This is a genomic window from Duganella qianjiadongensis (assembly GCF_009857915.1).
Classification (GTDB): Bacteria; Pseudomonadota; Gammaproteobacteria; order Burkholderiales; family Burkholderiaceae_D; genus Rugamonas; species Rugamonas qianjiadongensis.
On sequence record NZ_WWCM01000002.1, the window covers coordinates 115344 to 173014 of the forward strand.

At 62.8% G+C, this 57671-nt stretch carries 50 protein-coding genes (2 of these 50 cut by a window edge); 35 read left to right on the forward strand and 15 right to left on the reverse strand.

The genetic code is table 11. The features are described 5' to 3' along the window. Nucleotides 1-306: the 3' end of a patatin-like phospholipase family protein gene (locus tag GTP27_RS03505; protein ID WP_161037807.1), read on the forward strand. Its footprint begins 771 nt before the window's first position; the window shows 306 of its 1077 coding nt (coding positions 772-1077); the start codon falls outside the window, past its left edge; its stop codon occupies nt 304-306. Nucleotides 307-350: 44 nt separating this feature from the next. On the opposite strand, the gene hemW is transcribed toward GTP27_RS03505, so the two are convergent. From hemW to GTP27_RS03530, 5 genes are all read right to left on the reverse strand, one after another. Further along, complete coding sequence (hemW, locus tag GTP27_RS03510; RefSeq protein ID WP_161037808.1) at nt 351-1634, reverse strand: radical SAM family heme chaperone HemW; 1284 nt, start codon at nt 1632-1634, stop codon at nt 351-353. After that, complete coding sequence (gene rdgB, locus GTP27_RS03515; protein WP_161037809.1) at nt 1631-2215, reverse strand: RdgB/HAM1 family non-canonical purine NTP pyrophosphatase; 585 nt, start codon at nt 2213-2215, stop codon at nt 1631-1633. The genes hemW and rdgB overlap by 4 nt, the downstream gene beginning before the upstream one ends. A 114-nt stretch (nt 2216-2329) precedes the next feature. Next, complete coding sequence (gene rph / locus GTP27_RS03520) at nt 2330-3064, reverse strand: ribonuclease PH (protein WP_161037810.1); 735 nt, start codon at nt 3062-3064, stop codon at nt 2330-2332. Nucleotides 3065-3074: 10 nt separating this feature from the next. Next, nucleotides 3075-4013 carry a PP2C family protein-serine/threonine phosphatase gene (locus tag GTP27_RS03525; protein ID WP_161037811.1) on the reverse strand — a complete coding sequence of 313 codons (939 nt, stop codon included), beginning with the start codon at nt 4011-4013 and terminating at the stop codon, nt 3075-3077. A 17-nt stretch (nt 4014-4030) separates the two neighbouring features. Further along, a complete protein-coding gene (locus tag GTP27_RS03530) occupies nt 4031-5080 on the reverse strand; it encodes a serine/threonine-protein kinase (protein ID WP_161037812.1) in 1050 nt (349 codons plus the stop codon). 88 nt (nt 5081-5168) lie between these two features. Here GTP27_RS03530 and GTP27_RS03535 point away from each other — a divergent pair, with 88 nt between their 5' ends. The 10 genes from GTP27_RS03535 to GTP27_RS03580 all read left to right on the forward strand — a co-directional run bounded on the left by GTP27_RS03535 (nt 5169) and on the right by GTP27_RS03580 (nt 15343). Beyond that, on the forward strand, nt 5169-6059 hold the full coding sequence (locus GTP27_RS03535; protein ID WP_161038182.1) for a YicC/YloC family endoribonuclease: 891 nt from the start codon (nt 5169-5171) through the stop codon (nt 6057-6059). A 383-nt stretch (nt 6060-6442) separates the two neighbouring features. Next, nucleotides 6443-6970: an FxDxF family PEP-CTERM protein gene (locus GTP27_RS03540; protein WP_161037813.1), complete on the forward strand. Its 528-nt coding sequence runs from the start codon at nt 6443-6445 to the stop codon at nt 6968-6970. 68 nt (nt 6971-7038) lie between these two features. Next, the gene (locus GTP27_RS03545) at nt 7039-7548 is read left to right on the forward strand and encodes a hypothetical protein (protein WP_161037814.1); all 510 of its coding nucleotides are present in this window, start codon (nt 7039-7041) and stop codon (nt 7546-7548) included. 113 nt (nt 7549-7661) lie between these two features. After that, nucleotides 7662-9092 (forward strand): putative bifunctional diguanylate cyclase/phosphodiesterase, encoded by a 1431-nt coding sequence (locus GTP27_RS03550; protein WP_229633368.1) that lies wholly within the window; start codon nt 7662-7664, stop codon nt 9090-9092. Nucleotides 9093-9134: 42 nt separating this feature from the next. Continuing rightward, nucleotides 9135-10595, forward strand: a complete 1461-nt coding sequence (locus tag GTP27_RS03555; protein WP_161037815.1) for an ATPase domain-containing protein — start codon at nt 9135-9137, stop codon at nt 10593-10595. A 117-nt stretch (nt 10596-10712) separates the two neighbouring features. Beyond that, on the forward strand, nt 10713-11534 hold the full coding sequence (locus GTP27_RS03560; protein WP_161037816.1) for a Crp/Fnr family transcriptional regulator: 822 nt from the start codon (nt 10713-10715) through the stop codon (nt 11532-11534). Between the two features lie 162 nt (nt 11535-11696). Continuing rightward, on the forward strand, nt 11697-11972 hold the full coding sequence (locus GTP27_RS03565; RefSeq protein WP_161037817.1) for a hypothetical protein: 276 nt from the start codon (nt 11697-11699) through the stop codon (nt 11970-11972). Nucleotides 11973-12081: 109 nt separating this feature from the next. Next, nucleotides 12082-12720: a guanylate kinase gene (gene gmk / locus GTP27_RS03570; RefSeq protein WP_161037818.1), complete on the forward strand. Its 639-nt coding sequence runs from the start codon at nt 12082-12084 to the stop codon at nt 12718-12720. A gap of 24 nt (nt 12721-12744) precedes the next feature. Beyond that, nucleotides 12745-12948 carry a DNA-directed RNA polymerase subunit omega gene (gene rpoZ, locus GTP27_RS03575; protein WP_005665923.1) on the forward strand — a complete coding sequence of 68 codons (204 nt, stop codon included), beginning with the start codon at nt 12745-12747 and terminating at the stop codon, nt 12946-12948. A gap of 301 nt (nt 12949-13249) precedes the next feature. Next, the gene (locus GTP27_RS03580) at nt 13250-15343 is read left to right on the forward strand and encodes a RelA/SpoT family protein (protein WP_229633410.1); all 2094 of its coding nucleotides are present in this window, start codon (nt 13250-13252) and stop codon (nt 15341-15343) included. Between the two features lie 63 nt (nt 15344-15406). On the opposite strand, the gene greB is transcribed toward GTP27_RS03580, so the two are convergent. Then, nucleotides 15407-15973 carry a transcription elongation factor GreB gene (gene greB / locus GTP27_RS03585; RefSeq protein ID WP_161037819.1) on the reverse strand — a complete coding sequence of 189 codons (567 nt, stop codon included), beginning with the start codon at nt 15971-15973 and terminating at the stop codon, nt 15407-15409. 174 nt (nt 15974-16147) lie between these two features. Here greB and GTP27_RS03590 point away from each other — a divergent pair, with 174 nt between their 5' ends. The 10 genes from GTP27_RS03590 (at nt 16148) to GTP27_RS03635 (ending at nt 27222) form a co-directional block, all read left to right on the forward strand. Next, on the forward strand, nt 16148-16795 hold the full coding sequence (locus GTP27_RS03590) for a response regulator (protein WP_161037820.1): 648 nt from the start codon (nt 16148-16150) through the stop codon (nt 16793-16795). Between the two features lie 151 nt (nt 16796-16946). After that, entirely contained in the window at nt 16947-18524 is a 1578-nt protein-coding gene (locus GTP27_RS03595) for a GGDEF domain-containing protein (RefSeq protein ID WP_161037821.1), read from the forward strand. Between the two features lie 300 nt (nt 18525-18824). Then, on the forward strand, nt 18825-20369 hold the full coding sequence (locus GTP27_RS03600; protein WP_161037822.1) for a flagellin N-terminal helical domain-containing protein: 1545 nt from the start codon (nt 18825-18827) through the stop codon (nt 20367-20369). Nucleotides 20370-20459: 90 nt separating this feature from the next. After that, nucleotides 20460-20840: a flagellar protein FlaG gene (locus GTP27_RS03605; protein ID WP_161037823.1), complete on the forward strand. Its 381-nt coding sequence runs from the start codon at nt 20460-20462 to the stop codon at nt 20838-20840. 223 nt (nt 20841-21063) lie between these two features. Continuing rightward, complete coding sequence (gene fliD, locus GTP27_RS24245; protein WP_161037824.1) at nt 21064-23745, forward strand: flagellar filament capping protein FliD; 2682 nt, start codon at nt 21064-21066, stop codon at nt 23743-23745. Between the two features lie 28 nt (nt 23746-23773). Further along, nucleotides 23774-24214, forward strand: a complete 441-nt coding sequence (fliS, locus tag GTP27_RS03615) for a flagellar export chaperone FliS (RefSeq protein WP_161037825.1) — start codon at nt 23774-23776, stop codon at nt 24212-24214. Nucleotides 24215-24217: 3 nt separating this feature from the next. Further along, the gene (locus GTP27_RS03620) at nt 24218-24547 is read left to right on the forward strand and encodes a flagellar protein FliT (RefSeq protein WP_161037826.1); all 330 of its coding nucleotides are present in this window, start codon (nt 24218-24220) and stop codon (nt 24545-24547) included. A gap of 14 nt (nt 24548-24561) precedes the next feature. Then, complete coding sequence (gene fliK, locus GTP27_RS03625; RefSeq protein WP_161037827.1) at nt 24562-26124, forward strand: flagellar hook-length control protein FliK; 1563 nt, start codon at nt 24562-24564, stop codon at nt 26122-26124. Further along, nucleotides 26114-26464, forward strand: a complete 351-nt coding sequence (locus GTP27_RS03630) for an EscU/YscU/HrcU family type III secretion system export apparatus switch protein (RefSeq protein WP_161037828.1) — start codon at nt 26114-26116, stop codon at nt 26462-26464. The genes fliK and GTP27_RS03630 overlap by 11 nt, the downstream gene beginning before the upstream one ends. Next, nucleotides 26464-27222 carry a flagellar brake protein gene (locus tag GTP27_RS03635; RefSeq protein ID WP_161037829.1) on the forward strand — a complete coding sequence of 253 codons (759 nt, stop codon included), beginning with the start codon at nt 26464-26466 and terminating at the stop codon, nt 27220-27222. Before GTP27_RS03630 ends, GTP27_RS03635 begins: the two co-directional genes overlap by 1 nt. An 81-nt stretch (nt 27223-27303) precedes the next feature. On the opposite strand, the gene fliE is transcribed toward GTP27_RS03635, so the two are convergent. Next, nucleotides 27304-27651 carry a flagellar hook-basal body complex protein FliE gene (gene fliE, locus GTP27_RS03640; protein ID WP_161037830.1) on the reverse strand — a complete coding sequence of 116 codons (348 nt, stop codon included), beginning with the start codon at nt 27649-27651 and terminating at the stop codon, nt 27304-27306. A 226-nt stretch (nt 27652-27877) separates the two neighbouring features. Here fliE and fliF point away from each other — a divergent pair, with 226 nt between their 5' ends. From fliF to GTP27_RS03710, 14 genes are all read left to right on the forward strand, one after another. Further along, nucleotides 27878-29644 carry a flagellar basal-body MS-ring/collar protein FliF gene (gene fliF, locus GTP27_RS03645; protein ID WP_161037831.1) on the forward strand — a complete coding sequence of 589 codons (1767 nt, stop codon included), beginning with the start codon at nt 27878-27880 and terminating at the stop codon, nt 29642-29644. Continuing rightward, on the forward strand, nt 29637-30635 hold the full coding sequence (gene fliG, locus GTP27_RS03650) for a flagellar motor switch protein FliG (protein WP_155433274.1): 999 nt from the start codon (nt 29637-29639) through the stop codon (nt 30633-30635). Before fliF ends, fliG begins: the two co-directional genes overlap by 8 nt. After that, nucleotides 30635-31405: a flagellar assembly protein FliH gene (locus GTP27_RS03655; protein ID WP_229633369.1), complete on the forward strand. Its 771-nt coding sequence runs from the start codon at nt 30635-30637 to the stop codon at nt 31403-31405. The genes fliG and GTP27_RS03655 overlap by 1 nt, the downstream gene beginning before the upstream one ends. A 1-nt stretch (nt 31406) precedes the next feature. Beyond that, on the forward strand, nt 31407-32831 hold the full coding sequence (gene fliI, locus GTP27_RS03660) for a flagellar protein export ATPase FliI (RefSeq protein WP_161037832.1): 1425 nt from the start codon (nt 31407-31409) through the stop codon (nt 32829-32831). A gap of 36 nt (nt 32832-32867) precedes the next feature. Continuing rightward, nucleotides 32868-33308, forward strand: a complete 441-nt coding sequence (gene fliJ / locus GTP27_RS03665) for a flagellar export protein FliJ (RefSeq protein WP_161037833.1) — start codon at nt 32868-32870, stop codon at nt 33306-33308. 45 nt (nt 33309-33353) lie between these two features. Continuing rightward, entirely contained in the window at nt 33354-34982 is a 1629-nt protein-coding gene (locus GTP27_RS03670) for a flagellar hook-length control protein FliK (protein WP_161037834.1), read from the forward strand. A 198-nt stretch (nt 34983-35180) separates the two neighbouring features. Continuing rightward, nucleotides 35181-35720, forward strand: coding sequence for a flagellar basal body-associated protein FliL (gene fliL / locus GTP27_RS03675; protein WP_161038186.1), 540 nt, complete (start codon nt 35181-35183; stop codon nt 35718-35720). 21 nt (nt 35721-35741) lie between these two features. Further along, on the forward strand, nt 35742-36722 hold the full coding sequence (gene fliM, locus GTP27_RS03680) for a flagellar motor switch protein FliM (protein ID WP_161033969.1): 981 nt from the start codon (nt 35742-35744) through the stop codon (nt 36720-36722). A gap of 38 nt (nt 36723-36760) precedes the next feature. Beyond that, on the forward strand, nt 36761-37189 hold the full coding sequence (fliN, locus tag GTP27_RS03685; protein WP_155433269.1) for a flagellar motor switch protein FliN: 429 nt from the start codon (nt 36761-36763) through the stop codon (nt 37187-37189). Then, nucleotides 37186-37866 (forward strand): flagellar biosynthetic protein FliO, encoded by a 681-nt coding sequence (fliO, locus tag GTP27_RS03690; protein WP_161037835.1) that lies wholly within the window; start codon nt 37186-37188, stop codon nt 37864-37866. The genes fliN and fliO overlap by 4 nt, the downstream gene beginning before the upstream one ends. After that, entirely contained in the window at nt 37856-38623 is a 768-nt protein-coding gene (gene fliP / locus GTP27_RS03695) for a flagellar type III secretion system pore protein FliP (protein WP_161037836.1), read from the forward strand. Before fliO ends, fliP begins: the two co-directional genes overlap by 11 nt. 9 nt (nt 38624-38632) lie before the next feature. Continuing rightward, nucleotides 38633-38902 carry a flagellar biosynthesis protein FliQ gene (fliQ, locus tag GTP27_RS03700; protein WP_161037837.1) on the forward strand — a complete coding sequence of 90 codons (270 nt, stop codon included), beginning with the start codon at nt 38633-38635 and terminating at the stop codon, nt 38900-38902. A gap of 41 nt (nt 38903-38943) precedes the next feature. After that, a complete protein-coding gene (gene fliR, locus GTP27_RS03705; protein WP_161037838.1) occupies nt 38944-39798 on the forward strand; it encodes a flagellar biosynthetic protein FliR in 855 nt (284 codons plus the stop codon). A gap of 96 nt (nt 39799-39894) precedes the next feature. Beyond that, nucleotides 39895-48705 carry an SPM autocatalytic domain-containing protein gene (locus GTP27_RS03710; protein WP_161037839.1) on the forward strand — a complete coding sequence of 2937 codons (8811 nt, stop codon included), beginning with the start codon at nt 39895-39897 and terminating at the stop codon, nt 48703-48705. 110 nt (nt 48706-48815) lie between these two features. On the opposite strand, the gene flgL is transcribed toward GTP27_RS03710, so the two are convergent. The 8 genes from flgL to GTP27_RS03750 form a co-directional block, all read right to left on the reverse strand. Then, a complete protein-coding gene (gene flgL, locus GTP27_RS03715; protein ID WP_161037840.1) occupies nt 48816-50078 on the reverse strand; it encodes a flagellar hook-associated protein FlgL in 1263 nt (420 codons plus the stop codon). Nucleotides 50079-50083: 5 nt separating this feature from the next. Then, nucleotides 50084-52042: a flagellar hook-associated protein FlgK gene (gene flgK / locus GTP27_RS03720; RefSeq protein WP_161037841.1), complete on the reverse strand. Its 1959-nt coding sequence runs from the start codon at nt 52040-52042 to the stop codon at nt 50084-50086. A gap of 60 nt (nt 52043-52102) precedes the next feature. Next, the gene (gene flgJ, locus GTP27_RS03725) at nt 52103-53074 is read right to left on the reverse strand and encodes a flagellar assembly peptidoglycan hydrolase FlgJ (protein ID WP_161037842.1); all 972 of its coding nucleotides are present in this window, start codon (nt 53072-53074) and stop codon (nt 52103-52105) included. Nucleotides 53075-53086: 12 nt separating this feature from the next. Beyond that, the gene (locus GTP27_RS03730; protein ID WP_161037843.1) at nt 53087-54241 is read right to left on the reverse strand and encodes a flagellar basal body P-ring protein FlgI; all 1155 of its coding nucleotides are present in this window, start codon (nt 54239-54241) and stop codon (nt 53087-53089) included. A gap of 8 nt (nt 54242-54249) precedes the next feature. Next, nucleotides 54250-54918: a flagellar basal body L-ring protein FlgH gene (locus GTP27_RS03735; RefSeq protein ID WP_161037844.1), complete on the reverse strand. Its 669-nt coding sequence runs from the start codon at nt 54916-54918 to the stop codon at nt 54250-54252. Nucleotides 54919-54928: 10 nt separating this feature from the next. Next, complete coding sequence (flgG, locus tag GTP27_RS03740; RefSeq protein ID WP_161037845.1) at nt 54929-55711, reverse strand: flagellar basal-body rod protein FlgG; 783 nt, start codon at nt 55709-55711, stop codon at nt 54929-54931. 72 nt (nt 55712-55783) lie between these two features. Then, nucleotides 55784-56524: a flagellar basal-body rod protein FlgF gene (gene flgF / locus GTP27_RS03745; protein ID WP_161037846.1), complete on the reverse strand. Its 741-nt coding sequence runs from the start codon at nt 56522-56524 to the stop codon at nt 55784-55786. 38 nt (nt 56525-56562) lie between these two features. After that, nucleotides 56563-57671 carry the 3' portion of a flagellar hook protein FlgE gene (locus GTP27_RS03750; RefSeq protein ID WP_161037847.1) on the reverse strand. 448 nt of this gene lie beyond the right edge of the window, so the window shows 1109 of its 1557 coding nt (coding positions 449-1557); the start codon falls outside the window, past its right edge — the gene reads right to left on this strand; it ends in the stop codon at nt 56563-56565.

Sequence of the window (57671 nt, forward strand, 5' to 3'; positions counted from 1 at the left end):
CTGGTGCTGTACCCGCACTTTAGCGACTATATCGTGCCGGGCTGGCTCGATAAAAGCCTGCCATGGCGGCGCGCCCGCGACGCGGCACTGGACAACGTGATTCTGGTTTCGCCTTCGGCAGAATTTGTCGCCCATCTGCCCAACAGCAAGCTGCCCGACCGTGCCGACTTCAAAGCCTATGGCCAGAACCACGGCCTGCGCATGCGCGACTGGCGCCGCGCCATCGGCGAGAGCGAGCGCATGGCGGAAGACTTCGCCCGCTGGTGCGAGCGCCCCGATCTGAAGCTGGCTGCCAGCTTCGAATAAGCTTGCGCCGGCCGGGCCGCTGGCCCGGCCCCTAAGCCCGCCGCTCAGGTGGTGAGGAACATCTCCTGCAGATCATTGAGGAAGCGCTGCCCCAGTTCGGTCGGACGGATGATCTGGTGATCGCGGTACAGCAGCCCTTTGGCTTCGGCCGCATTGAGCTGGCGTTCGATGGCATTGAGCGCCATGCCGGTGCGTTCCATGAACAGGCGCGGATCGAAGCCACCGCACAGGCGCAGGGTGTTGAGCATGAATTCGAAGCCCATTTCGTCGCGGCCGATCTCGCGCTCTTCCTGCACCGCTGCGCCCAGCGCCACCTGCTCCATATAGGCCTTGGGCTGCTTGTAGCGGGCCTGACGCAGTATGCGGTGCGGGAAGGACAGCTTGGAATGGGCGCCCGCACCTATGCCCAGATAGTCGCCGAACTCCCAGTAATTGAGATTGTGGCGCGCGCGCCGCCCCGCTCTGGCATAGGCCGACACTTCGTAGTGCTGGTAGCCATTCGCCGCCGTCAGTTCGGCGATCATATCCTGCATGTCGGCACTGGCATCGTCATCCGGCAGGGACGGCGGATACTTGGCAAACAGGGTATTCGGCTCCATCGTCAGATGGTAGAGCGACAGATGCGGCGGCTGGTAGGACAGCGCCGTCTCGATATCGCGCTGGGCTTCTTCCAGCGTCTGCGAGGGCAGCGCATACATCAGATCGAGATTGAAGTTGTCGAAATTGGCCACAGCGATATCCACCGCGCGGCGCGCTTCGCCGTCGTCATGAATACGGCCCAGCGCCTTCAGGTGACGGTCACTAAAACTCTGGATGCCGATCGACAGCCGGTTCACCCCGCTGGCACGATAGGACTTGAACTTCTCCGCCTCGAAGGTGCCGGGATTGGCTTCCATGGTGATCTCGACATCGCTATCGAGCGGCAGCAGGGTACGCACGTCCGACAGCAGACGGTCCAGCCCCGCCGCCGACAGCAGGCTAGGCGTGCCGCCGCCGATGAAGATGGTGTAGATCTTGCGCCCCCAGATCAGCGGCAGCGCCATTTCCAGATCGGTGCGCAGGGCGTCCAGATATTCCTGCTCGGGAAAGCCTGCCTGATGGCCGCCATCTTTGGCTTCATGCGAATTGAAGTCGCAATACGGGCACTTCTTCACGCACCAAGGGAAATGGATGTACAGCGACAGCGGCGGCAGCGCCGTCAAATTCAGCGTGCCGCCGGCCAGATATTTCGCCGCCACACCCGCCACATCGCTATGGCTGGCCGGTGCGCCGGGCTGGCTGGCCGATTTGCCTGCGGCGTTGGCCCCCACTACTTTAATCGGAATCATTTGAGCTTCTCGACCAGTGCGCGCAGGGCCTGACCACGGTGCGACAGACGGTTCTTATCTTCCGCCGCCAGCTCGGCCACGCATTTGCCCAGTGCCGGAATGAAGAAATGCGGATCATAGCCAAAACCGCCTTCCCCGCGCGCCTCGGCGATGATTTCGCCATTCCAGCGGCCATCGGCGATCACCGGCTGCGGGTCATCGGCATGGCGCACGAACACCAGCACGCAGTAGTAGTAAGCGGATTTGTCGGCATGCGGGGCCAGATCGGCGATCAGCTTGGCGCTGTTGCGCGCATCCGATTTCGGCTCGCCCGCATAGCGCGCCGAATATACGCCGGGAGCGCCACCGAGTGCGTTGACGCACACGCCGGAATCGTCGGCCAGTGCAGGCAGACCGGTCAGACGCGCAGCGTGACGCGCCTTCTGCAGAGCGTTTTCCACGAAGGTGTGGAAAGGCTCGTCCGCTTCCGGCACGTCGTACTCGCCCTGCGCGCGGACCTCGTAGCCCACGGTGGACAGCAGTTGATTAAATTCTTTGAGTTTGCCCGCGTTATTCGAGGCGAGGATCAGGCGTTGGGTCATGATGTCGGCTGCAAGTGCGCTGTCGCGCTATAAAAAAGCATGGAAGCCGACATTGTAAACCGTTTGGCTGCCGCCGCTGCAGGGACAGCTGCAGCAGCCCGGTGCAGCGCAGGCTCAGGCTGTCAGGCCCAGTGCCTGCTTTTGCAATTTAATCAAGTCGGCAATCCCTGCCTGCGCCAGATCAAGCAGACGGTTCATGCCGGCGCGGTCAAACGCCGCGCCCTCGGCCGTACCCTGCACTTCGATGAAGTGGCCGGCATCGTTCATCACCACATTCATGTCGGTATCGCAGCCGGAATCTTCGACATAGTCCAGATCAAGCACCGGCATGCCCTGATACACGCCCACCGAAATCGCCGCCACAAAACTCTTGAGCGGAATCGCCGGCACGGCGCCGCTGGCGACCAGCTTGGAAAAAGCGTCGTAGGCCGCCACCATGGCGCCCGTGATGGAAGCGGTGCGGGTGCCGCCATCGGCCTGGATGACGTCGCAATCGAGGTGCAGGGTGCGCTCGCCGAAAGCTTCCAGATCGAACGCTGCGCGCAGCGAGCGGCCGATCAGGCGCTGGATTTCCTGGGTGCGGCCGGACTGCTTGCCGCGCGCCGCTTCGCGGTCCATGCGGCTGTGGGTGGAACGGGGCAGCATGCCGTATTCGGCCGTCATCCAGCCCTGTCCTTTACCCTTGAGGAAGCCCGGCACTTTCTCTTCGATGCTGGCGGTGCAGATCACCTTGGTGTCGCCGCATTCGATCAGCACGGAACCTTCCGCATGCTTGGTGTAGTTGCGCGTCAGGCGCAGGGTACGCAGCGCATCGACAGCGCGGCCACTAGGACGGGAGACAAAAGTCATACTGGTTTCCTTATTTGAGTAATTGCGAAGATTTTGCGATCGCCCCGCGTATTTCGGCAATGGCTTTTTCGATTTCAGCCTCGTCGAACAGGTCGGCATTCTGTCCGCCACTGCTACGCGCGATGGTGCTGCTGTGGTCCTGCTGCGTCAGTGCTGCGGTCGAGATCATGCTCGATAGCTCGTCGGCCATTTTGCCCTGCTGCCCGGCCACCGTACTACCCTGCCACGCGATGGCCAGCGCGGTCACGTTATCGCTGCGGCGTCCGGCAGCGGCCAGCGCTGCCTGCAGCATGGCCGGCACCGCCCGCACCACCGGCTGACGCTGCACGCTCAGGGCGATTTCATGGTCCGGCAGCATAGACCACAAACCGTCCGAACACAACAACAGCACATCGCCATCCTGCAGCACGCCCTGCCCCAGCGCCACGCGCGGCAGGCTGTCCGCGCCCAGGCAGTTATACAGCTTGTTGCGGTCGGGATGGGTATGGCGCTGTTCGGGCGCTATCCGCCCTTGGGCGATCAGGTTTTCCACATGCGAGTGGTCGCGCGTGCGCGCCAGCACCTGTCCGCCGCGCAGCCAGTACAGGCGAGAATCGCCGCAGTGAGCCCACACGGCCGTGTTGTGCTGCACCAGCGCCGCCACGATGGTGGTGCGCGGGGTGGTGCTCAGCCCCTTCACCTGGCGGTGCCGGTGCAGGGTTTCGTGCGCCGCCAGTATGGCCTGCTGCAGAAACTGTTCGGGCTTTTTCACGTAGGGCGCGGCCTGCTGCTGGAATAGCAGGGAGATGGTCTGCAGCGCCACCGTGGCGGCCACTTCGCCGTGGGCATGGCCGCCCATGCCATCGGCCAGCACCAGCAGCAGCGCATCGCGCGTGTAGCTATACCCCATGCGGTCCTGATTGCTCTGGCGTGCGCCGATATGGCTTTGCTGATAGACGGAGAATTGCATGCTGGCGCGCTCCGTGGCTACTGGCGGGTGTGCGGCGCTTCGCCTTGCGCGGAGGCTGGCGCAGCGGGAGCATGGCCATGACGCCCGCCGGCCCAGCCGCGCACACTGGCCGCCAGCCTTGCCAAGAAACCGGCCGGTGCCGCTGGCGCGGCGCTAGCCTGCGCCGGCGTGGCGGGGGTGGCAACGGCGGTCGCCATCAGCACCTTCTGCAGCGCAAACAGGCTTTGTGGCCGGTCCAGCGGCTCGGGCGCCAGACACCATGCAACCAGTTTCAGTAATTCGGCCGGATACTGGCCCTGCAGCTGCACGAAATGGGCTGCCATCTTGTCCTCGTTGCGGCGCTGGTCGGCCGGCTGGGGCGGCGCGCCCACCATGCAGGCAAACATGGTCGCGCCCAGACTGTAGATATCCGACCATGGCCCCAGCCCGCCCCCCCGGTCATACAGCTCGGGCGCCGCATAGCCGGGCGTGTACATGGGCGTTAGCGTCGGCAGATCCTGCTTCAGCGTCTGGCGCGCCGCGCCGAAATCGAGCAGCATGGGCGTGCCGTCCGTGCGCAGATAGATATTCGCCGGCTTCAGATCAAGATGCAGCAGCTTGTTGGCGTGCACCTCGCGCAAGCCCTTGATTACTTGCAGAAAAATAGTCCGGATAAAGGCAACGCCCACCTTGCTGCCGCGCTGGCGCTGACGGGCGATGTAGTCCTGCAGGGTGTCGCCCGATTCATAGGTCATAACCATATAAACGGTTTCGTTGGCGCGGAAGAAGTTACGCACGCTCACCACATTCGGGTGGGAGATCCGCGCCAGCGCACGGCCCTCCTCGAAAAAGCATTTGAGGCCGATGCGGAAAGCCGGCAGATGGGCCGGCGCCACCGTCGGCGCCAGTGCGCCGGGCAGGCGCTGCACCAGCGCGGCCGGCAAATACTCCTTGATGGCCACCGCCGCGCCCTCGCTATCGTAAGCAAGGTAAACAATACTGAACCCACCTGACGCAATTTTCTTTACAATGCGATATCCAGCAATTTCCAGACCATCGGGAAGGGGGGCGTTGTTTTGTGCTGCCATGGGACTCCTCGCCTGTACCCGCCGATTGTGTGGATAAATCACTGTTTTGTAAAGATTTAACCGGGGACATCCTTTGAGCATTTCCAGTATGACGGGCTACGCGGTCGCCACCAGCGAAAGTGCTGCGGGTACACTGACCATCGAAATCAAGAGCGTCAATTCGCGCTTTCTCGATCTACAGTTTCGAATAAACGACGATTTGCGCGCGCTGGAACCGGATTTGCGCGCAGCCATCATGGCCGCCATCACGCGCGGCAAGGTAGAACTGCGTCTGAGTTTCGGGCGCAAGGCGGCCAGTGCCGGCACGCAGGCGCTCAACCTGCCCCTATTAACCGAATTGCAACGTCTGCAATCCGAAGTCAGCAGCCACTTCCCTGCCGCGCACACCATGTCGGTGGCCGAACTGCTGCGCTGGCCCGGCGTGATCGAGGAAGCCGAAGTGGGTCAGGAATCGCTGCAGGCCGATGTGGCCGCCCTGATGACGCGCACACTGAGCGCCTTTGTCACCAGCCGCCAGCGCGAAGGCGCGGCGCTGGAAGCCATGCTGACGGCCCGCATCGATGCCATGGAAGCTATCGTCAAGCGCATCACCCCGCTGATTCCGCAGGTGGTGGCAGCGTTCCAGCAGAAAGCCGTGGAACGCATGCAGGATGCGCTGGGGCTGGCCTGCCAGGGGTCGAATTCGGCCCTGTCGCGGCAGGATGCGCTGGAACGCATCCGGCAGGAAGTGATCCTGTACGGCATCCGTATCGACGTGGCAGAAGAACTGGGCCGTCTGTCGGCACATCTGAACGAAACCCGCCACATTCTGAAAAAAGGCGGCCAGGTCGGCAAACGGCTGGACTTCATGATGCAGGAGCTGAACCGCGAAGCCAACACGCTGGGCGCCAAAGCTTCCGTCAAGGAGCTGGCCGATGCATCGATGGAACTCAAACTCTTGATCGAACAGATGCGCGAGCAGGTCCAGAACCTCGAATAAGCGCTGGCAGCGCAATGCAGCGGCCGCTGCATTGCGCTGCCCCCCCCCCTTCGCGGTCCCTCCCCCCTCCCCGCCCGCCGCCAGCCATCCCTGCACTGCGCCAGATATTTGCAGGCTTGGTGTCTTAACCCACAGATAAGCCCAGCGCCACCTGCAAGAATCACTGTATGGACGCCGCAGCAGACTGTCGCAAGCACCGGCCACACCCTCCGTCCCATCGCTAGGAATACCTGTGCAGAAGTGCACGGGTCGCACCAAAGTGCCCGCGTGTGCCCACGCCGGCACTGTTGTTCCGGCAGGCTGGGGAGCAATGCCCTGCGCGCGCCGCGCTGTACTCGCCGCCCGATCTCCGGGTGGCGAGAATGTCTTTATGGGGAAACCAAATGACTACCAAGTGGATTTACGCAGCACTCACCGTGCTCGCCATCATGCCAGCCGCACACGCCAACAACCTGAACGTAAATGCTGGCATACTGCCCATTACACCGCTCGCACCGTATGCCCACGTATTCAATCACGATGCCAGCAGCTTTACCGACACGGTCGATTTCTACTTGAGCACCAGTACCCTGGATAGTTCTGTCAATGCGCTCAATGTATCGCTACAGAACCTGAGCGTATTGAATATTCATGACCTCAGTTACACCGTCTGGGGCGGCAGTGCCGGCAATGACGTTACCGCCTATGGCACTTATGCGGGCACGAACACCAGTTACAGCCTCACTGGTCTGATGCCCGGCAACTACCATCTGAACATCTCGGGCGTGGCCGATGGCAGCGGCGGCGGCGCCTACGGTCTGGCCATGGCTGCCAGTGTGCCCGAGCCGGAATCGGTGGGCATGCTGCTAGTGGGACTGGGCCTGCTGGGCATCGTGCAACGTCGCCGCAGCGCCCGTAAAGACGCCAAGTAAGTGCCGCACGCCGCCCTCAAGGGCGGCCAACGCAAGACTGGCTGAGCGTCGGATGACTGGAACCCGCTATGAGCACCGCACAGCACTACCCGCAGGCACTGCTGACATGGCTCGATGCTAGCCCGGCAGCACAGCTTGGCGAGCGCAGTATCCGTATGTGGCAGACCATCAGCGCAGTGTTGCAGCCCATCATAGGCAGCGCAGCCATGTTCACGCTGCTTGATCGCTGCCAGCAACTACATCAGACCGCCTATCCCTGGCTGGCCGACAGCACCTCGCAACAGCAGCAATTCGCAGTGCTGCAGCAACGCCTGGCCGAGCACAGCGACGAACAAGCCCTGAATGCCAACAAGATCCTGCTGCTAAGCTTTTACGAAGCACTCACCAATATGATAGGACGGCCCTTGCTGGAAACCTGCTCGATGCCGCCGCTAGCCAGCTGCAGGAGAGCTGGCCCAGAGCCAAGCCACGCAGCCTCCATAGCCGCGACCAGCAGCGCGCCCGCCATACGCCGGCAAGAGCAACCGGCCCGCCGGGCCCGCTCGCGCTGCCCGCCGAATACTGGGCGCAGCTGCTAGACACCCTGCACCAGCGGCCCCGGCGGCGCTCTTTGCGCGGAGCACGCGCGCAGGGGCCGGCGCGCCTGCTCGCCAGCGTCTGGCCGCGCCAGCATCTGCATCGCAATGAACGCTTGTCTCCGCTCCTCCAGCAGGCGCTGTTACGCCAGAGCTGGCAACTGCGCCAGGCCAACCACCATCTGGTCGCCGCCATCCTCGCCGCCCAGCTCACCACCGATGTGGTACGCAAGGCGCGCGACCAGATGGCCTATATGCTGCACCATGATCCCTTGACCCACCTGCCCAACCGGATACTGCTGATGGAACGGCTGGTCCAGGCGATCGCCATGGCGCGCCGGCAGAACAGCTGCATGGCGGTGCTGTTCATCGATCTGGACCGTTTTAAAGTCATCAACGATTCTCTCGGACACGGCATGGGCGATCTGCTGCTGCAAGCGGTCGCGCAACGCCTGCAAGCACAGCTGCGCACCAGCGATACGGCCAGCCGCCAGGGCGGCGATGAATTCATCATCCTGCTTAGCGAAATCAGCAATGAACGGGGCGTGGCCGAACTGGCCGAAAAACTCTGCCATTCGATAGCGCAGCCCTACCACCTGAACGGTGCCATTGCGCATATCGGCTGTACCATCGGCATCAGCCTGTTTCCCGCCGATGGCGACGATCCGGAACTGCTGATCCGCAATGCCGATGTCGCGATGTACCACGGCAAACAGCGGGGCCGTAACCGCTGGTATTTCTACCGTACCGAGATGAATCTGCGCGCCGTCGAGCGCCAGCGCACCGAAGCCGATCTGCACCGGGCCTTGCGTCTGGGCGAGTTCGAACTCTACTATCAGCCCCGCGTTGATCTGGCCAGCCTGCGCATTGCCGGCGCAGAAGCGCTGCTGCGCTGGCATTGCCCGACGCGGGGCATGATGGCGCCCGAGCGCTTCATTCCCGTCGCCGAAGAGTGCGGCCTGATCGTACCGATAGGCCAGTGGGTGCTTCGTCAGGTCTGCTTCCAGCTGGCGCGCTGGCAACAGGAGGGTCTGCAGCTGCCTACCCTGTCCATCAACATCTCCACACTGGAATTCCGCACCGAGAGTTTTACGCCGGCACTGCGCATGGCCCTGGCCGACAGTGGCGTCGATGCCGGACGGATCGAACTGGAAATCACCGAAGGCGTGCTGATGAATGATGCGCGGGCCAGCGGCACCCTGCTCAACGAACTGAAAACCATAGGCGTAAAAATCGCCATCGACGACTTCGGCACTGGTTATTCCAGCCTCAGCTACTTGCACCGCTTCCCCATCGATGTACTGAAAATCGATCAGTCGTTTATCCGCGACATCGACCAGGCCAGCGATAGCGGCGCCATCGTCAATGCGGTGATCGCCATGGGCCACAGCCTGGGCCAGCGCGTGGTGGCCGAAGGCATAGAGCAGCCGTATCAGCTGGCATTTCTGCGCCAGCAGCAGTGCCATGAAGGGCAGGGTTTTCTATTTAGCAAACCCCTGAACGCCATCGAATTCGCCCGCTACTACCGTGCCGAGGGTCAGCCCTGACTGCGGCCATCCCACGCTATCGCCCGACAAGGACAGTCTATCATGCGCAATTCTTTCAGAATCAAACGGCTGGTCACCGCCATCCCCGGCCTCGATACCGTGCTCGGTGGCGGTTTTCCCGAATATTCCTTTAATCTGCTGGCCGGTTCGCCCGGCAGCGGCAAAACCACCCTGGCCCACCAGATCATGTTTGCGCTGGCCAGCCCGCAACGTAGCGCCATCTACTTTACCGCGCTGGGCGAACCGCCCCTGAAAACCTTGCGCTACCAGCAGCAATTCAGTTTTTTCGATCCCCATCAGGTCAATCGTTCGATCAAATTCATCAATCTGGCACCGGAATTGCTGAGCGGCGACCACGTGCAACTACTCAATTACATCAGCGAACAAGTTCAGCGCTTCGGCCCGGCGCTGGTATTCATCGACTCCTTCCGCTCCATCCTGCGCGCCAGCAGCGACCTGCAACATAACAGCCGCCGGCTGCAGCAATTCATACAGCAACTGGGGGTGCAGATGACCAGCTGGCAGGCCACCACTTTCCTGATCGGCGAGTACGAAGCGCCGCAAGTCGAGTCCAGTACCATATTCACCATCGCCGACGGCATACTCTGGCTGTCCCAGCTCAACCATCGCGACACGCTGATACGCAAAATCCAGATCATCAAGATGCGCGGCCAGGCGCAAAGTCTGGGCAAGCACCATTTCCGCATCAGCGACGACGGCATTACCATTTATCCCCGCGCCGTACTCGACCACACCCTGCCTGCCCTGCCCATAGGAGAAGCGGGGCGCCTGTCCAGCGGTATCGCTGCGCTCGACACCATGCTGGGCGGCGGCATCCCGCGCGGCTATGCGGTACTGGTGGTGGGCCCTTCGGGTGCCGGCAAGTCCATCTGTGCCAGCCAGTTCCTTCATGCCGGCATCGAAGCCGGCGAACCGGGCGTCATCGCCAGTTTCGAAAAGGGACCGGAACAGTTGCTGAACCGGCGCCTGCACCAGATGGTTGCCAGTGGCCAGGTGGGCCTGATCGACACCTTCCGGCTCGATCTGTCGCTTGATGAAATTCTGCATAACCTGCTGTCCAGAATCCAGCAGATGCAGGCCCGGCGGGTGGTTATCGATTCGCTCTCCGGCTGCGAACTGGCGCTGGCCGGACAGCTGCGCGCCGACTTCCGCGAAAACCTGAGCCGCCTGATCAGCATCCTCACCAGCCGCGGCCTGACGGTGCTGATGACGGCTGAACTGGAAGACCGGTATGGCTCGCTGAGTTTCAACGTCGATGGCAATGCCATCATGGCCGACATCATCATCATGCAGCGCTACATCGAGCTCAACGGAGCACTGCAGCGTGTCATCGCCGTCATCAAGGTACGCGGCAGCGACCATAGCAAAGCCCTGCATTTCTACCAGGTCGAGCAGGAGCAACTGGTGATCGGGGCGGCGCTGAGCGACTATCGCGGCATACTGACGGGCCAGCCGGCCGCTGCCACAGGCCAGAATAGCTGAATTCGCTTGACACAGCATAGGCATAGGCCGACTATCAGAAGAGAGCGCCTGTTAGAGCGAGTAGCTATGCCGCCTCGCCGGGATTCCAGCCGGCTTATCCCTGAAGGAGCTCGCGCTATGTCCAGCCTCATCCCCCCGCAGCGCAACCACCTGCTGGCAGCGCTGCCGCCAGCGGAACTGGCGCGCATGCTGCCCCATCTGCAACTGCTGACGCTGCAACGCAAGCAGATGCTGCACCGCTGCGGCGAGCGCATCGCCTATGCCTATTTCCCCGTCACAGCCGTGCTGAGCATCGACTATATACTGGAGAATGGCGATACCGCAGAAATCCTCAACATCGGCAGGGAGGGGCTGCTCGGCATCAGCCTCTGTATGGCCACGCACCACGCGGTGGAGCGCGCCAGCGTGCACACGACGGGCTATGCCTACCGCATCGGCGCCGCGCAGTTATTAAGCGAGTTTTACCGTAACGGACAACTGATGCGCCTACTCTTAGGCTATACCCAGCAGCGCCTGAACCGCATCAGCCTGTCGGCCATCTGCAACCGCCACCACTCGCTCGAACAGCGCCTGTGCCGCTATCTGCTGGAGATGCTAGACCGCGGCACCAGCCGCGAGCTCGAATGCACCCAGGAAGCGCTGGGGGCCATCCTCGGGGTCAGACGCGAAGGCGTGACCGAAGCGGTGCGGCGCTTGCAACTGCTGGGCGTGCTCCACTGGAGCCGTGGCCGGGTCAGACTGCTGTCCCGCGCCGGACTGGAAGCCCATGCTTGCGAATGCTATCAGGTACTGCGCAAACAGACTGCGCGCCCCGCCATCGCCCTGCTCGACCTGCCGGCCCATCTGCTACCGGAACGGCGCGCCGGCTTGCTGGTCAGCGGGCGGCGCGTCGTGGCCGAGCGCCGGCGAAGCTGGCAATTGCTAGCCGAGGCCAGCTAGCGGCAAGGCATGGATAGCCGGCCGGTATCGATCGCGCCGCACGATAGCAAAGCACACCATCGCGGTCGGTCCAGCGATGTTATCGTCTTGTATTGCGCTTTTGCGTTTCTTTGTAGGCGACTTTGCCGGGAAAGTGCAGCGTACCTCAGCCAGGAGAACCGCATGTCCCCCCTACCGCACAATCGCCGCCTGACCGGCCTGCAGAGTCTCATCATCGATCATGGACTGGGTCTGGCCCAGTTGCATGGCTGGTCCTACGCGCTCGCCTATCTGATCCATAAACAAACCAGCCCGCTGCTGATCCAGCGCCTGCTGACAGCGGGGCCGCGCGTGCGCAGCATGCCCGCGCGCGGCCGCGCCAGCCTGGCCGCCGCCTGGCCCGAAGACCGGGCCATGGGCGAACTATTCCAGTCGCTCCATCTGCGTCGCCGAACCTGAGGCCGGCGCGCGCCGCGCTGACGGCCGCAACCGACAATTTGGAACGGCTGGTAGGCTCTTGGTAGAATACGCCTTTGGGCGCTCACTGCCCACCTCAGGAAAGATCACGATGAGCTTAACCAACGCATTTGCAGGCAGCCTGTTCATGGTCGTCGCCCCCTCGGGCGCCGGCAAGTCCACGCTGGTCAATGCCTTGCTGGCGCAGGAGCCCAGCATCAAACTGTCGATCTCGACCACCACCCGGCCGCCGCGTCCGGGCGAGACCCACGGCAAGGAATACTACTTTACGACGGCAGAAGATTTCGAGCAGCGCGCCGAAGCAGGCGAGTTTCTGGAGTGGGCCGAAGTGCACGGCAATTACTATGGCACTTCGCGCATCATGATCGAACAGCAGATGAAGACGGGTACCGACATCCTGCTGGAAATCGACTGGCAGGGCGCGCGCCAGGTGAAGAAGCAGTTCCCCCAGGCGGCCGGTATTTTCATCCTGCCGCCATCGATCGACGCGCTGGAAGAGCGCCTGAAAAAACGCGCAACCGATGCACCGCACGTGATCACGCGCCGGCTGCTGGCAGCAGGCGGCGAAATCGCCCACGCTCCCGAGTTCGAGTATGCTATTATCAACGAAGAATTTGCCGTCGCACTCAGTGAATTGACGGCGATAGTCAGAGCGGCCCGCTGCCGGTTTGCGCAACAGGCGGCACGCAACGCCTCGCTGTTTGCCCAACTGGGTATCCACGCTGAATAAATACACAAGATTTTAGGAGTTATGATGGCCCGTATTACTATTGAAGATTGTCTGAAAAACGTCCCTAACCGCTTCCAGCTGACCCTGGCCGCGACCTACCGTGCACGCCAGCTGCTGCAAGGCCATACGCCTAAAGTGGAAGCCAAGGACAAGCCTACCGTGGTGGCCCTGCGTGAAATCGCTGCCGGTAAAGTCGGTCTGGAAATGTTGAAAAAGGTACCAATGTAATCAAGCTGGTTCCTTCATGAATCAGCTCACTGCCGCTCAGTCTCCGGCCAGCTCTGGCCAGAGCACCACACCCGCCGAACCGGATCGCACGCCGGTTGCGGTAGCGGCCAGCCCGCAGGCTGGCAGCGGCAGTGATGCCAGCACCCATGCAGCATCCTCCGCTGCACCGGCTGCCCCACTCCCGGCTTCATCCTCTTCTACCGCTGCTCCTTCTGTGATTGCTACGTCGCCTCTGGCTGCGCCTACCGTAACTGCGGGCGTCGCTTCGATTTCCCATCTGACTGAACGCCTGGCCGAATACATGTCGGCCGCCGACCTGAAAAAGGTCAAGGAAGCCTACCGCTTCTCCGACGAGATGCATCTGGGCCAGCTGCGCAAATCGGGCGAACCGTATATCTCCCACCCGATCGCGGTGGCCGAGATCTGCGCCGACTGGAAGCTCGATGCGCAAGCCATCATGGCCGCCCTGCTGCATGATGTGATGGAAGATCAGGACGTCAAGAAGGAAGAGCTGATCGAACGCTTCGGCGCGCCCGTGGCGAATCTGGTGGACGGCCTGTCCAAGCTGGAGAAGATCGAATTCCAGAGCCAGATCGAAGCGCAGGCGGAGAACTTCCGCAAGATGCTGCTGGCCATGGCCTCCGATGTGCGCGTCATCCTGATCAAGCTGGCGGACCGGCTGCACAATATGCGCACCATGGAAGTGATGGCGCCTGCCAAGAAGGCGCGTATCTCGTCCGAGACGATGGATGTGTATGTGCCGATTGCGCACCGCCTCGGCCTGAACAATATCTACCGCGAGCTACAGGACCTGTCGTTTTCGCACCTGCACCCCATGCGCTACCGCACGCTGGCCAAAGCCGTCAAGGCAGCGCGCGGCAATCGCCGCGAGGTGGTCAGGAAAATTCTCGACTCCGTCACCAATACGCTGGCGCTGGCGAATATTCCGGCCGAAGTATACGGCCGCGAAAAAACCCTGTACGGCATCTACAAGAAGATGCGCAGCAAGCACCTGTCGTTCTCGCAGGTGCTGGACGTGTACGGCTTCCGCGTGGTGGTCGACAGCTTCCCCAACTGCTACGTGGCACTGGGCACGCTGCACTCGCTGTACAAGCCCATGCCGGGCAAGTTCAAGGACTATATCGCCATCCGCAAACTGAATGGCTACCAGTCGCTGCATACTACCCTGATCGGCCCTTACGGCACGCCGGTAGAGTTCCAGATCCGCACTCAGGAAATGCACCGCACGGCCGAATCGGGCGTGGCGGCGCACTGGCTGTACAAGAACGGCGACGCCAATCTGTCCGACCTGCAGCAGCGCACCCACGCCTGGCTGCAGTCGCTGCTCGATATCCAGCAGCAGACCGGCGATTCGGCCGAGTTCCTCGAACACGTCAAAGTCGACCTGTTCCCCGATTCGGTGTATGTGTTCACGCCCAAATCGAAAATCATTGCGCTGCCGCGCGGCGCCACGGCCGTCGACTTTGCCTATTCCATCCATACGGGCATAGGCGACCATACGGTATCGGTCACCATCAACAACGAGGCGGCGTCGCTGCGCACCGAATTGCGCAACGGCGATATCGTGGAAATCGTCACCGATCCGAACTCGCGCCCTAGCCCCAGCTGGCTGTCGTTCGTGCGCACGGGTAAAGCCCGCTCGGCCATCCGCCACCATCTGCGCACCATCAACCTGCCGGAATCGATCACGCTGGGCCGCCAGCTGCTGTCGCATGCGCTGTCTTCGCTGGGCCTGAATCAGGAACTCGAAGACGGGCTGGTGGAACGCCTGCTCAACGAATCTAGCGCCAAGTCGCTCGACCAGCTGTATGCCGACATCGGCATCGGCAAGCGCATGGCGGCACTGGTGGCACGCCACATCCTCGGCCTGCGCGGCGGCGAATCGGCCAGCGGCCCGGTCGATCATAACAATGCGGCCGAACTCGATCCCGTCACCATCTGCGGCAGCGAAGGCGTATCGGTCCAGCTGGCGCCGTGCTGCATGCCTATCCCGGGCGATTCCATCATCGGCCAGCTGCGCCGTGATCAGGGCCTGCTGGTACACACCTTCGATTGCGTGCTGGCCAAGCGCCAGAAAGCCAAGGAGCCGGAACGCTGGATCGCCGTCAAGTGGGGCACGGAACTGAACCGCCGCTTCGACAGCCGTATCAAGCTGCTGATCAATAACGAGAAGGGCATCCTCGCCCGCGTGGCCGCCGAAATCGGCGAGTCCGATGCCAATATCACCTATGTGGGCATGGACGAGGACAAGGAACACGTGCTGCACCAGCTGCGCTTCACCATACAGGTAAAAGACCGCGTGCATCTGGCGGCCCTGCTGCGCAATGTGCGCCGTGTGGCCGGGGTCAACCGCGTGCTGCGCGAACGCAGCTAGCCACGCTGCAGCGCTGCGCTGCCTGCCCGTAAAGTCCTACGCTGGCGGCAGCGCGTAACACGTCTAGTCGGCCGCTGGCGCCGGATAGCTCACTTGCAGAATTTCCAGTTCATCCACACCATGCGGTGCGTGGAAGATGATCACATCGCCTTCCCGCGCCTTGGTCAGCGCGCGCGCCACCGGCGCCACCCAGCTGATCTTGCCGTTGAGGGGATCAAGCTCGTCGATGCCGACGATGGTGATGGTGCGCTCCTGCCCATGCTGGTCGCAATAGGTGACCGTGGCGCCGAAGAAGATCTGGTCGGAGCCATGGTGCACGCTGGGGTCGACCACGGCCGCCAGATCCATGCGCTTGGTCAAGAAGCGGATGCGCCGGTCGATCTCGCGCAGACGCCGTTTGCCGTAGATGTAGTCGCCGTTTTCGGAGCGGTCGCCATTCGAGGCGGCCCAGTGGACGATGCGCACCACTTCCGGCCGGTCGACGTCGATCAGCTGCAGCAGTTCATCCTTGATGCGCTGGTAGCCCGCAGGCGTAATGTAATTTTTCGAACCGGGCGGAATGGCGAGCGCCAGTGCGGCGGCTTCGTCATCGTCGTCGCCATCGGATTCTTTCACAAAGGCTTTATTCATAAGCTTATTGTAGCTCTTATTGTTGCCATTTACGCGCCCGCGCACTGTTGTAGCACCGCCCGAATTTCCCCTCAGCGACTATGCTTTCACGTATGATGCAGGCGACAGCCGACCTAACTCTGGCGTAGCAACTCAGGTAGCAACTCAGGTAGTAAATCAGGAAGACCTAGCCTCATGTCTGAAAAGAACCGCATCAAAATCTTTATCGCCGACGAACACGCCATCGTGCGCGAGGGTTTGAAACATGTGCTGGCCGGCACCCTCGACCTGCAATTCGGCGGCGAAGCCGATAACGGCCTCGACGCCATCCGCCTGCTGCGCAAAGCCCGCTGTCAGGTGCTGCTGCTGGAAATCGCCCTGCCCGACCGTAGCGGCATCGAAGTGCTGAAGCAGATCCGCAAGGACCACCCCGAACTGGCCGTGCTGATCTTCTCCCAGCAGCGCGAAGAACAATATGCGCTGCGTGCGCTCAAAGCCGGTGCAGCCGGCTATCTGGGCAAGCAGTGCGCACCGGCAGAACTGCTGGAGGCGATCCGTCAGGTAGCCGGCGGCCTTAAATATGTGAGCGCCACGCTGGCCCAGCAACTGGCCAACCACGTGGGCGTAGACCATCTGGCGCCACCGCACGAAAGCCTGTCCGACCGCGAATACCAGACCCTGACCATGATAGCTTCCGGCAAGACCGTCAGCAGCATCGCGCGCGAGCTGTCGCTCTCGGTCAAGACGGTGAGCGAATACCGTGCCCGTCTGCTGGTTAAAATGCAGCTGAAAAACAGCGCGGAACTGACGCACTACGCAATCCGCAACCACTTGGTAGAATAAAAAGACATACGGCGGGCCGCAGTGCCGACGGCTTGCCGTTTATTAATGCCAAAAAGAAATAGGCTTTCTACCCTCTACTCGGGGGAATGGCGAGCTCGACTGGCACTTAAGATGTTAAGAACGAGTCTATCTTCACGAGGTCGCGCTTCACATGTCCAGCAAACCGAACACTCCCGAGCAGAATCCGGCCGAGATCGCGCGCGAAGCTTTCCGCCGACTGGCCCTGCGGCGCGTTGCGCCCACGCCGGAGGCCTACCGCGACATCTACCATGAAATCGCCGGCACCCAGGCCGTCGCCCCCGCCACGCCGCTGGGCGCAGTCGATCCCGGCCCCGAATCCGTACTGAGCCAGTTTGCCAACCGGCTCGGCGAACAGAGCCAGGGCGATCTGGCCGATTTTGGCCGGCGCTGCCAGCGCGCGCTCAAGACGCGCGACTGGGATGGCTATGGCCGCGCCCTCAGCCAGCTGGCGGAAAAACATCTGCAGCCCAAACGCGGCATCGAAGTCGCCGGTCTGGGCGACGACGAACAGACCCGCACCCTGCGCGACCTGCTCAGCCGCACCCTCACCTATGCGGTCGCCTCGCTGCTCAGCGGCACCCCCGTCCTGGTGGCCGAAGCGGAATCGCTCGGCGCTGCCACCAAGCTGGCCCACAGCGAGGAAGCACTGGCCGATATCGCCGTGCGCCTCAAGCAGCTGTGCTACCAGATCGAATTGCGCGGCGGCGATAGCGCGGAACAGCAGGAATTGCTGCTGCGCCTGTTCCGCCTGCTGCTGGAAAACGTGGGCGAACTGCTCGATGACGATAGCTGGCTGCGCGGCCAGATCGAAGCCGTGCAGCACCTGATTGCCGGTCCGCTCGATGTACGGGCGCTGGAAGAAGCCACGCGCAGCCTGAAGGAAGTCATCTATAAACAGGGCCAGCTCAAGCACAGCCTGTCGGACGTCAAGCTCACCGTCAAGAATATGATGATGACTTTTATCGACCGGCTCGGCCAGGTAGCGGCCTCGACCGGCGACTTCCACGAGAAAATCGGCGGCTATTCGGAAAAGATCAGCAAGGCCGACAATATCGCCGAGCTCAATACCATCCTCGACGACGTGCTGCGCGAAACCCGCCTGGTGCAGAGCGAAGCGCTGAAAGCGCGCGACAAGATGGTGCTGGCCCAGCAGGAAGTGCACGATGCCGAACAGCGCATCCACCAGCTGGAAGCCAAGCTGCAGCACTTGAGCGAACTGGTGCGCGAAGACCAGCTCACAGGCAGCCTCAACCGGCGCGGCCTCGATGACGTGTTCGAACGCGAAACGGCCCGCTCCGACCGGCGCGGCACGCCGCTGTGCATCGCCATCCTCGATCTCGATGATTTCAAGAAGCTCAACGACACCTACGGCCACATTGCCGGCGATGGCGCCCTCAAGCATCTGGTCAAGATCGTCAAGGATACGCTGCGCTCGATGGATGTGATCGCCCGCTTCGGCGGCGAGGAGTTCCTCATCCTGATGCCGGAAACCACGGTGGAAGCGGCCACCAGCACCATGACCCGGCTGCAGCGCGAGCTGACCAAGCACTTCTTCCTGCACGATAACGAGAAAGTGCTGATCACCTTCTCGGCCGGCGTCGCCCTGCGCCGCCCCAATGAGGACCAGACCGAACTGGTCAAACGCGCCGACAAGGCCATGTACACGGCCAAGCAGACGGGTAAAAACCGTGTCGTCGTTGCAGATTAAATAAGCAAATCAGCGTTTTCCTAGGGAGCCCGGCTTGTGCCGGGCTTTTTTTTGCATGAAAACTTGAGCGAAAAATAAATTTTTTCGCCCTAAAGTTTCTGCTTTTGCCGTCGTTTAGACGCCCAGCAGCACGGAACTTGAGGCGTTTCCAACAAAATTTTGCGGCTTTTTTACCCTAAATTTTTCCCGCACGGCAACCGTTAGTCATCACAACAGCGGTTTGATTGTCTCGGAATAAGGAGGCAGACCAATGGGAATGAGCAAATAGCCCAATCGAAGTATTAAGTCTGGAGAAACATCATGGCACAAGTCATCAATACCAACCTTGCATCGCTGAATTCGCAACGTAACCTGACCACCTCGCAAGCATCCCTGTCGACCTCGCTGCAACGCCTGTCCTCGGGTCTGCGTATTAACAGCGCTAAAGACGACGCTGCCGGTCTGGCTATTTCGGAGCGTTTCACCTCGCAAATTCGCGGTAATACGACGGCTGCACGCAACGCCAACGACGGTATCTCGCTGGCGCAAACGGCCGAGGGTGGCTTGAGCACCGCCGGCGATCTGCTGCAACGTATCCGCGAACTGGCTGTTCAATCGGCCAACGGCACCAACTCCGATTCCGACCGTAAATCGATCCAGGGTGAGGTTTCCGCTCTGTCGAACGAACTGAACCGCGTGGCCAACACCACCCAGTTCAACGGCCAGAACGTACTGGACGGCTCGCTGACCTCCTCGCAATTCCAGGTCGGTGCTAACGCCAACCAAACCATCAACGTGGGCGTGCAATCGGCCAAAGCTACCGACATCGGCAACAACGCACTGGCTGCCCTGTACGGCAACACCGCCGGCAGCGCCAATGCTGCGACGGCTACCACCGCTAACGGTGTACAGGCCCAGACCCTGACCGTCACTTCCGGCAGCGGCGTGAGCACCAGCGTCGACGTCAAACTGGCTGATAGCGCGAAAAAAATTGCGGCTTCCGTCAATGCACTGAGCGGCACTTCGGGTGTTACGGCTACCGCTTCCACCACTGCTACCCTGTCGGGTCCTGCCGCTACCGGCTTCGCTGACGGCTCGCTGCAATTCACCCTGCGTGGCGACAACTCGATCGAAGCCGATGCCAACTCGACCGCTGTGACCATCTCGGCCAAAATCAAAGGCGGCGATCTGTCGGCAGTAGCCCAGGCCATCAATGCGCAAGTCGGCACCACCGGCATCAGCGCAACGATCCAGACCAACGGCACCACCCACAACAAAGAGATCAAACTGAGCAACGCTTCCGGCGCTGACATCCAGATCACCAACACCAATGCCGCTGCCGACGACTCGCTGGCCGCTGCGGCACTGCGTGGTCCGGATCAGCCAGCCAACGGCTCGGTAGCTGCGATAGAAGGTACCCAGCAGGTGATCGGTGCTTCGGGCAGCTCGAGCACGGTAGGCGGCCACCTCGACTTCTCGTCGGAAAGCGGCTTCACCATCAGCTCGACCACCACCGACCTCGTTGCGGCTTCGACCGGTTCGGATCTGCAATCGGTCGCCAAAATCGACGTCAGCACGGTAGACGGTTCGAACAAAGCACTGAAAACGCTGGACGCTGCTCTGAACCAGATCAACTCCAACCGCGCTGCACTCGGTGCGATCCAGAACCGCTTTGCTTCGACCATCTCGAACCTGAACATCGCGACCGAGAATCTGTCGGCATCGCGTAGCCGGATTCAGGATACCGACTTCGCTGCAGAAACCGCCAGCCTCACCCGCGGTCAGATCCTGCAACAGGCTGGTACCGCGATCCTGGCCCAGGCGAACTCGCTGCCTAACGGTGTGCTGTCGCTGCTGCGTGGCTAAAATCCGGGGACGAGCTGACGTAGTATTGTCACTCTGACTAGGTTCCCCGGCTGATTAGCTCAGTCGGGGATTTTTCACAAAGGAAGCATCATGACTATCGATACTATCGGCAACAGCACGACGGCCCGCACGGTCGACCGTCCTGCCGCCAGCGAGTCGGCCGCCCCGCAAGGTGCTGCCAAGGCCCCTGCCACCGCCGTGGAAACGGCAGCCGCAGTGACCGCTTCGGCCAATGTGCCGACGCTGGATCAGGTGAAAAATGCCGTGTCGCAGCTGAATAAATCGTCGCAAGCTAAATCGCAGGGCCTGGAATTTTCCGTCGACAATGACACCAAGCGTACGGTGGTCAAAGTGGTCGATTCCGGTACCGGTGAAGTGCTGCGCCAGATTCCTTCGCCTGAAGCACTGGAAATTGCCAAATCGCTGGAGTCGAAAGCCAGCACCGGTCTGCTGATCCAGCAAACCGCCTGAAGCAACTGCGCAGTTGCGCAGTTGCACACTACCATCTCGCCACGCCGCCGTTAGCGTGCCCGCCCCTCACGGCGGCGTCTGTGTGACGCCGGGCCGTCGTTTTGCCACATCCCTGCTGCCTGTTTTTTCAGCTTTTGCCGAACTGGCGGGTATTCTCCCCTCTCAAGTCAGGTTTGATTCGGCCGATATTGTCTTATATTATTGCTTTACTTAGGAGCGCATCGTGGGCATCTCATCACCCGGCATCGGCTCAGGCATAGACGTCAACACCATCGTCAGTAAGCTGATGGCGGTGGAGTCTGCCCCGCTGGCGGATTTCGACAAGAAGTCGGCCAGTTATCTGGCCCAGGTTTCCGCTTTCGGCAACCTGTCCAGCGCGCTCAGCACTTTCCAGGGCTCGCTCTCCGGCCTGACTTCGGTTTCCAGTTTCCAGTCGCTGGTGAGCACCCCCAGCGATTCGACGGTCATGAGCGCCACGGCCAGCAGTACCGCGCAGACCGGCACCTACCGCGTCAGCATCAACCAGATCGCCTCGGCCCAGACGCTGGCATCGGGCGGCTACAAAAGCACCACGGCCACTATCGGCCTGGGCAACAAGACCACGATTAATTTCGCGCTCGGCACGGTCAGCGGCGGCACTTTCGGCCTGAGCGGCACTGCCCTCGGTGCCAGCCTGAGCACGGGTGGTCTGACGCCGGGCTCGCTGACGCTCAACAACACCGTGATCGCTACCGATGGCACGACGCGCAGCGCCCGTCTGCTGGCCGACGCCATCAATGCCAAGAGCACCACCACCGGCGTTTCGGCCAAGCCCAGCGCCACCGTCACCAGCGCCAGCCTGTTCGGCGGCTCCGGCGCCAGCAACTTCGGCGCCGTCGATACCAGTGCCGGCGGCACCTATGCTCTCACGGTAGGCGGCATCGAAATTGCCGCCCAGGCCAGCGGGGTGGCCAGCGGCGCCGGTCTGACGGCCGCCGGACTCGATACCGCACTGGCTAGCAGCGCCGTGACGCGCGCACTGGCCGATGCCAATATCACCGTCAGCGGCACGGCCGCCGATGGTACCCTGCAGTTCACCAATGCCGACGGCAGCAATATCGCCGTCACCGAGGTGGTGACCGGCAGCGTCACTGGCGGCATCGGCAATAGCGGCACGGCCAATACCGGCTCCAGCAGCACCGCCGTGGGCAGCATCGCGCTGGTCTCGGCCGATGGCAGCCCGATTACCGTGGGCGGCACCAATCCGGCCGGTGCCGGGTTCACCGCCGGCACGGGGGGCGCCTACATCGGTGCCAGCTTTGCCGCCGATGCCACCCGTACCAGCGGCAACATCGTCATCGACAGTACCAACAACACCCTGCAAGGCATCCTCGATGCCATCAACAAGGGCAATTTCGGCGTCACCGCCAGCATCGTGTCGGATGGTTCCAGCGGCACCGGCGCCACCCCTAATCACCTGATCCTGACCTCCAGCGCCACCGGGGTGAGTTCCACCATGAAGATTACGCTGGCCGGCTCGGGCGGCAATCCGCCCGACCCCGATCTGGTGGCGCTGCTCGGCTACGATCCGGCCGGCACCCAGAATCTGAGCCAGAAAGCCGCGGCTGCCGATACCCGCGCCAGCGTCAACGGCATCGCCGTGACCAGTTCCGGCACCAGCATTACGGGAGCGATTGCCGGCGTCAGCATCAGCGCACTAGCGGTGGGCAATTCGACCCTGACCGTGGCCAAGGACAGCAGCTCGCTGACCACCTCGGTAAACAACTTTGTCAAAGCGTACAACGATCTGAACGGCCAGATCGTGTCGCTGGGCGCCTACAATGCCGATACCAAATCCGGCGGTCCGCTGCTGGGCGACACCACCTTGCGCAGCCTGCAGGCGGGCATACGGCGCCAGCTGTCGACCTCGATTACCGGGCTGCGCGGCACCAGCCTGACCAATCTGTCGCAGATCGGCATTTCCTTCCAGAAGGACGGCACGCTGGCGCTGGACAATGCCAAGCTGCAGAAGTCCATCAACAGCAATTTCAACGATATTGCCGGTCTGTTCGCAGCCGTGGGGCGCGGTACCGACCCCGATGTCAAGTTCGTCAGCTCGGGCACGAACACCAAGGCGGGCGACTACGCGCTCAACATTACCCAGCTGGCCACCCAGGGCACGCTGCAGGGCAGCGTGGTCTTGCCGGCGGAAACCACCATCGACAGCGATACCACCTGGACGGTTACGCTGAATGACACGACGCCGCCCACGCTGGCCAATACCGCCACCATCAGCCTGCCGGCCGGCACCTATAATCCCAGCCAGCTGGCGACGCTGCTGCAATCGTCCATCAACGGCGTGTCGGCATTCTCGAATGCCGGCGCGACGGTGACCGCTACGGTAGGCGATGACGGCAAGCTCAAGCTGCAATCGACCCGCTACGGCTCGAAATCGAATATCCATCTGATTACTGCCAGCGGCACCGACACCAGCGCCGTGTTCGGCTCGGGCAGCTCGGTGGATGGTCTGGATGTAGCCGGCACTATCGGCGGCTACACCGCCACCGGCGATGGCCAGAACCTGACCGGCGCAGCCGGGGCACCGGTCGATGGGCTGAAACTGACGGTCACCGGCGATGCGCTGGGCAACCGCGGCAACTTCGGCTTTTCCCAGGGCTATGCCTACCAGCTCAATGCGCTGGCCGCCAGCTATCTGGGCCCTAAAGGCGCTATTACCGGTCGTACCACGGGTCTGAATAATTCGGTAAAAGACATTACGACCCAAAAAGATGCTTTTAATTCGCGATTGACGGACATCGAAGCGCGTTATCGTAAGCAATATACGGCACTCGATACTTCGATTGCCAGTATGAATAAAACCGCGTCATTCCTGACGCAACAGTTCGCCGCCCTCAGCAAAGGCTAGGCGCGAACGCTTTAACAGGAGAGTGAGTATGTTCGGATCCCGACAAACTGGCGTGCATGCCTATGCCAAGGTAGGTATGGAAACCGGCGTTGTAGCCGCCAGTCCCCACAAGCTCATCGTCATGCTGTTCGACGGTGCACTGGTGGCGCTGGGCACGGCGCTGCATAGCATGCGCGACGGCAATATCGGCGAAAAAGGCAAGTCGATCTCCAAAGCCATCATGATTATTGATAGCGGCCTGCGTGCCGCGCTCGACAAGAAGGCCGGCGGGGAAATTGCCGAAGGCCTCGATGCGCTGTACGAGTACATGAGTGCCCGTCTGCTGACGGCCAATCTCAACAACGACCCTAGCATCCTGGAAGAAGTCCAGCGCCTGCTGACCGAATTGCGCGATGCCTGGAATGCGATTGCCGACACGCCCGCCGTCACTGGCCAGCCTGCCCCTACCCCTTCTCTCGCGAGCGCCTGATACATGATGAACCACCACGATGTCTTAGCAGTCTATGCAGCCATGGCCGACCTGACCGAACAGATGGTAATGGCGGCCCAGCGCAGCGACTGGGACCAGCTGGTACTGCTCGAGCACGCTTGCGCCGCCCATGTGCAGACCTTGCGCGAGCACGATCAGGGTACGCCCATGCGCGGCGCCGAACGCGAGCGCAAGATCGAACTGATACGCCAGATGCTCAATGCCGACCGCCAGATCCGCGACCTGACCATGCCGTGGATGGCGCAACTGTCGAAACTGCTCAGTGCCTCCGGCACGGAACGGCGCGTACTCAACGCCTACGGTAGCGTCTAACCGCGCTGATCGCCATGCTGCCCAGCCCGCTGACCATCACGCCCGTCGGCGCAGTCACGGCAGCCGGCCCGGCCGTCGCCATCGGCGATGGCCGTCAGGCCGCCTTCCAGCGCGCACTGCAAAGTCTGGTAGGCCAGTCCGTCACGGGCGAAGTGCTCTCGCGCTTCAGTGATGGCAGCTTCATGGTCAATGTGGCCGAACATGCCGTACGCATGCAGCTACCGGCCGATGCCAGCGTAGGCAGCCGCCTGCCCCTCACCGTCCTCAGCGCCGAACCGCGCGCCACTTTCGAACTCAACCAGCCCAGTAGCAGCGTGGTGCTCTATGGCGAAGCCCACACGCCGGCCGGCACGGGCGATCTGTATAGCCCGGGCACGGCAGGCAGCGGCGCGGCAGCACCCGCTGCAGCGGGTGCTGGCACAGCCAGCGCCGTCGGCAATGGCACCGCCAGCGCTACGGCCAGCACCGGCCCCAACACCGGCGCGAGCAGTGCCAGCAACGCGGCGGCCCTAGCAGCGCAGGCCGAGTTCGGCGCTGCAGGCCAGCCTGCCCTTGCCGGTAGCGCAGCCCTTCCGGCTGCGGCAGCCGGCACGGCCGCCCAGCTTGCCGCTGCGGCAGGCTATCCGGCACTGGCTGCCGGCGTCAGCCTGAACGGCGCCCCCGCCAGCCGCAGCAATTCCGCCAGCCACGCCTTGCTCCCCGCCAGCGAGGATGAGGCCGCCGGCACCAACAGCCCCCGGCCAGCGGGCGCCAATGCGGGCCATGCCACGGCCGGCGTCAACACGGCCAGCCAGACTGGCCGTACCCACAGTGCCGCCGCCAGCCTGCTGGGCAAAGCACCGCTGACGCCCGTGGCCGAACTGCCCGGCCTCGATGCCGGCACCAGCCAGCCGGAACTGAGCACTGCCGCGCGCATCCTCGGCTCCGTGCTGAGCCAGCCTGCTGCGGCCAGCGCCCTGCCCCTGCTCGGCAAAACCGCCCTGTTCAGCCAGGGCGCCCCCGAACCGGCGCAGCTGGCACAGACCCTGCAGAGCACCATCGAAGACAGCGGCCTGTTCTACGAATCCCATGTGGCAGCCTGGAGCCGTGGCGAACGCACGCTGGAACAGTTGCAGCGCGAGCCGCAGATGCAGCAGGCGCGCGCCAGCTCCGCCAGCAGCGCCGCTGCCGAGGCAGCCAGCCTGCCCGACCGCAGCGCTGCCCAGCAGATCAACCAGCAGTTGCTGGCCCATGAACAGGGACGGGTGCAATGGCAGGGCGAAGCATGGCCCGGCCAGCCCATGCAATGGGAAATCCAGCGCCAGAGCGAACGCCAGCCGCGCGGCCAGAGCCCTGCCGGTCAGGAGCCGACAGCGGTGTGGCGCAGCAGTCTGCGGCTGCGCTTTGCCGCTCTGGGCGAACTGTCGGCCACGATTACCATGGTGGGCCAGCAAGTCCACCTGCAATTGCAGACCGACGATGCCGCCAGCGGCGCCACCCTGCGCGCCCAGGCGGACGTGTTAGAGCAATCCATGGCGGCAGCCGGCATTGCTCTGAGTTCATGCAACATCCAGCACGGGCCAGCCCATGAAGGATGAACACAGCCCCCGCCCTGTGCCCCGTGCCGTGGCGCTGGCCTATGGCGTCAATGATGCCGCGCCCAAAGTGGTGGCCAAGGGACGCGGCCTGATCGCCGAGCAGATTATCGACATCGCGCTGGAAGCGGGCGTGTTCGTGCACGAGTCGCGCGATCTGGTGTCTTTGCTCATGGATATTGACCTGGACCAACAAATTCCGCCCACCCTCTATAGGACGATTGCGGAACTACTAGCGTGGCTATATCATATTGAATCAGCGCAAAAGTCTGGCCTGCCCGTTCCGGCGCCGCCCGACCCGCTCGCTTCACTCACCGCCACTCTCACCGATAAGCAGAACTGATGTACCCACATTTTCAGGATACGGCGCTAGAAAACTGGCACGATTTCGAAGTCGAATCGCGCAGAGAAATCATTTCCCTGCTGCGTGGCATAAGTAGCAAGAAACAGCTGATCCGCATGCTGATCCAGGGCGAGAGCGATGTCTGTGTCACCTCGATACTTGATGTCGACGAAGCCAGCAATACGGTGATCCTCGATACCGCCATCGATACGGCGCAGAACAAGCGCATCCTGTCGGCCAGCCGGCTGTCGTTCGAGACTTCGCTCGACAAGGTACGCATCCTGTTTGCTGCCGACGCCGCTTCGGCTAGCAGCTATGGCGGCCATCCGGCCTACCGCATCGCCGTCCCTCCCAGCCTGATCCGCCTGCAGCGGCGCGAGTACTACCGCATCGCCACGCCGGTCAGCAATCCCGTGCGCGTGCTGCTCAAACTGCCGGACGAGATGGGCGGCCCGACCAGCTTCCCGCTGGCCGACATCAGCTGCGGCGGCATTGCCATTCTCGACAACAAGATGGTGCTGGGCGAAGCCATCGGCCGCGAATTCAAGGAGTGCAAACTGGAATTACCTGAAATCGGCCCGGTGGTGACCGATCTGCAGGTACGCAACTCGCTGGACCTGACACTGCTCAACAACAAGAGCAACCGCCGGCTGGGCTGCGAGTTCGTCAATATTTCGCGCGGCAATCTGGCGGCCGTGCAGCGCTACATCACCCGCCTGGAACGCGAGCGTAACGCCCGCATAGCCGGTCTGAACTAGATCAACCCCGGCTTAGAAACTGTTTCAAAATGCGTGCAGCGCGGCGCGGCGACGAAGCTGCAGGCTTTTTGAACCGGGCTCTTAGACCTGCATATTCATGATGTCGTGGTAGGCCGACACCAGTTTGTTGCGCACCTGAATCGTGGCCTGGAAGTTGATACTGGCTTTCTGGGTTGCGATCATCATGTCCGACAGGCTGACGCTGTCATCGCCGAGCGCGAATTTCTGGCTCATGTCTTCCGCTTTCACCTGGCTGGCATTGACGCCGTCCAGTGCCGACTTGAGCGCATCGGCAAACTGCGCGCGTGGCGCGGCCGCCACCGCTTCGGTCTTGATGACAGGCGGGGTCAGCCCCGGACGGGCCGCGTGCGCCTTCAACTGCGCAATCATGTTCTGGATCTGCGTACTGTCGATGCCACCGGTTTTCATTGCTTACTCCGTCTTGTTGCTGCCATGGAACAAATTCCACGACATGGCGGGCCGCAGCGTTACAATACGTCACGGCTCTTTCAGTGCTAGCAGAATATCAGGGCACTAGTCCAGCGACAGTTGCGAGCAGAGGCCTAAACGAGGCTCTATTTGCCGGTTTGAAATGTCACAGTTCAGGCAATAATCGTTCATCCTCACACCAACCCCGTACCGGAAAACCATCACCATGGCCGTAGCCGACAACCTAGCCACCGAAAGCACTAGCGAGACTGGCGACGAAGAAGTTAGCGAACAGCTATCGTTCTTCCAGACTCCGCTGGGCCGTAATTTCGCCCGCGCCGCTGCGGCAGCGGCCGTGATCGCCGTGCTGTTCGGGCTCTACCTGTGGAACAAGCCGCCCGACTACGGCGTGCTGTTCTCCAACTACTCGGACCGCGACGGCGGCGCCATCACGGCCGAACTGGACAAGCTCAACGTCAAGCACAAGTTTTCCGACAACGGCACAGCCATACTGGTGCCTATCGATCAGGTGCATGATATACGTCTGAAACTGGCGGCACAGGGCCTGCCCAAAGGCGGCAGCGTCGGCTTCGAGCTGATGGAAAACCAGAAGCTGGGGGTGTCGCAATTCCTCGAGCAGGTCAATTACCAGCGCGCCCTTGAAGGCGAGCTGGCCCGTTCCATCCAGTCGCTGGCGGCAGTGGAAAACGCCCGCGTCCATCTGGCCCTGCCCAAACCGTCCGTATTCGTGCGCGACCAGCAGAAACCCACGGCTTCCGTGCTGCTGACGCTGCGTCCGAACAGCATGATCAATGTCGAGCAGACTGCTGCCATCGTCCATCTGGTCGCTTCCAGCGTGCCGGAACTGACCCCGGCCAATGTCACCGTGGTGGATCAGGCGGGCAATCTGATTTCCGAGCTGAACAAGAACGGTAACGCCAGCCTGAACGGCAAGAACATGAACGAGACCCAGCTCAAGTATGTCAAGGACATGCAGCAGCAGGTGATCCGTCAGGTCGAATCGATCATCATCCCTATCGTGGGCGAAGGCAATGTACGGGCCGAAGCGACGGCCGATGTGGACTTTTCCCAGATCGAGCAGGCGGCCGAAACCTATAAGCCCAATTCGCCACCGGCCGCTTCCGCCATCCGCAGCCAGCAGAGCAGCGAAACCAGCGGTAGCGCCGGCAGCAACAATCCCAACGGCATACCGGGCGCCCTGTCCAACCAGCCGCCCGGCACGGCCACGGCACCGCTCAACCAGACTGCCGCCACCGGCACGACGGCGCCAGCACCGGGCACGCCGCCGGGTGCCGCCACCGCTACCAGCGGCAGCACCGGCCCCACCCACAAGGAATCGACCACTAACTATGAAGTCGACAAGACCGTGCGCTACGAGCAGCGCGGCATGGGCGGCCTGCGCCGCCTGACGGTGGCCGTGGTGGTCAACCACAAGCGCATCGTCGGCAAGGATGGCAAGGTGACGGTCAAAGCCTATACGCCGGAAGAAATGGTCAAGATCAACGATCTGGTCAAACAGGCCATGGGCTACAACCAGGACCGCGGCGACGCCGTCAGCGTGGCCAATGCGCCGTTCGAAGGGGTAGACCGTCCGTACGAGCAGCCGCCGGAATGGTGGCGCGATCCGGCCAATCTGCCGCTGGCCAAGGACTTCGCCAAGTTCCTCATCACCGCCATGATATTGCTGTACATCGTACTGCGTATCGTCAAGCCGATGATGCGTCCCGTATTCAAGAAAATCGACGAGTTCAATGCCGTCGAGCCGGAACCGGAAGAGCCGGAACCGGAAGAGGAAGAAGCAGTGGACGACAGTCCGAACGAAGCGCTCATCGCCGAAGAAGAGCTGCGCCTCATGGAAGAAAACACGGTCCGCAGCTACCGCGAAAATCTGGCCATGGCGAAGAAACTGGCGACCGAAGACCCGCGCATTGTGGCCAACATCATCAAGGAATGGATAGGCGCAAATGACTGAAAATACCGGACTGCAGAAAGCAGCAATTCTGATGCTGTGCATGGGCGAGACGGAAGCGGCCGAAGTGATGAAATTCCTCGGTCCGCGCGAAGTGCTCAAGCTGGGCGCCGCCATGGCCACCATGAAGAACGTGCCGCACGAAGACGTGGTGGGCACACTCGACAACTTCCGCGACATGGTCGCGGCCGCCTCCACCGTGGGGCTGGATTCGGACGAATACATCCGTCAGGTGCTGACCAAGGCGCTGGGCGACGATAAGGCCTCCGTGCTGCTGTCGCGCATTCTGGGCGGCAAGGACGCGTCCGGCATCGAATCGCTGAAATGGATGGATTCCCAGTCCGTAGCCGAGCTGATCCGCAACGAACACCCGCAGATCATCGCCACCATCCTGGTCCACCTGGAGCGCGATCAGGCCTGCGAGATTCTTGGCCACTTCACCGACCGTCTGCGCAACGACGTGGTGCTGCGGATTGCCACGCTGGACGGCGTGCAGCCGGCCGCGCTGCGCGAACTCAACGACGTGCTGACCAAGCTGTTGTCGGGTAATGAAAACATCAAGAAATCCTCGCTGGGCGGGGTGCGCACGGCGGCCGAGATACTCAACTTTATGAGCGGCGAGCAGGAAGGTTCGGTGATGGACAACATCAAGAACTACGACAACGATATGGCGCAGAAGATCATGGACGAGATGTTCGTGTTCGACAACGTGATCGATATCGACGACCGCGGCATCCAGCTGCTGCTGCGCGAAGTCCAGTCCGACATGCTGGTGATTGCACTGAAAGGCGCTTCGCCCGAGCTGCGCGAGAAAATCTTCAAGAATATGTCGGCCCGTGCGGCCGAGATGATGCGCGAAGATCTGGAATCCAAAGGTCCGGTGCGGCTGTCCGAAGTGGAAGCCCAGCAAAAAGGCATATTGCAGATCGTGCGCCGTCTGTCCGACGAAGGCCAGATTGTGCTCGGCGGTAAAGGCGACGATTCCTTCATCTGATGAACAGTACGGTAAAAACACCCCAGCCAGCCTTCCAGCGCTGGCAAATGACCTCGTTCGGCGACGAGCGCCCCAGCGCCGTGGCCAAACGCGAGGCCGAGCAGCGCCTGCGCGACGCCGAGGCGGCCCAGCTGGCCGCCGAGCAGCGCGAACAGGAAGAACTGGAACGGCAGGCGCACGAGCAGGAGGACATGGGCCCGCCCGAACCGCCGCCGCCCGCCTACCCTACCGTAGAAGAACTGGAAGCCATGCGCGAACAGGCGCGTCAGGAAGGCTACGAGGAAGGCCATGCGGCCGGCCATGCCGACGGTCATGCCGAAGCGATGGAACTCGGCCAGCAGCGCACCGACGCCGTGCTGGCCGAGCTGCACAAGCTGGCGGAAAATTTCGCCACGGCGGTGCAGCAGGCCGACCAGCTGATCGCCAACGATGTGCTGGAACTGGCCCTGCATCTGGCCAAAAACATGCTCAAGACGGCCCTGCCCGTGAAACCGGAATTGCTGCTGCCCATCGTGCGCGAGGCGGTCGATTATCTGCCCTCGCTGCAGCAGCCGGCCGAACTGTTGCTGCATCCCGAGGATGCGGCGGCGGTGCGCGCCGGCCTGGGCGCCGAACTGGAACAAAACGGCTGGCGCATCGTCGAGGACGAACAGGTGGGCCGCGGCGGCTGCAAGGTCGATACCGCCAGCAACCAGATCGACGCCACGGCCGCCGTGCGCTGGCAGCGCCTCAGCCACGCGCTGGGCAAAGATGTGAGCTGGCTGGACTGAGATGGACACCACCCTGCCCGCACCTGCCGCCGAGTCTGCCAACGCCCACAGTGCGCGCTGGCAAGCGTATCTGCACGACTGCGCCACGCTGGCCGATTTTGTCGAACCCATGCATGTTTCCGGCCGCGTCACCCGCGTGGCGGGACTGGTGATGGAAGCGGTGGGGCTGCGCCTCGCGGTGGGGGCCGCCTGCACCGTGCCGCTGCCGGCCGGCGGCCATATCGAAGCGGAAGTGGTGGGTTTCGAAGGCGAGCGCCTGTTCCTGATGCCGCAAAGCGACGTCGAAGGCGTCGTGCCGGGCACCCGCGTATTCCCCGTCGAGCCGGCCATTCCCCGCCCCGGCAGCGTGCCCCATCCGCGCCGCCGCCCCAGCGACCGTGCCCGCCACCTGCCGGTGGGGCCGGAACTGCTGGGCCGCGTGCTCGATGGTGCCGGCCGTCCCCTCGATGGGCTGGGACCACTCAATGCCAGCGCCAGCGCCCCCATCAACACCCGCCCCGCCAATCCGCTGGGACGGGCACCGATTACCGCAACGCTGGACGTCGGCGTACGCTCGATCAATGCCATGCTCACCGTGGGACGGGGCCAGCGTATGGGCCTGTTCGCCGGTTCCGGCGTGGGTAAATCCGTGCTGCTGGGCATGATGGCGCGCTACACGGAAGCCGACATCATCGTGGTCGGCCTGATCGGCGAACGGGGCCGCGAGGTCAAGGAATTCATCGAGCAGATTCTGGGCGAGGAAGGGCTGGCCCGCTCCGTGGTGGTGGCGGCACCGGCCGACACGCCGCCCTTGATGCGCCTGCAGGGGGCGGCCTATTCCACCGCCATCGCCGAATATTTCCGCGATCAGGGCATGAACGTGCTGCTGATTATGGATTCGCTGACCCGCTATGCCATGGCGCAGCGCGAAATTGCGCTGGCCATAGGCGAACCGCCGGCCACCAAAGGCTATCCGCCTTCCGTGTTTGCCAAGCTGCCGATTCTGGTGGAACGGGCCGGCAATGGCGAACAGGGCGGCGGCTCGATCACCGCCTTCTACACCGTGCTGACCGAGGGCGACGACCAGCAGGACCCGATTGCCGACTCGGCGCGGGCGATTCTGGACGGCCACATCGTGCTCAACCGCCGGCTGGCCGAAGCCGGCCACTATCCGGCCATCGACATCGAACAATCGATCAGCCGCGCCATGCACGGCATTACCAGCGCCGAGCACCAGAATCAGGCACGCCGCCTCAAACAGCTATTCTCGCGCTACGAACGCAGCCGCGACCTGATCAGCGTGGGCGCCTATGCCGCCGGCAGCGATCCCGTGCTCGATCAGGCCATTCTGCTGCACGAGCGCATCGAGCAATTCCTCCAGCAGCAGATCACCGAACAGGTGACCATGGGCCAGAGCTTAGGGCAACTTACCTCTCTATTCGACTGATGGGCGGGCCGGGGGGCCTCCTATAATTGATGCATCATGGCTTCAAAAGCGCAATTAGAAACACTGATGGGACTGGCCCAGCGCGAAACCGATGAGGCGGCAAAACGCCTCGGCGTGGCGCTGAAGGCGGTCGAGGATGCCAAACAGAAGCATCAGATGCTGCAAGGCTACCGTGACGAATACGTGCAACGTTTTCACGCGGCGCAGGCAGCCGGCATCACGCCCATGGCCTATCGGAATTTTCAAGCGTTTATGGACAAGCTCGATGCAGCGGTACAAGGACAGCTGGAGATGATCAAGCATGCCGAGTACCGCGCCGAACAGGAAAAATCGGCCTGGCAGGCCAGCGAGCGCAAGCGTATGTCGTATTCCACCCTGAACGACCGGGCCGATGCCGCGGCGCTCAAGCTGGAAAACCAGCGCGACCAGAAGCTGATGGATGAACATGCAGCAAGGCAGGCGTATTACAAGCGCTAGCCGTAGCAACTAGCAAGCCCCGCAACCAACCGAGATGGCGCGAACATGCAAACCCAGAATCTCCTTACTCCTACGCTGAACGCCAACGCCGTGGCCGCTCCCAGAGTCAATCTGAATCTGCAGGCCAGCGGCGGTGACAATGCCTTCCAGCGCGCCCTGTCGCGCGAAATGGACCAGCGTCAGAGTAGCAATCTCACCCCGGTGATGAACAGCGGCGTACGCCAGCCTCCAGTGCGTAACGATAGCGGCAAATCCAGCCTGCCGGCCAATACGGGCAGCACGGCCAGCACCAGCCAGAACAGCAACACCAGTGCCGCCAGCGAAAAAGACGGCAGTACCAGTACCGATGCCGCCCCGGCCAGCACGGCCACTGCCAGCAGCGGCAGCAAGACCGAACCATCCAAGGATGGTAGCGACAGCAGCGCTAGCACGGCCAGTGCCGCCAGCGACGCTGCCGCTGCCGCCCAGACTGACCCCATGGCCCAGATGCTGGCACTGGTTGCTGCATTTAATCAGCCCGCCAGCACGGCAGCGGCAGCCGATGCTGCCGCCAGCGCCAGCGCCGACACAGCCGCGGTGGCTACCAGCGCCCAGTCCGCTCCCGACGTGCTAGCCGCCGATCAGGCCAGCGTTGCTGTGCAGGCCGATGCCGCTAGCGAATTGCCGGCCGCGCAGGCCGCCGGACAGGCTAGCGCCAGCGCTGCCCTGCCACAGGCAGCGGCCAGCGAAATCGCCGACCTGCCGGCCAGCTTCAAGCATGCGCTCAAGCAGGCCAGGGAAGGCGCCAGCACTGCCGGCGCGGCAGCCGCCCCGGCCGCCGGCGATGCCAGCAGCACAGTGCGCAGCGCCAGCGTGGCCAGTGCCGCACCGGTGGTGGCCGCAGCCGCCGCGCCGCTCGCCAGCCCGACCATTGCCAGCGCGGAGACGGAGCAGCCGGCCAGCACCAGCACGACGACGGGCGCCGCCACTACAGCCAGCAGCGCCGGCGTTAAAGCCGAACCGGCCAGCGTCAGCGCCCAGCCGGCCAGCGACAAGGCCAGCGTCAGCGCCGAACCGCTGACGGCCGCCATCGCGGCGCGCAGCACGGGCAGCAATGAAGCTGCGCCGCAGCTGAAGGAGGCCGCGCCGGCGATTACGGCCGCCAGCAATGCGCAAAGCGCCATGGCTGCGGCCAAGGCAGCCGTCAACGCCGTGCCGACCGACAAGCTCAGCAGCCGCGTCGGCACGCCAGCATGGGACCAGCAATTAGGCCAGAAAGTCATCTTCATGGCTGCCGGTGGCGAACAGAGCGCCACCATGGAACTCAATCCGCCCGATCTGGGTCCGCTGCAGGTGGTCCTGAGCGTGAACAAGGATCAGGCCACGGCAGCCTTCACGGCAGCCCAGCCGGAAGTACGGCAGGCGCTGGAATCGGCCCTGCCCAAGCTACGCGAAATGATGAGCGAAGCAGGCATACAACTGGGTAACGCCAGCGTGTCGGCCGGCATGTCAGATCAAGGCAACAGCGCCAGCCAGCAGGCCAGTGCGGCCCAGAGCGGTTCCGGCGGCTCCGGCCGTTCCGGCGACGGCACGGGCAGCGGTCGCAGTACGGGCCGTGAAAATGACGCCAACGCAACGGTACGCAGCGCCCCTGTGCGGCGCGCACCGGCCGGCGCAGTGGATACCTTTGCCTGACGGGCCTGAGCAGCGACACCAGCAAGTCAGGTAGAACAGGCGGGAAAGCGGTCTGCCTGTTACACTAGGGAAACAGCAAGCCCCCTGAAATTGCGCCGCTTTTCCATGCTTGTGGTGCCGCAGGGACAGACGTAGTGACATAATGGCGGAGTGATCCACTTTCCGTCGTAGAAGAGCAACTTGAAAGCGAACCCTAAAATGAAAGCCGAGCCTAAGGTCGAAGCCGCACCCGCAGCGGGCGGTGGCAGTAAAAAACTGATTATCATCATCGTGGCACTGCTGCTGGTGCTCGGTGGCGGTGGCGGCGGTGCTGCCTGGTACTTCCTGCATGCGAAAAACGCCGATGCAGCGCATGAAGAGGAAGAAGAAGCGCCCGTCAAAACCAAGCACAAGGCCTCGAAAAAAGGCCATTCCGGCGCACCGGAGTATGTGGTCGTCGAACCGTTCACCGTCAACCTGCAACCGGGTGAAGGCGGTGCCGACCAGTACCTGCAACTGGCCTTCACGCTGGAAGTGGGCGGTCCGGAAGAAAGCAAGACCGTCAAGGACAATATGGCCAAGGTGCGTAGCCGCATGTTGCTGCTGTTGTCGAGCAAGCACGCGCAAGACTTGAAATCGCCCGAAGGCAAAGTCCAGCTGGCCCGTGAAATCATTGCCCAGCTCAAGGAACCATTCGAGGACCGGGGCGAGCCGCAAGACATCCAGGACGTCTTGTTCACCTCGTTTATCATTCAGTAACCATACAGTAGCTAGAACGTCATGGCTGATAATTTTCTCTCCCAGGAAGAAGTCGATGCCCTGTTAAAGGGCGTCAACGGCGACCAGGACGATGTCGCGGCACAGGAAGATGTTGCGGGCGTCCGCACCTACAACCTTGCCACGCAGGAGCGCATCGTGCGTGGGCGTATGCCTACGCTGGAAATTATTAATGAACGTTTTGCCCGTCTGCTGCGGGTCGGCCTGTTCAACTTCCTGCGCCGCAGCGCCGAGGTGTCGGTCGGTTCGGTGCGGGTGTCCAAGTATTCGGAGTTCATCCGTAATCTGGTGGTGCCGACCAACCTGAATCTGGTGCACATGAAGCCGCTGCGCGGCACGGCGCTGATGGTATTCGATCCCGGTCTGGTGTTCCTGCTGGTGGACAATCTGTTCGGCGGCGACGGCCGCTTCCACACCCGTGTGGAAGGCCGTGATTTTACCCAGACCGAGCAGCGCATCATTCTGCGCATCCTCGATATCGTGTTCGAAGCCTATACCAAGTCGTGGGAACCGGTGTTCCCGGTCGAGTTCGAATACATCCGTTCCGAAATGAATACCCAGTTTGCCAACATCGCCACCCCCAACGAGGTGGTGGTGGCCTCCACCTTCACGGTGGAACTGGGTTCCGTGTCCGGCCAGATCCACTTCTGCATGCCGTACTCGATGATAGAACCGATCCGCGACTCGCTCACCTCCAGCCTGCAGGGCGAGGCGCTGGAAGTGGACAAGCGCTGGATCCGCCTGATGACGCAGCAGATCCAGATCGCCGAAGTGGAACTGGTGGCCACGCTGGGCACGGCCAAGGTGAACTTCGACGAGATACTGAATATGCGCGTGGGCGATATCATCCCCCTGAATATTCCGGAACTGCTGGCCGCCACCGTCGATGGCGTGCCCGTGATGGATTGCAGCTACGGGGTGATGAACGGCCAGTACGCACTAAAAGTAGAGAAATTGCTGGCCAATGCCGATAACATCAAATAAGACCGGCGTGGCCGGTGACCGCAATACAGGAGAGAAGCATGTCGGATAATCAAGACGATCAGCCTATGGACGACGATCCATGGGGCGCGGCCATTGCCGAGCAAGCCCAGGCTGAAGCGGCTGCGGCAGAAAAAGCCCAGGCGCAGGCGGCCAGCGCCGCCGTGTTCAAGGATTTTTCCAACACGGCGCCGAAAACCGAAACCCATAACGATATCGATTTCATTCTCGATATTCCCGTCCAGCTGACGGTGGAACTGGGCCGCACCAAGATTGCCATCAAAAACCTGCTGCAACTGGCGCAGGGCTCGGTGGTGGAACTCGACGGTCTGGCCGGCGAACCGATGGACGTGCTGGTCAACGGCTGTCTGATCGCCCAGGGCGAGGTGGTGGTGGTGAATGACAAGTTCGGTATCCGTCTGACCGATATCATTACGCCTTCCGAACGTATCCGAAAACTCAATAAATGAAGCGTGGCCTGACTTACTCCCTTCTGATCGCGGCGGCTCTGGCCGCCGCGCCTGCCATCGCCCAGCACCGGGTTTCCGGCACCATAGGCGGCCAGCACAGCGCCAGCGCCAGTGCCCATGCAGCAGCCGCCCCGCCCTCTGCCGCAGCCCCTGCGGCGGCCAGTCCGGCCGGCGATGCCGCCAGTGCAGCGGCGCCTGCGGCCAGCACCAGCCCCGCTAGCGCTACTACTGCTATTACCGCTACTGCCGCCAGTGCAGGCGCAGTGCAGGCTGCCGCCCCGGCCGGTCCGCTGGCCATGACCATCCCCACACCGGCCCCGGCCCCTGCCAGCAGCGGCGGCGGTATGGTGCAGACCACCATGGCGCTGCTGTTCGTGCTGGCTGTGCTGGTGGGTCTGGCCTGGCTGCTGAAACGCTTCGGCCCCAAACATCTGACGGGCAACCAGCGCCACATCAAGCTGGTCGATAGCCTCAACCTCGGTGCGCGCGAGCGCATCCTGCTGCTGGAAGTGGGCGAGCAATGGATAGTGGTGGGCGCCTCGGCTGGCCGCATGAATGCCCTGACCACGCTGCCACGGCAGGAACTGCCGCCGGAAGAAGACGATAGCGACACGCCGGCCCGGCCGAATTTCGCTGCATGGCTGAAACAGACCATCGAGCAGCGCCATGGCAAATAAGCTCCCGTTACGCCGCTACGGCGCGCGCGCCCTGCTGCTGGCAACGCTGTGCCTGCCCCTGCTGGCCGGCGCCGAATCGAGCATAGGCATACCGGCCCTGACGGCCACTCCGGCTCCGGGTGGCGGCACCAGTTACACGCTGCCTATCCAGACCATGCTGCTGATGACGGCGCTGAGCTTCATTCCGGCCGCGCTGCTGCTGATGACCAGCTTCACCCGTATCATCATCGTGCTGTCGCTGCTGCGCCAGGCGCTCGGCACCCAGTCTTCGCCGCCGAATCAGGTGATGGTGGGGCTGGCGCTGTTCCTGACCCTGTTCGTGATGGGGCCCACTTTCGACAAGATCTATACGGAAGCCTATCTGCCGCTGCAGGAAAACCGTATCAGCATGGGCGTGGCGATGGACAGGGGTTCGGCGCCATTAAAATTGTTCATGATGAAACAGACCCGCCAGGCTGATCTGGCGCTGTTCGTCAAACTCTCGCGCAGCCCTGACCTGCAGGGGCCGGAGGATGTGCCGCTGCGCATACTGGTGCCGGCCTTCGTCACCAGCGAGCTGAAAACCGCCTTCCAGATCGGCTTTGCCATCTTCATCCCCTTCCTCATCATCGACATGGTGGTGGCCTCGGTGCTGATGTCGATGGGGATGATGATGATGTCGCCGGCCGTGATTTCGCTGCCCTTCAAGCTGATGCTGTTCGTACTGGTGGACGGCTGGCAATTGCTGCTGGGCTCGCTCGCCCAGAGTTTCTACTAGGAGCGCCGTATGACCCCGGAAAGTGTCATGACGCTGGGCCGCCACGCCATGGAAGTCACACTGATGATCGCCGCGCCCATGCTGCTGGTGGCGCTGGTGATCGGTCTGGTGGTGAGTATTTTTCAGGCCGCCACCCAGATCAACGAAGCCACCCTGTCCTTCATTCCCAAGCTGGTCGGCATCTTTGTCGCGCTGGTGGTGGCCGGGCCGTGGATGCTGGCGACCATGCTCGACTACATGCGCGAAGTGTTTGGCGGCATCCCGGGACTGGTGGGCTAGCTTGAATATGCCCTGCGGAAATAAATTGTAGGCCTGCCCTCATGATTTCCTTCTCGACAGCCGATATCAACCTGTGGATAGCCGGGTTGCTGTGGCCCATGACGCGGATTCTGGCTTTGCTGGCGTCGGCGCCGCTGTTCGGCAATTCGGCCATACCGGCCAGCGTCAAGATCTGCCTGGGCACGCTGCTGGCAATGATGATTGCGCCGGTGGTGCCGCTGCAGCCGGCGGCTGACCCGCTGTCGCTGGCGGGCCTGCTGATCGTGGTGCAGGAAATGCTGATCGGGCTGGCCATGGGGTTCAGCATCCGCATCGTGTTTGCGGCAGTGGAAATGGCCGGTGAAATTTCCAGCCTGACCATGGGGCTGGGGTTTGCCACCTTTTTCGACCCCGGCACGCAGGGGCGTTCTTCGGCCATCAGCCAGTTTCTGGCGCTGGTCACGACCATGCTGTTTCTGGCCGTGAACGCTCATCTGGTGCTGCTGTCGGCGCTGGTGGAAAGTTTTTACAGCCTGCCCGTGTCGGCCGCGCCCGTATATGGCGGCGGTTTCAAGCAACTGGCGGACTGGGGCGGGAGGATTTTTAGTACCGGTGTGCAGTTATCGCTGCCCATCGTGGCAGCTTTGTTAATTACCAACGTTGCACTCGGTATATTGACGCGTGCAGCACCGCAGTTGAATTTGTTCGGTATCGGTTTCCCCATAACGCTAGGGGTAGGTTTGCTGGTGGTGGCCATGACGCTCCCGTATCTGGCCACACCGGTGCAGAACTGGTTCCTCGATGGCATAGAACGGGCACGGCTGATGCCGCGCACCTGGTCGCAGCGCGACAACAATGCGCCGCCCGCCCCGCCAGTACAGGGCAGGCGGCCGGCAGGGCTGAATGTAGTGCCATAGAGAAATACAATGAGTAGCTGGGCAGCACATAGCAAGGATTGAGTTTCCATACAGCAATAACGCAGGTAAAATGGAAGCTTCCGGGAGAACAGTGTAATGACTTCGATCGCTAATCTTTTTACAACAGACCAGATTGCCAGTTTCACGACTGTGCAGATCGGCCTGCTGACGACCGAAGATATGAGTGTGCTGAGCTCGGAACAGATCGCCGTGTTCAACACCATGCAGACCAAGGCGCTGCGCACCAACCAGCTCAACGCCCTGAGCGTGGCCGCGCTGGCCGGGCTGGGCACCGACAATATTCCCACCATGACCACCTTGCAGATCGCTGCCCTCAGCAGCGATCTGTTCTCGGCCCTCAGCACCGACCAGCTGGTGGCCCTCAGCACGCGCGAAATGGCGGCGCTGACCACGCGCCAGCTCAATCTGCTCAGCGGCGCTCAAGTCGTTGCGCTGGAAACCGTCGACCTGCGCGCCCTGACCACGGCGCAGCTGGCAGCGCTGGGTTCCGATCAGGCCGCCAGCCTGACCACCGACCAGCTCGGCATCCTCGCTTCCCAGCAGCTGCGCGCCTTTAACACCAGCGCCATCCAGGCACTGGGCACCAGCCAGATTGCCAGCCTGAGCACGGCCAATCTGGCCCAGCTGACCACCAGCCAGCTCAATGCGCTGAATCTGGACCAGATCGGCGTCGTCAGCACAGATCAGGTTGTGGGCCTGAGCGCAACCCAGGTGGCCGGCCTGAGCACCGACCTGCTCAACAGCCTGAGCAGTGACCAGATGGGCGCCATCGAAACGCGCGATCTGGCCGCCATGTCCAGCACCCAGGTGCGCTCGCTGGGTGCGCTGCAGCTGCTGGGCCTGAACACCAGCCAGATGCGCGCACTGCGCAGCCAGGCGATTGCGGCCCTGACCACCGACCAGATCGGTGTGCTGAATTCCGACCAGTTCAATGCCTTGAGCACGGTAACCCCGCTCAACTCGGCTCAGATGGGCGCGCTCACCGCCTCCCAGCTCCAGCATATCACCTTGCTCGCCCTGACCACGCTGAGCACGGCCCAGCTGGCCGCGCTCTCCAGCGATCAGGTGATTGTCCTGGGCACCGACCGGATCGTCGCGCTCACCACCGACCAGTTTGCCGGCCTGTCCACCGATATGCTGGCAGCGCTGGAATCGGACCAGATACAGGCGATCGAAACGCGCGATCTGGCCGTGCTGAGTACACGCCAGTTCCGCGCACTCAATTCCGACCAGCTGCTGGCCCTGAGTACCGACCAGGTCAGTGCCATCAGCAGCAACGACGTGGCCGCCATGCTGCCGGGCCAGGTGGCCAGCCTGAGCACCGACCAGATCAACGTGCTGCGCAATATGCCGCTGCTCAACTCGGCCCAGATCCGCGCCCTCAGCACCGACCAGCTGGTGGCGCTGCAAAGCCGCGCCATCGTCGCCCTGACCAGCAACCAGCTGGCCGCGCTATATGGCGAACAGGTGCAGGCCCTGAGCACCGACCAGATCATCTGGCTGACTGCCACGCAAGTCGCCAATCTGACCGGCGACACCCTGAACGCCATGAGCAGCGACCAGATCGAAGCGATCGAAACGCGCGATGTGGCGGCGCTGCGTTCCTCCCAGGTGAACCGGCTGAACACGGATCAGCTGGTGGTGCTGCTCACCGACCAGTTTGCTTCGCTCAGCAGCAGCGCCATTGCTGCGCTCAGCACCGACCAGATCAGCGTGCTGACCACCGACCAGCTCAATGCGCTGGCCACGCTGGCCGGCATGAGCAGCCGCCAGATCGCCTCGTTCACCACCGACCAGCTGCAATCGCTGTCGACCCGCAATCTGGCTACCTTAGCCAGCGCCCAGCTGCGCGTGCTAGGTTCCGACCAGATACTGGCACTCACCACCGACCAGATCGTGGCGCTCAGCGGCCCGCAGTTCCGCGGCCTGAATTCGGCTGCCATCACGGCCCTGAGTTCGGACCAGCTGCTGGCCATCGAAACGCGTGATATCGCCGCGCTCGATTCCAGCCAGGTCAACAAGCTGCTGAGCCAGCAGATCGCCGTGCTCAGCACCGAGCAGATTGCCGCCCTCACCTCGGCCGATACGGCAGCGCTGGCCACCGACCAGATCGTGGCCCTGAACAGCGACCAGATCGATGCGCTGCGCTATCTGTCGGCCCTGAACACGCGCCAGATCAAGGCGCTGACCACCGACCAGATCAGCACCATCACGCTGAGCGACCTGACCGGACTGAGCACGCGCCAGTTCTCGGCTTTTACCAGCGATCAGCTGCAAGCGCTGACCACCGACCAGATTGTGGCCCTGAATACCGCCCAGATCGCCGCCCTCAGCACCGGCGCCATCGGCTATCTGAGCACGGATGCCATTGCCGCGATCGAAACGCGCGATATCCGCGCGCTGCGCACGGCGCAGCTGGCGCAGCTGAGCAGCCTGCAGCTGACGGCACTGGGCACGGCCCAGGTGGCTGCTTTCACCACGGCCGAAATCCGTTCGCTCACCAGCGACCAGCTGTCGGCCCTGAGCAGCGACCAATTGGCCGCCATGAGTTCGCTCAATCCGCTCAGCTCGCGCCAGTTGCCCGGTCTGACCACCCGCCAGATCGCCGATCTGTCGACCACCAGCTTCGCCACCCTGCTGACCAACCAGCTGGCTGCCCTGAATACCGATCAGGCGGCCGCCATCAGCAGCGATCAGGTGTACGTGATGAGCACCGATCAGGTACGCGCCCTGAGTTCGATCGCCATTGCCGCCCTCGGCACCGACCGCATGGGCGCGCTGCGCAATGCCGATCTGGTAGCGCTGACCTCGCGCCAGCTGTCCTCGCTCACCAGCGCCCAGCTGCAGGCGCTGAGCACGGCACAGCTGCGCGCCCTGCCGTCGTCCAATCTGGCCGCGCTGACGCTGAGCCAGATTGCCAGCCTGAACAGCGAACAGATCGATGCCCTGGTGACGCTAGCTGCGCTCACTTCGCGCCAGTTCGGCGCCTTCAGCACCGACCAGCTGTCCACCCTGAATACGGCCGACTTGCGTAGCCTGACTTCGCGCCAGATTGCCGTCCTCAATACCGACCAGCTGGTCAGCCTGGTCACCGACCAGATCCGCGCACTCACCAGCAGCCAGCTGCGCGCCATCAGCGCCGGCAATCTGGCCGGCCTGAGCACCGATCAGATCGCCGCCATCAGCAATGGCGCCCTGGCCACGCTGAACACGCGCCAGATCGCCGGACTGGGCACCGATCAGGTAAGAGCACTGAGCACCGCGCAGATCAGCATCCTGACCACGGCCGAAATTGCCGCCCTGACGCCCGACCAGAAAGCCGCCCTGAGCAGCGACCAGCTGGCTTCGCTGACATCGCTGGCCAGCTTCTCGCCGGAAGCCATCGCCGCCCTGACCACCGACCAGATCGCCTCGCTCTCGCTGGTGATACTGGCCGGTCTGACCTCGCGCCAGATCGCTGCCCTGACCACCGACCAGATGCTGGCCCTGACCAGCGCCGAAGTGGTGGCACTGACCACCGGCCAGTTCCGCGCCCTCACCTCGGACCAGCTGGCCGCCCTGAATACCGACCAGATCCAGGCCATCGAACTGCCCGATCTGGCCGCCCTGTCGACCAGACAGATTACCGCGCTCACCAGCGACCAGCTGCGCGCCCTGACCTCGCCCCAGTTCGGCTCGCTCAGCACCATCGACATCGCCAATCTGACGCCGCTGCAGATCGGTTCGCTTTCGACCGACCAGATCGCCGCCTTCGCTTCGCTGGCGCCCCTGACCAGCCGCCAGATCGGCGCCCTGAGCACCGACCAGATCGCCAGTCTGGCGCTGAACCGCATTACCACGCTCAAGACCAGCCAGATCGCCGGCCTGACCAATCTGCAGATCGGTGCGCTGACCACGGGCGCGATTGCCGCCCTCAGTTCGGCCCAGGTGCGCAGCCTGAGCGGCACCACCCTGGGCGCCCTGTCGACCGACCAGATCGTGGCCATCCGCGTCGCCAATGTGGCCGCGCTGGGCACCAACCAGATTACCGCGCTCAGCAGCGACCAGCTGGTGTCGCTCACCGCGAACCAGTTTGCCGCGCTGACCAGCCGTACGCTGGCCGCCCTGCGCAACGACCAGATTGCCACCCTGACGCTGGCACAGGTTGATAGTCTGGCCACGCTGACGCCGTTCAGCTCGGACCAGATGGGCGGCTTCACCACCGACCAGATCGCCAGCCTGACGGTCGACCAGATACCGACCTTCCGCACCAGCCAGCTCAATGCCTTGAGCAATCTGCAACTGGCCGCCCTGACCACGGCCCAGATTGCGGCACTGGTGACGGCACAGGTGCGCGGCCTGAACCTGAACGCCCTGAGCAGCCTGAGCACGGACCAGATCGCCGCCATGGAACTGCCCGATGTGGCGGCCTTCCGCAGCGATCAGGTGGCCAACCTCAGCAGCGACCAGCTGCGCGCCCTCACGCTGTCACAGCTCGGTGCCTTCACGTCGCAGGAAATCGCGGCCCTGACGCCGGGCCAGCTGGGCATACTCACCACCAGCCAGTTCAATGCGCTGGGCAGTCTGGCCGGCCTGAGCACGCGCCAGATCCGCGGCCTGAATAGCGACCAGATCCAGGCACTGTCGCAGGTGCAGATTGCGGCCCTGAAAACTTCGCAGGTGGCGGCGTTCGACGAAACCCAGATCACCTATCTGACCACCGACCAGATTCCGGCCCTGAGCACGGGCCAGATCCGCGCCCTGCCCGGCACGGTAGTGGCGGCCCTGACGACCGACCAGCTGGTCAACCTGAGCGGCCCCGACCTGATCGCACTGAAAACCAACCAGCTGATGATGCTCAGCAGCGACCAGCTGGCCGCCCTGACGCTGACCCAGTACGGTACCCTGATCAGCAGCGAAGTGGCGGCCCTGACCACGCGCCAGCTCAGCTACCTGACCAGCGACCAGATCGCCGCACTGACCAATCTGGCCGTGCTGACCACCCAGCAGGTGGCAGCCCTGAGCAGCGACCAGCTGGTTTCGCTCACGCCGGCCCGCTTTGTTTCGCTCACCACCAAACAGCTGGCAGCGCTGAACAACCAGCAGGTGGCGGGCATCAATAGCGACCAGATCATCGCCCTCTCGACGGGCCAGATCCGCGCACTCAGCCCCAGCCTGCTGACGGCCCTGAGCACCGACCAGATCGACGCCATCGAAGCGCGCGATCTGGCGGCCATGACCTCGCTGCAGCTGCGCGCCCTGAGCACCGACCAGATGGCGGCGCTGCTGACCGACCAGCTGCATGCGCTCAATAGCGCCAGCATCTCCGCCTTTACCCAGACCCAGCTGGCGGCACTCAGCAATGTGCAGGCAGCCGCACTGGGCAATCTGGCCGACTATACGACGGCGCAGATCGCCGCCATGTCGACCACCCGCATCGCCGGCCTGTCGGAATTCGATATCGGCGTGCTCAATACCAAGCAGCTGGGCGTGCTGTCGGCCACCCAGCTGGCCGCGCTGACCACCGACCAGATGGTGCAGCTGCGCGGCAACCAGCTCGCTGCGCTGGCCACCAATGCCCTGTCCGGCCTGAATTCGGACCAGATTGCCGCCATCGAAGTACCCGATATCGCCGTCCTCAAATCGAGCCAGCTGCAAGCGTTCAACAGCGCCCAGCTGCTGGCGCTGACCACTGATCAGGTAGGCGCTCTGACCTCGCAGGAAGTGTCGGCCCTGACCCTGCCGCAGGTAGCAGTGCTGAGCACGGCCCAGCTGGCCGCCCTGAGCAATCTGCGCGGCATGGCCAGCAGCCAGATCCAGTCGCTCACCTCCGACCAGATCCTGTCGCTCTCGCCGGATCAGGTGGCCAGCCTGCGCACCGTGCAGGTGGCGGCACTGCGCTCGGCCCAGCTGGCCGTACTCACCACCGACCAGATCGGCGCCCTCAGCACGGCCAGCATCCTGGCGCTGAACACGCGCAATCTGTCGGCCCTGAATAGCGACCAGATCCAGGCCATTTCGCTGGGCGATATTGCCGCCCTGCGTTCGGTGCAGGTGCTGGCCCTGAGCAGCGACCAGCTGCAGGCTATCAGCATCAACCAGATCGGCAGCCTGAACACGGCCGCCGTCAGCACGCTGGGCCAGAGCCAGATGCGCGCCCTGACCACCGACCAGATCGTCAACCTGACGGAAAACCAGTTCCGCGCCCTGTCTACCCGCGCCATTGCCAGCCTCAGCACCGACCAGCTGGTGGCCATCGAACTCAATGATCTGGCCGCGCTGCGCAGCCACCAGATCCGCGCCCTGACCTCGGACGAACTGGTCAGCATGACCAGCCTGCAGCTGACCAGCCTGAGCACGGCACAAATCGCCGCCATGACCTCGACCCAGCTCGGCTATCTGACGCCGGACCAGTTCTTCCTGCTGGGCACACTGGGCGCCTTCAACACCATGCAGATCGCCGCGCTCAGCACGGACCGCATCCAGGCCCTGAATGACGACCAGCTGGCCGTGCTCAACACGCTGCAGCTGAGTGCGCTCAACAGCCGCCAGCTGGGCGCCATGAACACCCACCAGATCCAGCTGCTGAGCGTAAATCAGTGGCGCGCCCTCAACACGGCCGCCTTGCGCGGCCTGAGCAGCGACCAGATCGCGGCGATGGAAGTCGAAGACCTGGCCGGTCTGAAAACCAATCAGGTGGCGGCCCTGAGCACCCAGCAGATTGCCAACCTCAGTGTGGACCAGTTCGGCATCCTCACCACCGCCGAAGTGGCCGCCCTGACCACCCAGCAGGTGAAAGCCCTGACCAGCGACCAGATCAACGGTCTGCAGACGCTGGCCGGACTGACCACGCTGCAGGTGAGCGCCCTGACCACCGACCAGTTCGTTGCCATCAACGGCGACCACATGGTGACGCTGAAAACCAGCCAGACCGCAGCCCTGACCAAGGCCCAGCTGCAAGGCTTTACCACCGACCAGATCGTCGGCCTGACCACGGCGCAAGTGCGTTCGCTGAATGTCACCGCCTTCTCCGGCCTGAACACGGACCAGCTGCAGGCCATCGAAGTCGACGATGTGCCGGCCCTGACCAGCCTGCAACTGAATTCCCTCAGCCGGCTGCAGTTCGCCGCTCTCACGCTGGGCCAGATCGCCAGCCTGGTAACGCGCCAGATTGCTACCCTGAGCCCGGGCGACATCAGCGCCATGAGTACTGACCAGATCAACGCACTGCTGACGCTGGGACCGCTGACCGTGACACAGGTAGCCTCGCTGACCACTGACCAGCTCAGCTCGATCAACCTCGACCAGCTGGCCACCATCAACTCGGCCCAGCTGGCCGCGCTGACCTTGCGCCAGATGTCGACGCTGAACACCTCACAGCTGAACAGCCTGACGCCGAATCAGGCCCGTGGTCTGAACCTGACCACGCTCAACACCGACCAGATCGCCTCGCTCAATGCCGATGCCGTGGGCGGCCTGAGCACGGTCCAGCTGCAGACCCTGAAAACGGCCCAGCTGGCCGCGCTCACGGCTAACCAGTTCTCCGCCCTGAGCACCAAGGCACTGTCCTCGCTGGCCGTGACGCAGGTACGCGGGATTACCACTGACCAGCTGGCCGCGCTCGGTTCCATGAATGCCTTCACCACGACACAGATCGGCGGCTTCAGTTCCGACCAGATCAGCGGTCTGTCGTCCGATATGCTGAACGGCATGCGCACGGCGCAGATGGCCGCCATGGGCTCGACCCAGTCGCTGGGCCTGACCACGGCGCAGCTGGCCGTGATGGATCCGGTGCTGCTGTCGATGCTGTCGGCCTCGGCCCTGAATGCGCTCAGTTCCGATCAGCTGCGCTCGCTGGACGGCAATGAGATCGCCGCCCTGAAAACCACCCAGCTGGCCAATATGACGGCCAGCGCCATCGCAGCCCTGAGTGCCGTCCAGATCGGTTCGCTCACGACCGGACAGATGCGTTCGCTCAAAGCGACCCAGATCAAGGCGCTGACGGCCGAGCAGATAGCTGCCATCAGCATCGCCGATGTGGCCGCCATGGCCTCGACGCAGGTGTGTGCGCTGACCACCGACCAGCGTGCCGCCCTGACCGCCGACCAGCTGGCTGTGCTGCCGGCAGGCAGCCCGCTGATCCTCGATCTCGACGGCAACGGCATCAGCACCACCGGCATCGAAGCGGGCACCCGCTTCGACATCTATGCCGATGGCGAGCGCATCAACACCGGCTGGGTGGGCAGCGGCGACGGCCTGCTGGTACTCGACCGCAACCACGACGGCCAGATCAACGATGGTAGCGAGCTGTTCGGCACTGCCACCCGGCGCACTGACGGCAGCCGCGCCAGCGACGGCTTTGCCGCTCTGTCCGATCTGGACAGCAACCACGACGGCATGGTCGACAGCAAAGATGGCCAGTTCGCCGATCTGCGCGTCTGGGTCGACAGCAATGGCGACGGCATCAGCGAGAGCGGCGAGTTGCATACGCTGGCCTCGCTGGGCGTGGCCAGCCTGACGGTGGACGCCGCCAAGGTCAGCGAACTCGACAACAATAACTGGATAGGCCTGCGTTCCAGCTTCACCCGCAGCGATGGCAGCAGCGGCCAGCTGGCCGATGTCTGGTTCCTGACCAGCCGCGCCGCCAATACCAGTGCCCTGAGTCAGGCCATCAGCGAGTACAGCGCCGTCGCGCAAAGCGCCCCGTCCGCTGCCGGCGCCAGCCTGCATCCCGCCGACAGTCTGGCCAGCACGGCCAGTCAGGCCAGCCTGTCCGGTCAGGTGGCCGTGCTGGGCGAACAGCTACGCCGCTATGACGCCGCCACGGCCAGCATGAGCGACACCGCCAGCACCGCGCAGGACTGGCTGCGCCAGCAGGCCCAGCACGGTATTCTCGCCGCCAGATAGACGTCGAGATAGTCCGCAGCCTGCTCGTGCAGGCAAAAAAAACCGCACCCTGCGTTCATGCAAAGGTGCGGTTTTTTTGTAGAAAGGCCGGACTAGCCCGCCTTGCGCGGCTAGCTGATGTAATTGAACAGCGACAGGCCCGACAGCGATTTGAAGGATTTCTGTGCCGCGTCCAGCATGGTCTGCTGCTGGGTGAACTGGGAAATGGCTTTCACCGTATCGACGTCCTGCAAGTCCGACAGCGTGGCGGCATATTGCAGATTCAGGTCGTCGCCGGAGCTATCGAGATAATCGAGCTCTTTCAGGCGCGAACCCACCGCCGACTGCACCGACAGGATATTGTCGGTCGCATTGTCGATATTCATCTGGGCCTGATTGAGCTTGTTGTTCAGGCTGGCCTGACCGGCCGCGCCATCGCCGGGCGCGCGCAGCGCCGCGATCAGATCCGTCACGGTAGTGAACACCGACTGGCGCGTGCTGGGGACAATGGTGAAATTATCCTGATCGGCCGGATCGCCCTTGATTTCGAACTGCAGGCCGTCAAAGTTGATGCTCTGGCCGCTGGTATAGGGCTGGGGGACGGCCGGCACAGGCGCCGCCGGCACCGGCTGGTTGAGCGTGGTGTCCATCACCGTGTAAGTGGTGACCTTGGGCGTGCCCGGCGTGGCGGGCGTCACCTGGAAGCTGATCTGGTAGTTATGGCCGGTCAACTGGGTAGCATCCTTCACCGAACCGGGGCTGATGATGCCGGAACCGCCGCGCGTATAGTTGGCCGGGTCGGCACCCGTCACAAACGTGCCGTTGCCGGTCACATTGTTTTCGAAGATGGCGGCGCCGGAATCGGTGATCGGCACCTTGCGGGTGGAGCCCACCTGCAATTCGCGCTGCCCCTGATCGCCCTGATAGGTGGCGCCGCTGGCGGTGGGCGTGAACGGCAGCGTGGTGGATTTATAGCCGGAGAATACATAGCCGCCCACGCCATCGGAGGAATTGGCCTGGCCCAGCAGGTCGGCCAGCCGGCCTTCCAGTTCTACTGCCAGCGATTCGCGGTCTTTTTGCGTCATGCCGCCGTTGCCCGCATTCACCGTCAGGGTCTTGATGTCCTGCATGATGGAGGTGGAGCTGGCCAGCGCCACTGTTTCCAGCTGCAGCATGCTGCGCGCGTTGGAGCGGTTGGTCACCAGCTGGGTATTGATCGATTGCGACTGCGTCACTTCCAGTGCGCGGGCAGTGGCGATAGGGTCGTCGGCTGCGGTCAGATTGCGCCGTCCCGTCGACAGCTGCTGCTGGGTGCGCGACACGGAATTCTGCAGCGAGCCGATCTGGTTGACGCCGACGTCGAAGATAGTCTTCGAACTGATACGCATAATCATGATAATTACCTGATGTTGAGCAGAGTATCGAACAGGGTGCTGGCCATCTGCACCACTTTGCCGGCCGCCTGATAAGCCTGCTGATAGCGCAACAGATTGGCCGCTTCCTCATCGAGATTGACGCCGGACACACTTTGCTGCTGGTTGGTGGCCTGCTGCACAGCCACGTCGGCGGCGGTATTGCTGATCTGTGCTTCACGCGCCTTGTTGCCGACGAAGTTGACCATCTGCGCATAGGTGGTCTGGTAGGTCGCTTTGCCGCCGTCCAGAATATTCTTGCTCTGCAGTCCGGCCAGCAAGGCGCCGTTGCGGCTGTCGCCTACCCCGCTGATGTTGGGGCCGACAGTGAATTTATCCTGATCGGCCAGCGTGCCGCCTATGCTGAAATTGATGCCGCCGAAACTGAACTGCGCACCATCCGTGTACGGCACCGATGGCGTACCGGCCGGATACACGGTGCTCGTGCCATTCACCGTGACCGTCACGTCCTGGGTGGCGGGGAAACCGGACAGCGTGCCGCTGGCCTTGTCGAAGGTCAGCGTGAGGGGCGCCGTCAGTGCCGCGCCGGGCGCCAGATAGGCAGCATCCACGCTGCCGGCTGTGATCTTGCCGTTGCCGGAATTGCTGGTCGGCGCCGCAGTCGTGATCGGCGCAGCCAGCGCTATCTTGCTGCGGTCGCTGATCAGCACATTCAACTGGCTGGCGGCCTGATAGGTGGGGCGCACCAGGAAGTTATCCTTGGCCTGGGGCGTGCCGGTGATGGTGTAGTCCACCCCGTCTATGGTCTGCGGCACCGTCTGCGGGAATGGATTGATCTGGGTAATCTTGCCGTCGCTCTTGCGCGTGACATTGAAATTGGTGCCGTCATAATCGACGCTGTAATCGCTGGCCGTGAGGGCGCTGGCATCGCTGACCACGGCCGTCACATCGGCCGTGCTGGCCATGGAGTTGCGGTTGTTACGGCCCACGTAGGCATTGATGGGGCCGAAGAAAGCCGTACCCAGATCGCCATTCTGGTCCTGCCCCAGTGCATGCTGGGCATTGAAACTGACGGCCAGACCGGCCGCCACCTGCCCCAGCGAGTTCTGCGCCCGGTCCAGCGCACCGTTGCGGAATTCCAGCAGGCCGCCCAGTTGGCCGCCGGTGAAGACGCTTTCCGGCAGCGGGCTGAAGCCGCCATTATCGGCCTGATAGCCGAGCGTGACGCGGGCCACATCGGTGGGCGAATTGGAGGTGCCGAGCTGGAAGGCTGTAGTGCCCACCACCAGCGGCTGCCCCGTGCCCATCTCGACCGTCAGCGTATTGTTGGGGCCCTGCAGGATGGTGGTTTTCACCAGCTTGTTGAGCTCCGTGACCAGCTGGTCGCGATGGTCGAGCAGATCGTTGGCCGGTTTGCCGTCCGTGGTCAGACCGGAAATCGTGTTATTCAGGCTGGCAATCTCGCGCGCATAGGAATTGATTTCCGTGACGTTGGAAGCGATCTGGTGGTTCACCCCGTCGGCAATTTCCGTCAGGCGGGCGCTCAGCCCCTGGAAGCGCGAGGTCAGCGAACCGGCGCTCGACAGCAGCGCCTGACGCGATGCCGCCGAGGCGGGATTCGAGGTCGCATCCTGCACACCGTTGAAGAAATCCTGCAGTGCCGGCGACAGCCCGGCCGTAGGGTCGGCCAGCAGGTTGTCGACCTGGGCGATCTGCTTGCTGTAGGCATCGAGCGAAGCCTGGCTGGCTTCGGCGCCACGCAGCTGGGTCGCCAGGAAGTTATCGTAGAAGCGCCGCACGGCCGTCACTTCGGTACCGCTGCCGACATAGCCGAAGCCTTCGTCGCGGGTGGACGAATCGGCCTGGATGGCGACCTGACGGCTGTAGCCAGCCACACCAGCGTTGGTGATGTTATTGCCGGTGGTTGACAGGCCTACTTGCGCCGACAACAGCCCGCTGGTACCGATGCTGAGGAGACTGGACATGATGGATTACTCTCTATGGTGTGGTTTACGGCAAACCGGCGCCAAACTTGATTATCGGGACTATCCGGCCAGCGAGCGCTTGATGATGCTCGCCAGCTTGGTCGCATAATGGGGGTCGGTGGCATAGCCGGCCTTCTGCAGGCCCTGTGCGAAGCTGGTCGCATCGCCAGCGCTGGCCATCACTTTTTCATAGCGCGGATTGGTGGCGATCAGCTTAGCGTAATCCTTGAACGAATCGGCATAGCTGTCGTAGGCGCGGAAGCGTTCCACCCTGGTTTGCGCCTTGCCATTCACATATTCCGTCGTGGTGGCCTCGACCACTTTACCCTTCCAGTCGGCACTGGCTTTAATGCCGAACAGGTTGTGGCTGTTGCTGCCATCGCGGCCCTTGATCTCGCGTTTGCCCCAGCCGCTTTCCAGCGCTGCCTGGCCCAGCATGAACTTGGCTGGTATGCCGCTGGTGCGGCTGGCTTCCTCCGCTGCGGCACCGAGCTTCTGCTGGAATTTGCGCACATGGTCCGAACCCGAGCCGGTGCTGGTGGCCGGTACGGCGCTGTTATCGTCCACCGATGCCGTGCCGGCGCCGCCGGCGGCAGCAATCGCGCGCTGCAGGCGGGCATCCATCAGGCTGGCCAGCCCGCCAAAACTGCCGCCGCTGGCGTCGCCCGCTGCAGCGCTACCGGCAGCAGCATCGTTGCCGATGGCCAGCGCCTGCTGCTGGGTGCTGCGCGACAGCTGGCGCACCAGCATGTCGGACAGGCCGATGCCGCGCTTGGCAATATTCTGGCTGGTCTGCTGGTCCAGCATGGAAGTAAAGGTCTTGGTAGTCTGGCTATCCATCGGCCCATCCTGCGGCGTAGCGTCGCGCATCGACTTCATCATCATATTGACGAACATGGCCTCGAACTGGGTCGCCGCCGTCTTCAGCGCGGCCGGATCATTGGCGCGCGCCGACTGCTTCAAACTGCCCATGTCCTTGACGTCTAGGGCAAATTTGTTACTCAGATCGGTGGATAGGTTGGGGCTGGCCATGATGACGTCCGCTTAGATGATTTCCAGTTCGGCATGCAGCGAACCGGCCGCCTTCATGGCTTGCAGAATGGCCAGCAGGTCCTGCGGCGTGGCGCCGATGGCGTTGAGGGCTTTCACCACATCGGCCAGCGAAGCGCCGCCTTTGACCAGCATGACTTTACCGCTGTCGGCCTTGATGCCGATCTGCGGATTCTGCGTCACCACGGTGCGGCCGCCGGACAGGGCGTTAGGCTGGCTGACCTGCGGCTCGGCCGTGACCGATACCGACAGATTGCCGTGCGAAATGGCGCAGGTGTCGAGCGTGACGGCGCGGTTCATCACCACCGAACCGGTACGGGCGTTCATGATGACTTTGGCCGGCTGTTCGGATGGCGCGACCTGCATGTCCTGCAGCGTGCCGATGAAGGCCACGCGCTGGTCGCTGCTGCTGGGCGATTTCACCCGGATCACGCGGCTATCGAGCGCATAGGCGATGCCGGGTCCGTATTTGTCGTTGATGGCTTCCACCACGCGGCTGGCAGTGGTGAAGTCGGCTGTATTCAGTTCCAGATTGATGAAGTTGCCTTCACCCAGCTTGCTGGCCACGGCGCGTTCCACCGTGGCGCCAGCGGAAATTTTACCCACGCTCAGATGATTGACCACCTGCGAGCTGCCGCCCGAGGAAGCGCCGACGCCGCCCACCAGCACATTGCCCTGGGCCATGCCGTAGACCTGACCATCGGCGCCTTTCAGCGGCGTCATCAGCAGCGTACCGCCGCGCAGGCTCTTGGCGTTACCCATCGAGGAGACGGTAATGTCCAGCGTCTGGCCCGGCTGGGCAAATGGCGGCAGCGATGCGGTGACCATCACCGCGGCCACGTTTTTCAGCTGCAGCGTGGTACCCTGAGGCAGATTCACGCCCAGCTGCTGCAGCATGGAGACCACGCTCTGCACCGTGAACGGCGTCTGGGTAGTCTGGTCGCCGCTGCCGTCCAGACCGACCACGAGACCATAGCCGATCAGCTGATTCTGCCGCACGCCGGCGATGCTGGCCAGATCTTTCAGGCGCTCGGCGCGGGCCGGCTGCACCAGCAGCGCACCCAGCAACAGCACCAGCAGCAGCGCGGCCAGCTTGCACAGGCCAGCTACGCGCTGTACGCCGTCCGTAATTGAATGATTGCGGTCCATGATAGTTCTCAGAAAGGTAACAGGCTCTGGAAGAAGCGCGAGGCCATCGAGGTCATCTCGGCGCGGTCTATCGTGCTATTGGTGCGGTATTCCACCTTGGCATCGGCCACCGCCGTCGACTGCACGGTATTGCCCGTGCCGATATTGTCCGGATTGATCATGCCGGAGAAGCGGATGAATTCCACGCCCTTGTTCATGGCCACCTGTTTTTCGCCAGCCACGATCAGATTGCCGTTATCCAGCACTTCCACCACCGTCACGCCCATGGTGCCGGTAAAAGTATTGCTGGCCGACTGGTTATCGGCGTCGGAAAATTTACTGGCACTGTTGGCGCCCAACGTGCCGCCGAAGGTCGATTGCAGCGGACCCGGCACGCTAGCGCTGACGCTGCCCGATTTATTGCCCGAGCTGGCGCCGGCTTTGACGGCCGAGGTCTTTTCCGTGATGACCAGAGTCAGCACATCGCCGATATGGCGTGCGCGGCGGTCTTCGAAGATGGGGCGGTAGGCCGCCGGCTGGTAGATCGCGCCACTGTTGGGCGCGGCCTGCATCTGCGCGCTGGTGAGCGGACGTGCCGTCAGCGGCATCTGCACGATGGAAGTGGGCGTGCTGGCGCAGGCGCTCAGGCCCAGTGCCACAGCGAGGATCAGCAGCGGATGCGATATGCGCGAGTTCATGGTCTACTCCTTACAGCTGCGACAGTTTTTGCAGCATCTGGTCGGACGTGGTGATGGCCTTGGAATTGATTTCGTAGGCGCGCTGGGTCTGGATCATATTGACCATCTCTTCCACCACGTTGACGTTGGATGTTTCCACATAGCCTTGCAGAATCTGGCCGGCGCCGTTGGTGCCCGGCGTATTGGTCTGCGGATTGCCCGACACGCCAGTTTCCACGTACAGGTTCTCGCCTTTCGATTCCAGTCCGGTCGGGTTGATGAAGGTGGACAGCTGGATGCTGCCGATCTGCTGCGGCGCCGTCTGGCCCGGCAGCGTCACGGACACGGTGCCGTCCCGGCCTACCGTGAACGACAGCGCTGCCTGCGGTATGGTAATGGCCGGTTGCAGCACATAGCCGCTGGACGTAACCAGCTGGCCGTTGTTGTCGCGCTGGAAGGAGCCGTCGCGGGTATAGGCCGTGGTACCGTCGGGCAGCAGCACGTTGAAGAAGCCGTTACCGCTGACCATCAGGTCCTTGTCGTTGCCGGTGGCCTGAGAGTTGCCCTGGGTATGAATGCGTTCGATCGCGACGGGACGTACGCCGGTGCCGAGCTGCATGCCCGATGGCAGGTTGGTCTGCTGCGAGGACTGGGCGCCGGGCTGGCGCAGGTTCTGGTACAGCAGGTCTTCGAACACGGCGCGCGACTTTTTAAAGCCGTTGGTGCCGACGTTGGCCAGATTATTGGTGGTGACGTCGAGCGCAGTCTGCTGCGCTTCCATGCCGGTCTTGGCGATCCACAGTGAACGTATCATGATGCTTCTCCCTTGCTTGGACGGGGTAGCGACAGCTACTCATCCCACGCAAGCATTATGCGGGAGCAGGCATCAACTCAAAGCGAGGATCTGGGTGGCTTTTGCGGCGTTATTCTCGGCGTTCTTGAGCAGACTCATTTGCATTTCGAACTGCCTTGCCAGACTGATCATGTTGACCATGGAGTCCACCGCGTTGACGTTGCTGCCCTCCAGCGCGCCATCGACCAGCCGCACATTGGGGTCGTTCTCGGCCACATCGCCGCTGCTCTGGCGGAACAGGCCGTCATTGCCGCGTACCAGTCCCTTGGTGTCGGGATTGACCAGTTTCAATCGGCCCAGCACGTTGGCGGGACCGGGCTTGAAATCGGTCGAGATGACACTGACCGTGCCATCGCTGGCGATGCTGATATTGGTTTCCGGCGGCACGGCGATGGGACCGCCATCGCCCACCAGCGTCAGCCCGCTCTGGGTCTGCAGCAAGCCGTTGTCGCCCACTTTCAGGCTGCCGTTGCGGGTATAGGCTTCCGAGCCGTCGGCCGAGGTCACGGCCAGCCAGCCCTGATCGCGGATGGCCAGGTCGAGCGGCCGGCCGGTCGTCTGGATGGGACCAGCGCGCATGTCGGCGCCCACGGTAGAATCGACCACGAAGGTGCGCGTCGGCAGGCCATCGGACACCACCGGCACGGCACGGAAGCTGTCGAGCTGGGCGCGGAAGCCCGTGGTAGTGACGTTGGACAGGTTGTTGGCCACGGTGGCTTGCTGCTCCATCACGTGGCGTGCCCCTGTCATTGCCGTATAGACTAGACGATCCATGGCCGTTTCCTCTTTCTGTTCCTGTAGCTAGCTCAGGCTTAGCGCAGGTTGACCAGCGTCTGCAGTACCGAGTCCTGCGTCTTGATGGTCTGGGCATTGGCCTGATATACGCGCTGGGCGGTAATCATGTTGACCAGTTCCGCCGTCAGGTCGACGTTGGAAGTTTCCACCGAACTGGCGCGCAGCTTGCCCATCGAGCCGGCATTCGGCACCCCTACCGTCGGCGTACCGGAGGCCGAGCTTTCCGACCAGGCATTGTTACCGAGCGGCGTCAGGCCATCCACGCTGGCGAAGTTGGCCAGACAGATCTGGCCCATGGCACGCGATTTACCGTTGCTGTACTGGCCCAGAATCACGCCATTTTCATCGATGGCGTAACGCTGCCACGAACCGGCCGAATAGCCGTTCTGGGTCGAGCCCAGATCATTGGTGACACTGCCGTACTGGGTGGTCTTGTCGAAGGTGGTCGACACCACCATAGGCTGCTGGGCACCGGTATCGGGGAAGATCGGCAGGCTGATGTTGAACGGCAGCGTCTGCGGGGTCGGCAGCAGGGCCATGGCCTGCGGATTCAGGGCGCCGTTCTTGTCGAACAGCAGGGTGCCGACTTTAATCGCAGGCACGGTAATGGCTGCGGCCAGTTTGGCATTGATCTGGTCCGGCGTCTGGCCGGTGATGGAACCACTGGCGGTAGGATCGAGTGCCGAAAACGCTGCCGTCAGGGCATCGAGCTGGGCTTGCGAAGCAGCGGCTGGCGGCACCGAGGCGGCGGTCAGCATGGAATTATAGGCGGCGCTGGCATAGGCACCGGCGGCAGCCGCAATCGCAGCCACATCGGGTGGCGTGGCGCGCACGGCATCGTTGTAGGCGGTGCGGGCACCTTGCACGGTGGTATCGCTATTGATTGCTGCCGCCACACTGCCGGACACCACCTCTTTATTGTCGGCCGCGGCATATACGTCCCAGGTGTTCGCATCCGTTTTGACATAGTAGGTCGTCATGATGTGCGAAGTACCCAGGCTGTCGTACACGTTCAGCACGGTCTGTTTGTTGTAGCTGGTCGGATCACCGGCATCGAAAGGGATGGTGGCAGGCACTTTCTCTGCCGAGCTCAGGTTCAACTGGAAGTTCGCGGTGGTGGTCTGCA

Coding starts and splice junctions, on each gene's coding strand:
- GTP27_RS03655 (WP_229633369.1), top strand. CDS start 30,635: ATGAACAGTACGGTAAAAACACCCCAGCCAGCCTTCCAGCGCTGGCAA.
- GTP27_RS03605 (WP_161037823.1), top strand. CDS start 20,460: ATGACTATCGATACTATCGGCAACAGCACGACGGCCCGCACGGTCGAC.
- GTP27_RS03555 (WP_161037815.1), top strand. CDS start 9,135: ATGCGCAATTCTTTCAGAATCAAACGGCTGGTCACCGCCATCCCCGGC.
- gmk (WP_161037818.1), top strand. CDS start 12,082: ATGAGCTTAACCAACGCATTTGCAGGCAGCCTGTTCATGGTCGTCGCC.
- flgJ (WP_161037842.1), bottom strand. CDS start 53,074: ATGGCCAGCCCCAACCTATCCACCGATCTGAGTAACAAATTTGCCCTA.
- fliR (WP_161037838.1), top strand. CDS start 38,944: ATGATTTCCTTCTCGACAGCCGATATCAACCTGTGGATAGCCGGGTTG.
- fliJ (WP_161037833.1), top strand. CDS start 32,868: ATGGCTTCAAAAGCGCAATTAGAAACACTGATGGGACTGGCCCAGCGC.
- flgL (WP_161037840.1), bottom strand. CDS start 50,078: ATGATTATGCGTATCAGTTCGAAGACTATCTTCGACGTCGGCGTCAAC.
- flgG (WP_161037845.1), bottom strand. CDS start 55,711: ATGATACGTTCACTGTGGATCGCCAAGACCGGCATGGAAGCGCAGCAG.
- flgF (WP_161037846.1), bottom strand. CDS start 56,524: ATGGATCGTCTAGTCTATACGGCAATGACAGGGGCACGCCACGTGATG.
- greB (WP_161037819.1), bottom strand. CDS start 15,973: ATGAATAAAGCCTTTGTGAAAGAATCCGATGGCGACGACGATGACGAA.
- fliF (WP_161037831.1), top strand. CDS start 27,878: ATGGCCGTAGCCGACAACCTAGCCACCGAAAGCACTAGCGAGACTGGC.
- fliE (WP_161037830.1), bottom strand. CDS start 27,651: ATGAAAACCGGTGGCATCGACAGTACGCAGATCCAGAACATGATTGCG.
- GTP27_RS03530 (WP_161037812.1), bottom strand. CDS start 5,080: ATGGCAGCACAAAACAACGCCCCCCTTCCCGATGGTCTGGAAATTGCT.
- GTP27_RS03730 (WP_161037843.1), bottom strand. CDS start 54,241: ATGGACCGCAATCATTCAATTACGGACGGCGTACAGCGCGTAGCTGGC.
- GTP27_RS03535 (WP_161038182.1), top strand. CDS start 5,169: ATGACGGGCTACGCGGTCGCCACCAGCGAAAGTGCTGCGGGTACACTG.
- fliG (WP_155433274.1), top strand. CDS start 29,637: ATGACTGAAAATACCGGACTGCAGAAAGCAGCAATTCTGATGCTGTGC.
- fliL (WP_161038186.1), top strand. CDS start 35,181: ATGAAAGCCGAGCCTAAGGTCGAAGCCGCACCCGCAGCGGGCGGTGGC.
- fliS (WP_161037825.1), top strand. CDS start 23,774: ATGTTCGGATCCCGACAAACTGGCGTGCATGCCTATGCCAAGGTAGGT.
- fliO (WP_161037835.1), top strand. CDS start 37,186: ATGAAGCGTGGCCTGACTTACTCCCTTCTGATCGCGGCGGCTCTGGCC.
- GTP27_RS03525 (WP_161037811.1), bottom strand. CDS start 4,013: ATGCAATTCTCCGTCTATCAGCAAAGCCATATCGGCGCACGCCAGAGC.
- GTP27_RS03630 (WP_161037828.1), top strand. CDS start 26,114: ATGAAGGATGAACACAGCCCCCGCCCTGTGCCCCGTGCCGTGGCGCTG.
- GTP27_RS03595 (WP_161037821.1), top strand. CDS start 16,947: ATGTCCAGCAAACCGAACACTCCCGAGCAGAATCCGGCCGAGATCGCG.
- GTP27_RS03635 (WP_161037829.1), top strand. CDS start 26,464: ATGTACCCACATTTTCAGGATACGGCGCTAGAAAACTGGCACGATTTC.
- fliP (WP_161037836.1), top strand. CDS start 37,856: ATGGCAAATAAGCTCCCGTTACGCCGCTACGGCGCGCGCGCCCTGCTG.
- fliI (WP_161037832.1), top strand. CDS start 31,407: ATGGACACCACCCTGCCCGCACCTGCCGCCGAGTCTGCCAACGCCCAC.
- rph (WP_161037810.1), bottom strand. CDS start 3,064: ATGACTTTTGTCTCCCGTCCTAGTGGCCGCGCTGTCGATGCGCTGCGT.
- rpoZ (WP_005665923.1), top strand. CDS start 12,745: ATGGCCCGTATTACTATTGAAGATTGTCTGAAAAACGTCCCTAACCGC.
- fliM (WP_161033969.1), top strand. CDS start 35,742: ATGGCTGATAATTTTCTCTCCCAGGAAGAAGTCGATGCCCTGTTAAAG.
- GTP27_RS03560 (WP_161037816.1), top strand. CDS start 10,713: ATGTCCAGCCTCATCCCCCCGCAGCGCAACCACCTGCTGGCAGCGCTG.
- GTP27_RS03670 (WP_161037834.1), top strand. CDS start 33,354: ATGCAAACCCAGAATCTCCTTACTCCTACGCTGAACGCCAACGCCGTG.
- GTP27_RS03735 (WP_161037844.1), bottom strand. CDS start 54,918: ATGAACTCGCGCATATCGCATCCGCTGCTGATCCTCGCTGTGGCACTG.
- GTP27_RS03620 (WP_161037826.1), top strand. CDS start 24,218: ATGATGAACCACCACGATGTCTTAGCAGTCTATGCAGCCATGGCCGAC.
- GTP27_RS03710 (WP_161037839.1), top strand. CDS start 39,895: ATGACTTCGATCGCTAATCTTTTTACAACAGACCAGATTGCCAGTTTC.
- GTP27_RS03590 (WP_161037820.1), top strand. CDS start 16,148: ATGTCTGAAAAGAACCGCATCAAAATCTTTATCGCCGACGAACACGCC.
- GTP27_RS03565 (WP_161037817.1), top strand. CDS start 11,697: ATGTCCCCCCTACCGCACAATCGCCGCCTGACCGGCCTGCAGAGTCTC.
- fliQ (WP_161037837.1), top strand. CDS start 38,633: ATGACCCCGGAAAGTGTCATGACGCTGGGCCGCCACGCCATGGAAGTC.
- GTP27_RS03580 (WP_229633410.1), top strand. CDS start 13,250: ATGTCGGCCGCCGACCTGAAAAAGGTCAAGGAAGCCTACCGCTTCTCC.
- GTP27_RS03545 (WP_161037814.1), top strand. CDS start 7,039: ATGAGCACCGCACAGCACTACCCGCAGGCACTGCTGACATGGCTCGAT.
- GTP27_RS03600 (WP_161037822.1), top strand. CDS start 18,825: ATGGCACAAGTCATCAATACCAACCTTGCATCGCTGAATTCGCAACGT.
- fliN (WP_155433269.1), top strand. CDS start 36,761: ATGTCGGATAATCAAGACGATCAGCCTATGGACGACGATCCATGGGGC.
- fliK (WP_161037827.1), top strand. CDS start 24,562: ATGCTGCCCAGCCCGCTGACCATCACGCCCGTCGGCGCAGTCACGGCA.
- flgK (WP_161037841.1), bottom strand. CDS start 52,042: ATGTCCAGTCTCCTCAGCATCGGTACCAGCGGGCTGTTGTCGGCGCAA.
- GTP27_RS03540 (WP_161037813.1), top strand. CDS start 6,443: ATGACTACCAAGTGGATTTACGCAGCACTCACCGTGCTCGCCATCATG.
- rdgB (WP_161037809.1), bottom strand. CDS start 2,215: ATGACCCAACGCCTGATCCTCGCCTCGAATAACGCGGGCAAACTCAAA.
- hemW (WP_161037808.1), bottom strand. CDS start 1,634: ATGATTCCGATTAAAGTAGTGGGGGCCAACGCCGCAGGCAAATCGGCC.